Annotated in this window: 56 protein-coding genes and 2 pseudogenes (2 of these 58 running past the window's edge); 27 read left to right on the top strand and 31 right to left on the bottom strand. The window is 58.4% G+C overall.

What is annotated here, in order from left to right; all coding sequences use genetic code 11:
- Nucleotides 1–272, top strand: the end of a protein-coding gene (gene selO, locus ACI7MX_RS03910) for a protein adenylyltransferase SelO (RefSeq protein WP_405585070.1). It extends 1192 nt beyond the left edge of the window; the window shows 272 of its 1464 coding nt (coding positions 1193–1464); its start codon lies off the left edge, out of view; the stop codon is at nt 270–272.
- A 202-nt stretch (nt 273–474) separates the two neighbouring features.
- Here selO and ACI7MX_RS03905 read toward each other — a convergent pair whose 3' ends face one another.
- Entirely contained in the window at nt 475–858 is a 384-nt protein-coding gene (locus ACI7MX_RS03905; protein ID WP_405585067.1) for a hypothetical protein, read from the bottom strand.
- A gap of 77 nt (nt 859–935) precedes the next feature.
- Entirely contained in the window at nt 936–1379 is a 444-nt protein-coding gene (locus ACI7MX_RS03900; protein WP_314483755.1) for a hypothetical protein, read from the bottom strand.
- 608 nt (nt 1380–1987) lie between these two features.
- Between ACI7MX_RS03900 and ACI7MX_RS03895 the strand changes: the two genes are divergently transcribed.
- Nucleotides 1988–2203 carry a DUF3077 domain-containing protein gene (locus ACI7MX_RS03895; RefSeq protein WP_405585063.1) on the top strand — a complete coding sequence of 72 codons (216 nt, stop codon included), beginning with the start codon at nt 1988–1990 and terminating at the stop codon, nt 2201–2203.
- Here the strand turns inward: ACI7MX_RS03895 and ACI7MX_RS03890 are convergent.
- A pseudogene (locus ACI7MX_RS03890) lies at nt 2196–2309 on the bottom strand (transcriptional regulator); the annotation flags it as partial. The gene ACI7MX_RS03895 and the pseudogene ACI7MX_RS03890 sit on opposite strands and share 8 nt — an antisense overlap.
- 83 nt (nt 2310–2392) lie before the next feature.
- Between ACI7MX_RS03890 and trxC the strand changes: the two are divergent.
- On the top strand, nt 2393–2833 hold the full coding sequence (trxC, locus tag ACI7MX_RS03885) for a thioredoxin TrxC (RefSeq protein ID WP_314483751.1): 441 nt from the start codon (nt 2393–2395) through the stop codon (nt 2831–2833).
- Here the strand turns inward: trxC and ACI7MX_RS03880 are convergent.
- Nucleotides 2830–3603 carry a ParA family protein gene (locus ACI7MX_RS03880; RefSeq protein WP_405585060.1) on the bottom strand — a complete coding sequence of 258 codons (774 nt, stop codon included), beginning with the start codon at nt 3601–3603 and terminating at the stop codon, nt 2830–2832. The genes trxC and ACI7MX_RS03880 overlap by 4 nt on opposite strands.
- Before the next feature lie 335 nt (nt 3604–3938).
- Here ACI7MX_RS03880 and ACI7MX_RS03875 point away from each other — a divergent pair, with 335 nt between their 5' ends.
- From ACI7MX_RS03875 to ACI7MX_RS03770, 22 genes are all read left to right on the top strand, one after another.
- On the top strand, nt 3939–4661 hold the full coding sequence (locus tag ACI7MX_RS03875; RefSeq protein ID WP_405585057.1) for a beta-ketoacyl synthase chain length factor: 723 nt from the start codon (nt 3939–3941) through the stop codon (nt 4659–4661).
- Nucleotides 4654–5460: a lysophospholipid acyltransferase family protein gene (locus tag ACI7MX_RS03870; protein WP_405585354.1), complete on the top strand. Its 807-nt coding sequence runs from the start codon at nt 4654–4656 to the stop codon at nt 5458–5460. The genes ACI7MX_RS03875 and ACI7MX_RS03870 overlap by 8 nt, the downstream gene beginning before the upstream one ends.
- Complete coding sequence (locus ACI7MX_RS03865; protein ID WP_122785155.1) at nt 5420–5680, top strand: phosphopantetheine-binding protein; 261 nt, start codon at nt 5420–5422, stop codon at nt 5678–5680. Before ACI7MX_RS03870 ends, ACI7MX_RS03865 begins: the two co-directional genes overlap by 41 nt.
- Nucleotides 5681–5689: 9 nt before the next feature.
- Complete coding sequence (locus ACI7MX_RS03860; RefSeq protein WP_122785156.1) at nt 5690–5944, top strand: acyl carrier protein; 255 nt, start codon at nt 5690–5692, stop codon at nt 5942–5944.
- Nucleotides 5941–6486 carry a hypothetical protein gene (locus ACI7MX_RS03855; RefSeq protein WP_405585053.1) on the top strand — a complete coding sequence of 182 codons (546 nt, stop codon included), beginning with the start codon at nt 5941–5943 and terminating at the stop codon, nt 6484–6486. The genes ACI7MX_RS03860 and ACI7MX_RS03855 overlap by 4 nt, the downstream gene beginning before the upstream one ends.
- Nucleotides 6483–8153 carry an AMP-binding protein gene (locus ACI7MX_RS03850; RefSeq protein ID WP_405585050.1) on the top strand — a complete coding sequence of 557 codons (1671 nt, stop codon included), beginning with the start codon at nt 6483–6485 and terminating at the stop codon, nt 8151–8153. Before ACI7MX_RS03855 ends, ACI7MX_RS03850 begins: the two co-directional genes overlap by 4 nt.
- Before the next feature lie 170 nt (nt 8154–8323).
- Nucleotides 8324–9058: a glycosyltransferase family 2 protein gene (locus ACI7MX_RS03845; RefSeq protein ID WP_405585047.1), complete on the top strand. Its 735-nt coding sequence runs from the start codon at nt 8324–8326 to the stop codon at nt 9056–9058.
- Nucleotides 9055–9993 carry a glycosyl transferase gene (locus ACI7MX_RS03840; protein WP_405585044.1) on the top strand — a complete coding sequence of 313 codons (939 nt, stop codon included), beginning with the start codon at nt 9055–9057 and terminating at the stop codon, nt 9991–9993. Before ACI7MX_RS03845 ends, ACI7MX_RS03840 begins: the two co-directional genes overlap by 4 nt.
- A complete protein-coding gene (locus tag ACI7MX_RS03835; protein ID WP_314483738.1) occupies nt 9974–11518 on the top strand; it encodes an aromatic amino acid ammonia-lyase in 1545 nt (514 codons plus the stop codon). Before ACI7MX_RS03840 ends, ACI7MX_RS03835 begins: the two co-directional genes overlap by 20 nt.
- Nucleotides 11511–11936: an acyl-CoA thioesterase gene (locus ACI7MX_RS03830; protein WP_405585041.1), complete on the top strand. Its 426-nt coding sequence runs from the start codon at nt 11511–11513 to the stop codon at nt 11934–11936. The genes ACI7MX_RS03835 and ACI7MX_RS03830 overlap by 8 nt, the downstream gene beginning before the upstream one ends.
- Complete coding sequence (locus tag ACI7MX_RS03825; protein ID WP_405585038.1) at nt 11933–12667, top strand: outer membrane lipoprotein carrier protein LolA; 735 nt, start codon at nt 11933–11935, stop codon at nt 12665–12667. Before ACI7MX_RS03830 ends, ACI7MX_RS03825 begins: the two co-directional genes overlap by 4 nt.
- On the top strand, nt 12657–14972 hold the full coding sequence (locus ACI7MX_RS03820; protein ID WP_405585035.1) for an MMPL family transporter: 2316 nt from the start codon (nt 12657–12659) through the stop codon (nt 14970–14972). The genes ACI7MX_RS03825 and ACI7MX_RS03820 overlap by 11 nt, the downstream gene beginning before the upstream one ends.
- Nucleotides 14966–16129: a sodium:proton antiporter gene (locus tag ACI7MX_RS03815; RefSeq protein WP_405585032.1), complete on the top strand. Its 1164-nt coding sequence runs from the start codon at nt 14966–14968 to the stop codon at nt 16127–16129. The genes ACI7MX_RS03820 and ACI7MX_RS03815 overlap by 7 nt, the downstream gene beginning before the upstream one ends.
- A gap of 2 nt (nt 16130–16131) precedes the next feature.
- Nucleotides 16132–17364 (top strand): NAD(P)/FAD-dependent oxidoreductase, encoded by a 1233-nt coding sequence (locus ACI7MX_RS03810; RefSeq protein WP_405585351.1) that lies wholly within the window; start codon nt 16132–16134, stop codon nt 17362–17364.
- On the top strand, nt 17361–18089 hold the full coding sequence (locus ACI7MX_RS03805; protein WP_314483725.1) for a class I SAM-dependent methyltransferase: 729 nt from the start codon (nt 17361–17363) through the stop codon (nt 18087–18089). Before ACI7MX_RS03810 ends, ACI7MX_RS03805 begins: the two co-directional genes overlap by 4 nt.
- A complete protein-coding gene (locus ACI7MX_RS03800) occupies nt 18086–18676 on the top strand; it encodes a DUF3261 domain-containing protein (protein WP_405585029.1) in 591 nt (196 codons plus the stop codon). The genes ACI7MX_RS03805 and ACI7MX_RS03800 overlap by 4 nt, the downstream gene beginning before the upstream one ends.
- On the top strand, nt 18673–19860 hold the full coding sequence (locus tag ACI7MX_RS03795) for a beta-ketoacyl-[acyl-carrier-protein] synthase family protein (protein WP_405585026.1): 1188 nt from the start codon (nt 18673–18675) through the stop codon (nt 19858–19860). The genes ACI7MX_RS03800 and ACI7MX_RS03795 overlap by 4 nt, the downstream gene beginning before the upstream one ends.
- Nucleotides 19857–20324, top strand: a complete 468-nt coding sequence (locus ACI7MX_RS03790; RefSeq protein ID WP_314483719.1) for a hotdog family protein — start codon at nt 19857–19859, stop codon at nt 20322–20324. Before ACI7MX_RS03795 ends, ACI7MX_RS03790 begins: the two co-directional genes overlap by 4 nt.
- The gene (fabG, locus tag ACI7MX_RS03785; RefSeq protein ID WP_314483717.1) at nt 20317–21045 is read left to right on the top strand and encodes a 3-oxoacyl-ACP reductase FabG; all 729 of its coding nucleotides are present in this window, start codon (nt 20317–20319) and stop codon (nt 21043–21045) included. Before ACI7MX_RS03790 ends, fabG begins: the two co-directional genes overlap by 8 nt.
- Entirely contained in the window at nt 21045–22271 is a 1227-nt protein-coding gene (locus ACI7MX_RS03780) for a beta-ketoacyl-ACP synthase (protein WP_314483716.1), read from the top strand. The genes fabG and ACI7MX_RS03780 overlap by 1 nt, the downstream gene beginning before the upstream one ends.
- A 53-nt stretch (nt 22272–22324) precedes the next feature.
- A complete protein-coding gene (locus ACI7MX_RS03775) occupies nt 22325–22771 on the top strand; it encodes an excinuclease (RefSeq protein ID WP_314483714.1) in 447 nt (148 codons plus the stop codon).
- 495 nt (nt 22772–23266) lie between these two features.
- Nucleotides 23267–23449: a DUF6124 family protein gene (locus ACI7MX_RS03770; protein ID WP_405585020.1), complete on the top strand. Its 183-nt coding sequence runs from the start codon at nt 23267–23269 to the stop codon at nt 23447–23449.
- A gap of 90 nt (nt 23450–23539) precedes the next feature.
- Here the strand turns inward: ACI7MX_RS03770 and ACI7MX_RS03765 are convergent, their stop codons facing one another.
- Nucleotides 23540–24442: a LysR family transcriptional regulator gene (locus ACI7MX_RS03765; RefSeq protein ID WP_405585017.1), complete on the bottom strand. Its 903-nt coding sequence runs from the start codon at nt 24440–24442 to the stop codon at nt 23540–23542.
- Nucleotides 24443–24665: 223 nt separating this feature from the next.
- Here ACI7MX_RS03765 and ACI7MX_RS03760 point away from each other — a divergent pair, with 223 nt between their 5' ends.
- The gene (locus tag ACI7MX_RS03760; RefSeq protein ID WP_405585348.1) at nt 24666–25844 is read left to right on the top strand and encodes an MFS transporter; all 1179 of its coding nucleotides are present in this window, start codon (nt 24666–24668) and stop codon (nt 25842–25844) included.
- 4 nt (nt 25845–25848) lie between these two features.
- On the opposite strand, the gene gspM is transcribed toward ACI7MX_RS03760, so the two are convergent.
- The 24 genes and pseudogenes from gspM to pilM form a co-directional block, all read right to left on the bottom strand.
- The gene (gspM, locus tag ACI7MX_RS03755) at nt 25849–26298 is read right to left on the bottom strand and encodes a type II secretion system protein GspM (protein ID WP_314483709.1); all 450 of its coding nucleotides are present in this window, start codon (nt 26296–26298) and stop codon (nt 25849–25851) included.
- Complete coding sequence (gene gspL / locus ACI7MX_RS03750) at nt 26295–27386, bottom strand: type II secretion system protein GspL (protein WP_405585013.1); 1092 nt, start codon at nt 27384–27386, stop codon at nt 26295–26297. Before gspL ends, gspM begins: the two co-directional genes overlap by 4 nt.
- On the bottom strand, nt 27379–28239 hold the full coding sequence (locus ACI7MX_RS03745) for a type II secretion system protein GspK (protein WP_405585010.1): 861 nt from the start codon (nt 28237–28239) through the stop codon (nt 27379–27381). Before ACI7MX_RS03745 ends, gspL begins: the two co-directional genes overlap by 8 nt.
- A complete protein-coding gene (gspJ, locus tag ACI7MX_RS03740; protein ID WP_405585007.1) occupies nt 28239–28799 on the bottom strand; it encodes a type II secretion system minor pseudopilin GspJ in 561 nt (186 codons plus the stop codon). The genes ACI7MX_RS03745 and gspJ overlap by 1 nt, the downstream gene beginning before the upstream one ends.
- Complete coding sequence (gene gspI, locus ACI7MX_RS03735) at nt 28792–29160, bottom strand: type II secretion system minor pseudopilin GspI (protein ID WP_314483701.1); 369 nt, start codon at nt 29158–29160, stop codon at nt 28792–28794. Before gspI ends, gspJ begins: the two co-directional genes overlap by 8 nt.
- Nucleotides 29150–29638 (bottom strand): type II secretion system minor pseudopilin GspH, encoded by a 489-nt coding sequence (gspH, locus tag ACI7MX_RS03730; protein WP_314483699.1) that lies wholly within the window; start codon nt 29636–29638, stop codon nt 29150–29152. The genes gspI and gspH overlap by 11 nt, the downstream gene beginning before the upstream one ends.
- A gap of 6 nt (nt 29639–29644) precedes the next feature.
- Nucleotides 29645–30082: a type II secretion system major pseudopilin GspG gene (gspG, locus tag ACI7MX_RS03725; RefSeq protein ID WP_314483696.1), complete on the bottom strand. Its 438-nt coding sequence runs from the start codon at nt 30080–30082 to the stop codon at nt 29645–29647.
- Between the two features lie 3 nt (nt 30083–30085).
- The gene (gspF, locus tag ACI7MX_RS03720) at nt 30086–31297 is read right to left on the bottom strand and encodes a type II secretion system inner membrane protein GspF (protein WP_405585002.1); all 1212 of its coding nucleotides are present in this window, start codon (nt 31295–31297) and stop codon (nt 30086–30088) included.
- Nucleotides 31298–31299: 2 nt separating this feature from the next.
- Complete coding sequence (gspE, locus tag ACI7MX_RS03715; RefSeq protein WP_405584999.1) at nt 31300–32772, bottom strand: type II secretion system ATPase GspE; 1473 nt, start codon at nt 32770–32772, stop codon at nt 31300–31302.
- Nucleotides 32769–34694: a type II secretion system secretin GspD gene (gene gspD / locus ACI7MX_RS03710; RefSeq protein WP_405584996.1), complete on the bottom strand. Its 1926-nt coding sequence runs from the start codon at nt 34692–34694 to the stop codon at nt 32769–32771. The genes gspE and gspD overlap by 4 nt, the downstream gene beginning before the upstream one ends.
- Before the next feature lie 9 nt (nt 34695–34703).
- Nucleotides 34704–35219, bottom strand: a complete 516-nt coding sequence (locus tag ACI7MX_RS03705) for a type II secretion system protein N (protein WP_314483690.1) — start codon at nt 35217–35219, stop codon at nt 34704–34706.
- A 69-nt stretch (nt 35220–35288) separates the two neighbouring features.
- Nucleotides 35289–35792: a cytochrome b gene (locus ACI7MX_RS03700; RefSeq protein WP_405584992.1), complete on the bottom strand. Its 504-nt coding sequence runs from the start codon at nt 35790–35792 to the stop codon at nt 35289–35291.
- Between the two features lie 72 nt (nt 35793–35864).
- Nucleotides 35865–37319, bottom strand: a complete 1455-nt coding sequence (locus ACI7MX_RS03695; RefSeq protein ID WP_405584989.1) for a lytic polysaccharide monooxygenase — start codon at nt 37317–37319, stop codon at nt 35865–35867.
- 458 nt (nt 37320–37777) lie between these two features.
- Complete coding sequence (gene hemE, locus ACI7MX_RS03690; RefSeq protein WP_122785186.1) at nt 37778–38848, bottom strand: uroporphyrinogen decarboxylase; 1071 nt, start codon at nt 38846–38848, stop codon at nt 37778–37780.
- Nucleotides 38849–38978: 130 nt separating this feature from the next.
- The gene (locus ACI7MX_RS03685) at nt 38979–40397 is read right to left on the bottom strand and encodes an FAD-dependent oxidoreductase (RefSeq protein WP_314483682.1); all 1419 of its coding nucleotides are present in this window, start codon (nt 40395–40397) and stop codon (nt 38979–38981) included.
- A 114-nt stretch (nt 40398–40511) separates the two neighbouring features.
- Nucleotides 40512–44960, bottom strand: a complete 4449-nt coding sequence (gltB, locus tag ACI7MX_RS03680) for a glutamate synthase large subunit (protein ID WP_405584985.1) — start codon at nt 44958–44960, stop codon at nt 40512–40514.
- A 333-nt stretch (nt 44961–45293) separates the two neighbouring features.
- Nucleotides 45294–46853 carry an AAA family ATPase gene (locus ACI7MX_RS03675; protein ID WP_405584982.1) on the bottom strand — a complete coding sequence of 520 codons (1560 nt, stop codon included), beginning with the start codon at nt 46851–46853 and terminating at the stop codon, nt 45294–45296.
- A 10-nt stretch (nt 46854–46863) separates the two neighbouring features.
- Nucleotides 46864–47964, bottom strand: coding sequence for a 3-dehydroquinate synthase (aroB, locus tag ACI7MX_RS03670; RefSeq protein WP_405584979.1), 1101 nt, complete (start codon nt 47962–47964; stop codon nt 46864–46866).
- 142 nt (nt 47965–48106) lie between these two features.
- A complete protein-coding gene (gene aroK / locus ACI7MX_RS03665) occupies nt 48107–48625 on the bottom strand; it encodes a shikimate kinase AroK (protein WP_405584976.1) in 519 nt (172 codons plus the stop codon).
- Between the two features lie 4 nt (nt 48626–48629).
- A pseudogene (locus ACI7MX_RS03660) lies at nt 48630–49880 on the bottom strand (type IV pilus secretin PilQ); the annotation flags it as partial.
- A 135-nt stretch (nt 49881–50015) separates the two neighbouring features.
- Complete coding sequence (locus tag ACI7MX_RS03655) at nt 50016–50543, bottom strand: pilus assembly protein PilP (RefSeq protein WP_314483669.1); 528 nt, start codon at nt 50541–50543, stop codon at nt 50016–50018.
- Nucleotides 50540–51160, bottom strand: coding sequence for a type 4a pilus biogenesis protein PilO (locus ACI7MX_RS03650; protein WP_405584973.1), 621 nt, complete (start codon nt 51158–51160; stop codon nt 50540–50542). Before ACI7MX_RS03650 ends, ACI7MX_RS03655 begins: the two co-directional genes overlap by 4 nt.
- Complete coding sequence (locus tag ACI7MX_RS03645) at nt 51160–51729, bottom strand: PilN domain-containing protein (protein ID WP_314483666.1); 570 nt, start codon at nt 51727–51729, stop codon at nt 51160–51162. The genes ACI7MX_RS03650 and ACI7MX_RS03645 overlap by 1 nt, the downstream gene beginning before the upstream one ends.
- Nucleotides 51729–52673, bottom strand: a complete 945-nt coding sequence (gene pilM / locus ACI7MX_RS03640) for a type IV pilus assembly protein PilM (RefSeq protein ID WP_405584970.1) — start codon at nt 52671–52673, stop codon at nt 51729–51731. The genes ACI7MX_RS03645 and pilM overlap by 1 nt, the downstream gene beginning before the upstream one ends.
- 206 nt (nt 52674–52879) lie before the next feature.
- On the opposite strand from pilM, the gene ACI7MX_RS03635 reads away from it, so the two are divergent.
- The gene (locus ACI7MX_RS03635) at nt 52880–55303 is read left to right on the top strand and encodes a penicillin-binding protein 1A (RefSeq protein WP_405585345.1); all 2424 of its coding nucleotides are present in this window, start codon (nt 52880–52882) and stop codon (nt 55301–55303) included.
- A 48-nt stretch (nt 55304–55351) separates the two neighbouring features.
- Here ACI7MX_RS03635 and ACI7MX_RS03630 read toward each other — a convergent pair whose 3' ends face one another.
- Complete coding sequence (locus ACI7MX_RS03630) at nt 55352–57532, bottom strand: lipase family protein (RefSeq protein ID WP_405584967.1); 2181 nt, start codon at nt 57530–57532, stop codon at nt 55352–55354.
- A gap of 10 nt (nt 57533–57542) precedes the next feature.
- Nucleotides 57543–57671, bottom strand: partial view of a hypothetical protein gene (locus ACI7MX_RS03625; RefSeq protein WP_405584964.1) — the 3' portion only. The gene runs 654 nt beyond the window's last position; the window shows 129 of its 783 coding nt (coding positions 655–783); its start codon lies off the right edge, out of view; its stop codon occupies nt 57543–57545.

Below are 57671 nucleotides of genomic sequence, written 5' to 3'. Positions count from 1 at the left end.
GGGCAGCGCAGTACGTTGCTCGCGTTGAGCGCGAAGGAGTAGACGATGAAAACCTGCGACGCGAGCGCATGCACGCCGTCAACCCGCTGTACATCCTGCGTAATTATCTGGCGCAAAAAGCCATTGATGCCGCTGAAGCAGGGGACTACAGCGAAGTGCAACGTTTGCATGATGTTCTGACCCGGCCATTTACCGAACAGCCGGGGATGGAAACCTATGCCGAGCGCCCGCCGGAGTGGGGCAAGCATTTAGAGATCAGTTGTTCGTCGTAAAACAGAAAATTCAATAACTTAACCTCTACATGGGTGGCATCTATCTCGGCATTACACCCATCACAGAGAAAGGCGGTAAAGCGGTAATTGCCTACCGGAAGCGATTCATCCTGCTCTTTCAAGTTACTCATCGCTTCCCTGAAAGCTTAACTAAACTATACCGCCTCACTTAACCGTCATTTATTGGCTCACCTGAGACAACTCAGATCTGTGCCGCGTCGGCTTTTACATCCAAATCAAGACGAATGAATGAAGTACTCCCTTTCTTTGGCAGCAGGCAGGCACCTATAAGTAGACCTGCAAAAAAACTTAAAAACCCCATCGCTGCCCCCCACTGAATCAGAACAAAAATATTGACAACCGGCACCCCCATCGTCAAAGAGCCAAACATTATTATCGCCCTTTTATTGCTAGCTATAACGCTGAGCAACTTAACCACATCAGCCTCTTTCAATAACAACGCTTGAGCGCAGTTCGGGCATTTAACACTGCCACACTCAATCGACTCATTGACCTGTTCGGCGAGCAACTCAAAGGCGTTGTCGCAGTGCAGGCAGCGAACATCTACTGTTTTGGTTATGGTCATTGACGGCACTCTCTTATCGACCGATCACGTATTAACACTACTACCGGACAGCTTTAGCACGCCACCTGCTGCCTGCATCAAAACTGCGCATGCTGGAGAGGCCGTATTTTTTGGAAAGTCAGCTTTCCAGCAACCAGCATCACGGCGGATTTACCGAACGTACAGTAATAACGCATAAAGCCTAAAATCACGGTTCCTGAGGCGCCGACAAAAGCACCCGCCTCGCTGGCTACAGCAAAAGCCAAAACCAATGACAAAATCAATAAAACAACGAACACTACACTCATCACAGAGTCAAGAACCTCTATACATCGCTCCCGCTTAACCAACTCATTTATCCCCGCCTCACCCAAGGCTATCAAGTGTTCACCTTGCAAACACTTCAACGGCTGCTCGGCCAGTAGCTTTGAAACCTCAGCGGTTGAAAGTGTAAATACACCTTCACACTTAGGGCATCTAAATTTTGCTACTTCGTATACAGGCCAGATGATAAAAGGCTCTTCATCTATCTTTTCTTCCATTGACTTAAACCCTTTAAATATATTTAGCCCTGGTTTCCCTATTTTAACTATCCGCAAATCTCATCACTTCCCAGCACACAAAAAAGCACGCCTAACTCGATTTTTGAGCACTTAAAAGCAACAGAGATCGCATCAAAATATGAGGAAAAGAGAGTAGTGCCAATAAAGTCATGGCAATGTCAGACAAACTACAAACAGCGCGTAAGTTTCTTCGTTATATAAAGAGGTTTTTTCAAAAAGCTATGGCCCCTGCCCTTGATCCCCGGCCGGGCCATCCTCTGATTGACCCTCACGCAGTCAGCCCCTATCCTCGCCAACGTCACGACACACTCGTGACCGGATTTGACGGTCCGCCCCCTAAAAGAAGAATCAGCGATTTCGTCGCTGTGTTCACGCCTGCCTGTGCTCGATTTGATCGTGTTATGGCAGCTGTGTGTGGGGCACTCTCGAGTGCGCCGGGTTTCTTCTTTTTAACCGGTCCGTCAACCCGCACGCAGTTGCCACCCATTCGGTTGACGGCGAACGGTGGCTACTCCAATTCTAAAAAGGAGAGATTCCATGTGCATCAGTAGCCCTACCCCTTCGGCCAAAGCTTTACAGGCGAACCTTTGTTCAGCGTAAACCCCGGTATCCCGATCAAGCTTGCGCTTGAGTTGAGCGCGCAATTACTCGGCAGCGCAGCGGTGTTGAGCGCAGAAAGCCAGCTCGCCGCCCCTCAAACCAGCCACAGCTTGACCTTCGCCAGCCTGCAGCTGGTTGAAATGAGTAAAGGGTTGATCGATGCCATGCTGGACAGCGTGGTGCAGGCTCAACGCGTTAAATAAACATATCCACAGGTACGTTGAAGTAATCGGCCAGCCAGCGAATTTGCCGTACGTTGAGCTGGCGTTTTGCGCTGAGAATTTCGGACACCACCGACTGCGTATGAACAGATGCGTTACGCATCAGTGGCAGGTTGGGTAATGATCTGCTGAACTGCACGCCATATCGAAATCGCTTTGATGGAGTGCGCCATGACCGAACCGCTGCTGATCCCCTGCCCCCACTGCAACGGCCTTAACCGAATTCCTGCCGAGCGCGTGGGCGACCACCCCAAGTGCGGGCGCTGCAAAAACGAGGTGTTGCTGGCCAAACCCTTTGAGATGCGGCAAACCGACTACGCCAGTCAAATCAAGGGCGACCTGCCGTTGTTGCTGGACGTGTGGGCCGAGTGGTGCGGGCCGTGCAAGGCTTTTGCGCCGGTGTTTGAGCAAGCGGCCAGCCAATTGCTCGGTCAATGCCGGCTGGCCAAGCTGGACAGTGAAGCCAATCAGCAATTGGCAACCCAGCTGGGGATTCGCTCGATCCCCAGTTTGATTCTGTTCAAAAACGGCAAGGAGATCGCTCGCCAAAGTGGCGCATTGCCGTTGCAGCAACTCAAGGCATGGCTGCAAAGCCATGGGGTGCGGGCTTAAGCGTTCTGATCCAGGTAGTCGTGTAATTCAACAAATTGTTGCGTCAGCTTGTGCCGCGGGTCGAAATACACCAGCGGCTGGCTGGCTTGGTGGGACTCGCGCATTTTCACCGAGCTGCTGAGGTACACAGGCAAGACCGGTAACCCTTCGTTGATCAATTCGTCCAGCATTTGCTGCGGCAAGCTGGCCCGCGACTGGAACTGGTTAACCACTATGCCCTCAACCACCAAGTTTTCATTGTGATCTTCTTTCAGCTCTTCGATTTCAGCCAGCAGGCCATACAGCGCTTGGCGCGAGAAACTGTCGCAATCGAAGGGAATCAATACACGATCGCAGGCAATCAACGCCGATACCGCATAAAAGTTCAGCGCGGGCGGTGTATCGACGTAAATCCGGTCGTAATCTTCAGCCAGTTCATCCAGCAACTTGCGCAGCTTGTTGATCTTGTGCTTGGCCTCGAGCTTGGGCTGCAGATCCGCCAACTCGGTGGTGGCCGTGATGATGTGCAGGTTTTCGTAGGGGGTTTCGTAAATATCGACTCGATTCTTCTTGGAACCCACACTCGCCGACAGACTGTGTTTAAAGAAATCGGCAATCCCCATCGGGATGTCGTCGCCGGTCAGTCCGGTGAGGTATTGGGTGGAGTTGGCCTGAGCGTCCAAGTCTACCAAGAGGGTTCGATACCCCTCACTGGCACTGACGGCAGCCAGATTGCAAGCGATGCTGGACTTGCCCACACCGCCTTTTTGATTGAACACCACGCGCCGCATTTCAAGACCTCCGTGTATCAATGAGAGCCCGAGTGTAGATGCCATGTAGGTAAATTCGCTACCTCGCACAAAAAAGAGCCACAAACTAAAAAGAATTAACCCTACATACTTCAGCAATGAGCCACTTTTCAGAAGCCGTAGTGATTGCCTATAGTTCAACTTTGGCAAAAAGATAGCTTTTTCGTCCGATCAGCTAAAAAACTGCACCTTAAAATGTAAGCGGTGTTTGCTACGAGCCAACCGCACCGGGATAATGCCAGCACTTCTCAGGGTGCCGCCTAGCTCGCTGCCTGCCGCCACATCAAGGAAGCCCGCAAGGGCGGGACAACACTCCAGTGATTACCTTTAATATTGCCGCATGGCGCGCCTGGGCTCCGGGCCTCGAAAGCGTGGCCGATTGGCAGGCTTGGAGCCAGCAACCCCACGTGCTCGCCGCCAGCGACAACGCGCCGGATGTGTCGTTTTTACCGGCCATGCAGCGCCGCCGCCTCAGCAGGCTGGCGCGCATGGCGTTTAGCGTCGGCTGGCCGCTGGCAGAAGGCCGTGAAGCATTGCCACTGGTGTTTATTTCCCGTCACGGTGAAACACCGCGCACCTTTGACATCCTCAGCGATCTGGCCGCCGATCAGCCTTTGTCCCCCACCCAATTCAGCCTTTCGGTGCATAACGCGGTGATCGGTCTATGGTCGATCATGCGCGGCGAAACCAGCGAAATGACGGCCCTCGCTGCGGCGGGGGATGGCCTGGAACATGGTCTGATCGAGGCCTGCGCCCTGCTCAGCGAAGGCGCGCCCGCTGTGTTGCTGGTGATCACCGAAGAGCAGCCGCCCCACGCGTATGCCCGCTGGGTCGATGATGTGCCCTTCCCTTATGCCGTGGGCCTGCTCGTGACGCCCGGCACGCAATGGCAGCTGTCACTGAAGACAGGCTTGGGCGATGCCGCCAAAACCCCCTGGCCTCACGCGTTGCAGTTGGTGCGTCATCTGCTCGATGGGCAAACCTGCTTCCAACACGCCTGGAAACATCGTGTCTGGACCTGGCAACGTAGCGGTGAGTAACCGCCGCGACGCTTATTACTGGCGCCTGACCGCCACCGGGCTGAGCTTTGCCCTGTTCGGCGTCGGTGGACTGTGCCTGCGGCTCATCGTTTTTCCGGTGCTGGGGTGCTTGCCGGGCGACACCGTTCGCCAGCGCGAACGGGCCAGGGCCACGGTCAGTCGTTTGTTCTGGCTATTTATTCGCACCATGGCGCGCATGGGTGTGCTCACCTACGAGGTGCAAGGGGCTGAACGACTGGGGCGGCCCGGGCAGATGATCATCGCCAACCACCCGTCACTGATCGATGTGGTGTTTTTGATCGGTTTGGTGCGCAACGCCAATTGCGTGGTCAAACAAAGCCTTTGGCAAAACCCGTTCACCCGCAGCCCCGTGCGTGCCACGCAATACATCAGCAATGACGGCAGCGTCGATATGCTCGACACCGCTGCTGGCGCCCTGCGCGAAGGCCAGACGCTGATCATTTTCCCTGAGGGCACCCGCACGCAGCCGGGGCATGCGCCTGCCTTTCATCGCGGGGCGGCCTCTATTGCGCTGCGGGGTGCGAAGATCCTCACCCCGGTGGTGATCAAGGTCAGCCCCACCACGCTGACCAAGGCCGAACCCTGGTATCGCATTCCCGATCGTCGCGTGCACTTCAGTTTCCACGTTGGCGCCGATATAGATCCTACAACCTTCACCGCGCTTGGCCCGCCGCCCAAAGCTTCGCGCCTGCTCAATGACTTCGTGCATGACTACTTTATTAAGGAACTCGCCACAGATGAGCGATCTGAACACACAAATCAAACAACTGATCATTGACGCCCTGGGCCTTGAAGACATCAGCGTCAATGACATTGACGACCAGCAAACCCTGTTTGGTGAAGGCTTGGGGCTGGACTCGGTCGACGCGCTGGAGTTGGGCCTGGCGATCCAGAAAACCTACGGCATCAAAATAGACGCCGACGCCAAAGACACCCGCAATCACTTTTCCAACGTGGCCAGCCTTGCGGCTTTCGTCACGGCTAAACAGGCAGCCTGAGACCGAACCATGCAAACCCGTGACGACATTTTCAACACCCTGCGTACTGCACTGGTCGAGCTCTTCGAGCTGGAACCCGAGCGCGTCACCCTGGACGCCAATCTGTATCAAGATCTTGAAATCGACAGCATCGACGCCGTCGACCTGATCGACCATATCAAACGTAAAACCGGCAAGAAAATCGCTGCTGAGGAATTCAAGTCAGTGCGTACCGTGAACGATGTGGTTGAGGCGGTCTACCGTCTGGTTCATCCGGTCGAATGAGCGGACTGATCAGCCTTGGCCTGTTATTGGCCGGCGTGCTGTACCCCTTTGCGGTGTATTTCGGCATGGCCCATTTTGCGCCGTGGCAGTTCGCCCTGCTGCTTGGCGGCCTGTGGCTGGCCCGCGCCCTGACGGGCGAGCGACGCCCCGGTGGCCTGTGGATGGCAGTGGTCGCGCTGGTGTTTTGCGGGCTATTGGCGGTGTTCAACAGCCCAGCGTTGCTGCGTTGGTACCCGGTGCTGATCAGCGGGTTCATGCTGTGTCTGTTCGGCCTGAGCCTGCGTTTAGGCCCGCCGATCATCGAGCGCCTGGCACGCTTGCGCGAGCCGGTGCTGCCCGACATCGCGATTGTTTATACGCGGCAGGTGACCAAAGTCTGGTGCCTGTTTTTCCTGCTCAACGGGCTGGTCGCGGCCAGTTTGACCTTATGGGCGCCGTTGAGTTGGTGGACGCTGTACAACGGCCTGCTCGCCTACGGGTTGATGGGGCTGTTGTTTGCCATTGAATGGCTGATACGGCAACAAGTAAGAGGCCGGGCATGAATTGGATAGAACTTGAGCAGCTGGTGCTGAAGGGGCACGCAAATCGCCCCGTGACCTTTGATCCGGCACTGGATCACAACCAACTGTGCGAACAGGCTCTGTGTCTGGCGGGCGGCCTGCATCGGCGCAACGTAAAAAAGGTGGCCGTCCACCTGGATGACGCCGCCGAGCTGGCGATTGCCTTGCTGGGCGCCTGGCGAGCCGGTGTCAGCGTGTTATTGCCCGCCGACCTGCAAGCACAAACCCGCCAACGCTGGGACACGCAGGTTGACCTGTGGATAACGTCAACGGTTGAACTGGAGGCGCTGTACGAAGCGCCCCTGTGCGGCGCAGCGCTGGATCTGGACAGCTGCCAACTGAGCCTGTGTACGTCCGGCTCCAGCGGTGAGCCCAAGCGCATCGACAAAACCCTGCGCCAGATGGCCAATGAAGTTCAAGCATTGGAACAGTTGTGGGGTGCCGAACTGGGTTCTGCCTGCCTCATCGCCAGCGTGGGGGCGCAGCATATATACGGGTTGTTGTTCCGCGTGTTGTGGCCGCTGTGTGCGGGCCGCAGCTTTGTGCGCAAACAACTGGCCTTTCCCGAAGACATGCAGCGCGTCAGCCGCGATCACCCTTCATTTGCGTGGGTCGCCAGCCCAGCGATGCTCAAGCGCATGACCGATAACCTCGACTGGTCGGCGTTGAGTGCCGTGCAACGCGTGTTCTCCTCCGGCGGCGCGTTGCCTCCCGAGGCGGCACAGGCTTTACACACACGTTTAGGGCAATGGCCGACCGAAATTTTCGGCAGCTCCGAAACCGGTGGCATTGCCTGGCGCCAGGGGCACAACCTGTGGCAGCCGTTTGCCGATGTGCAGCTGAGCCAAAGCGAAGACGGCGCCCTGCGTATCGCCTCAGCCTATTTGCCTGTCGGTCATGTCGAACTCACAGCAGATGCTGCCCGTATTGAGGCTGACGGGCGCTTTGAGTTACTCGGGCGCCTTGACCGAATCGTCAAACTGGAAGAAAAACGCATCTCTCTGCCGATGCTCGAACTCGCGTTGGTCAACCACGCATGGGTGGCAGAAGCCCGATTGGGCGTTGTCCATGAAAACCGTGCATCGCTGGGCGCGCTGCTCGTGCTCAGTGACAGCGGTCTGTTTGCCTTGCGCGAGCACGGCCGCCGGGCGCTGACTGAAACCTTGCGCCAGCATTTGAGCGAACACTGCGAAGCCTTGGCCTTGCCACGTCGCTGGCGCTTGCTGCGCTCTTTACCGCTTAACAGCCAAGGCAAACTGCCTCAGGCGCAGGTCGATGCCTTATTGCTCGCACCACGACCCAAGCAGCCCGAAGTGATGAGCCAGCGTGAAGACGAGGGCCAGTGGACACTCAACCTGTCGATCCCGCCGGATCTGGCCTATTTCAGTGGCCACTTCCCCAAAACCCCAGTGTTGCCGGGCGTGGTGCAAGTGGACTGGGCAATAGCTCTGGGCCAGCAGTTGCTCGACCTGCCGCCGCGTTTTGGCGGGATGGAAGTGCTTAAGTTTCAGCAACTGGTACGGCCCGGCGACGCCATTGAACTGACCCTGCGCTTTGACCGCGAGCGCAGCAAGTTGCACTTCGCTTATCGCAACGCCACGGCGGCGTGCGCCAGCGGTCGTATCGTGCTGGAGGCAGCCCGTGGATAACACACACCACCTACCCGTAGCAGCTGCCGAAGGCTGCGTCCGGTTGCGAAGCAATCGTAAAACGGCTTGCACGAGTTTCCTGACAAACCGAGGTGCCGAACATTACGGCGGCTACGCCCCCAAACGCAGCCTTCGGCAGCGGCTACAAGAGGTTGACATGGTGTCTTCTCATGCATAACCCTTGCGCCGTCATCCCGGTGTACAACCATGAAACGGCTGTGCCGGCCGTGGTCGATGCGCTGCTCGCCGCAGGCTTGCCTTGCGTGTTGGTGGACGACGCCAGCAGCCCCGCCTGCGCAGTGGTCCTCGCACAGTTGGCTCAGGGCGAAAACATTCACCTCATCCGTCTGGCCGTCAATCAGGGCAAGGGCGGCGCGGTCATGGCCGGGCTGCGCGAAGCCTCGCGCCTGGGCTTTACCCACGCGCTGCAAGTCGACGCCGACGGTCAACACGATTTGCGCGACGTGGCCTCCTTTATCCAGGTTTCGCGCCTCAACCCCGAGGCGCTGGTGTGCGGCTATCCGCAGTACGACGCCAGCGTGCCCAAAGGTCGTTTATATGCCCGCTACCTGACCCACGTGTGGGTGTGGATTAACAGCCTGTCATTGCAGATTCCCGACTCCATGTGCGGCTTTCGCGTGTACCCGCTTGCGCCGACGCTGGTGCTGATCAACTCGGTCAAGCTGGGCAAACGCATGGATTTCGACCCCGAAATTCTGGTGCGACTGACCTGGCGCAACCAGCCCATGCGCTGGCTGCCGACCCGTGTTCATTACCCGCAGGACGGTCTTTCGCACTTTCGTCTGGTGCATGACAACGCGCTGATCAGCAGCATGCACACCCGGCTGTTTTTCGGCATGTTGGTGCGCCTGCCCGCCATCCTCTGGAGGCGCTGGCAGGCATGAGCGAACCCCGACACCATTGGGCCGATCACAAGGAACGCGGCAGTTTGCGTCTGATGCAACTCACTGCATTCGGCGTCAAATTACTCGGCCGCCGCCTGCTCAGCCCAGTGCTGTACGGCATCGTGCTGTACTTCTTTGTTTTCGGTGGCCGTGCCCGGCGCAGCATTGGGCAGTACCAGCAGCGGCTGGCCGACTGGAGCGGGCAAAGCGCCCTGCGCCCGACCCGACGCCGGGTATTCGGCCAGTTCATGGCCTTTGCCGATGCCTTACTGGACAAGCTCGACGTGTGGAATGGCCGTCTCAAGATCGAAGACATCGACATCATCGACCCGGCCCTGCTGCGCACTCAATTACGCGCTGAGCGTGGACAAATGCTGGTGGGTGCTCATCTGGGCAATCTTGAGGTGTGCCGCGCCCTCGCCGAGCTGGGCGAAAAAGTCACTATGAACGTGCTGGTACACACCAAACACGCCGAGCAATTCAATCGCCTGCTGGGCGAAGCCGGGGCCAGCCACTTACGGCTGATTCAAGTCAGCGAGCTCAACCCCGCGGTCATGCTGCAACTCAACCAGCGCCTGGAAAACGGTGAGTGGCTGGCGATTGCCGGCGACCGCGTGCCCCTGCAAGGCGGGCGTCAGGTGCGGGTCGATTTTCTCGGCCAGCCAGCTGCTTTTCCACAAGGCCCGTGGTTGTTGGCCGGGTTACTCAAGTGCCCGGTCAATCTGTTGTTTTGTCTGAAACGCGAAGGTCGTTACCGAGTCATCCTCGAACCCTTCGCAGAGGCCGTCATGTGGCGGCGCAGCGACCGCGATCAGGTCATCACCCATTGGGCTGGCCGCTACGCCGAACGGCTCGGGCATTACTGCCTTGAAGCGCCGCAACAATGGTTTAACTTTTACCCTTTCTGGAAGACCGATGACGACGCATCCGCATGAGCCAGTAACCTTCGGCCAACCCCCGCTGCGCATTGAAGACGTGCTGGCGCTGGCCAATCGTCAAGCACCGACCCGTCTGCAAGACGACGCCGAATACCGCGAGCGCATTGCCAAGGGCGCGCGCTTTCTCGACTCGTTGCTGGATAAAGAAGGCGTGATCTACGGCGTGACCACGGGGTACGGCGACTCGTGCGTGGTGGCGGTGCCCTTGGAGCACGTCGAAGCCTTGCCGCGTCATCTGTATACGTTCCACGGCTGCGGGTTAGGCAAGTTGCTGGATGCCCAGGCCACCCGTGCGGTACTGGCTGCGCGCTTGCAGTCGCTGTGCCACGGCGTGTCGGGCGTGCGTATCGAGTTGCTGGAGCGCCTGCACGCCTTTATTGCCCACGACGTGCTGCCGTTGATTCCCGAAGAAGGCTCGGTCGGCGCCAGCGGCGACCTGACGCCGTTGTCGTACGTGGCCGCGACTTTGTCTGGCGAACGCGAGGTGTTGTTTAACGGTGAGCGCCGCAGCTCGGCAGACGTGCACCGCGAGCTGGGTTGGACGCCGCTGGTACTCAGGCCCAAGGAAGCGCTGGCGCTGATGAACGGCACCGCTGTGATGACCGGCCTCGCCTGCCTGGCGTACGCCCGCGCCGACTACCTGCTCAAACTCGCCACCCGCATCACCGCGCTCAACGTCGTGGCGCTGCAAGGCAACCCCGAGCATTTCGACGAGCGCCTGTTCGCGGCCAAGCCGCATCCGGGGCAAATGCAGGTGGCCGCCTGGCTGCGTCAGGATCTGGCCATCGACGCTCCGGCCGCTCCCCTGCATCGCCTGCAAGACCGTTACTCGTTGCGCTGCGCGCCCCACGTATTGGGTGTGTTGGCCGACAGCCTGAACTGGCTGCGCGGGTTTATCGAGATCGAACTCAACAGCGCCAACGACAACCCGATCATCGACGCCGAAGAAGAGCGCGTGCTGCATGGCGGGCACTTTTACGGGGGCCATATCGCCTTTGCGATGGACAGCCTGAAGACCTTGGTGGCCAACGTCGCGGACCTGCTGGATCGCCAACTCGCCCTGCTGGTGGACGTGCGTTACAACCACGGCCTGGCGAGTAACCTGTCGGGTGCCAGCGCCGAGCGTGCGATGCTCAACCACGGGTTTAAAGCCGTGCAAATTGGCACCAGCGCCTGGACCGCCGAGGCGCTGAAAAACACCATGCCGGCCAGCGTGTTCTCGCGCTCTACCGAGTGCCACAACCAGGACAAAGTGAGCATGGGCACCATCGCCGCCCGTGATGCGATCCGCGTGCTGGAGTTGACCGAACAAGTGGCCGCCGCGGCCTTGCTGGCCGCCAACCAAGGCGTGTGGCTGCGCAGTCGCACCGAAGACGCCCGCCCGCTGCCGCCTGCGCTGGCGCAGATGCACGCCGAACTGGCCAAAGACTTCCCGCCCGTGGTGGAAGACCGGGCGCTGGACGTTGAACTGCGTCTGTGCCTGAGCCGCATCGCCCAACAACACTGGAGGCTGCATGCGTAGTAAAGGCGTCATGCACGTTGATACCGAAGTGTTGGTGCCGTTTTTCGACATCGACACGATGCACGTGGTCTGGCACGGGCATTACGTCAAATACCTTGAAGTGGCGCGTTGCGCGCTGCTCGACCACATCGGCCATCACTACACCCACATGCTTGAAGCCGGTTATGCGTGGCCAGTGATCGACATGCAATTGCGCTATGTGCGTGGGGCCACCTTTGGCCAGCGCATCAACGTGCGCGCCAGTCTGGTGGAGTGGGAGAACCGCTTGAAGATTAATTACCTGATTACGGATGCGGTCACGGGTGAGCGTTTGACTCGTGCGGTCACGGTGCAAGTGGCGGTCGAGATTGCCAGCCGCGAGATGCAATTGGTCTCGCCTGCGTGTTTTGTTCGGGCTGTTGAACGGGTGCTGTCATGAGTGCTTTTTCCAGATCAAAAGCCCCTCACCCTAGCCCTCTCCCAGAGGGAGAGGGGACTGAGCGCGGCGCACTCAAGAACTCAACCATTCAGCCCCCTCTCCCTCTGGGAGAGGGTTGGGGTGAGGGTAAAGCCCGCACACGTCTCGCAGCCCTGTTCACCGCACTGCTGGCGTTCCCCCCCCTGGCCCACGCCTTCGACCTGCAACAGCTCAGCGAACAATTGGCCAAACCCCACGTCATCCACGGCGATTTCATTCAGGAAAAACACCTGCGTGCCTTGCCCAAACCGCTCACCAGCACCGGCACCTTTGTCCTGGCCAAAGACCACGGGCTGCTCTGGCGACTGAAAACCCCGCTGCAACAGGATTACCGCATCACTGCCCAAGGCATTGCCCGACGCAACGGCACGCAGTGGCAAATGCTCCCCGGCAAAAGTGCCGGAGCCGAACAAAACCGTTTATTCCTCGCCGTGTTACAAGGCGACAGCAGCGGCCTGCAACGGGATTTCGACCTGCAACTGCAAGGTGAACCCACCCGTTGGACGCTCACCCTGACCCCTCGGTCCTTGCTGCTCAAGCAAGTCTTCAACCAGATCAACATCGAAGGCGGCGAGCTGGTTCAACGCATCGAACTGCAAGAAACCCAAGGGGACAGCACCCTGCTCAGACTGCAAAACAGCGTCAGCAACACCCCCTTGAGCGACGCGGAGCAACACGATTTTGCGCAGTGAACGCTGGCTGCCACGGGCTTTTATCATTCTGCTGCTGGCCGTAATGGCGCTGGCCGGCTGGCAATGGCGCCACGGTGCACCGCTGTCCGCCAACTTGATGGAGCTGGTGCCGGGCGACTCGCCTGACGCACTGGAGCTCAGCGCTGAAGAGCGTATGCAAGAACCCCTGAACCGAGAAATGCTGGTGCTGGTGGGCAGCGCGGATCGCCAACAGGCCATCGCCACCGCGCAACAACTGGGCGAGCAATGGCAAGCCAGCGGCCTGTTTGAAAAGGTCCAGTGGAACCTGCAAGCCGACTTGCCCGCCCTGCGCGAACAATTGCTGCGCGGGCGTTTGGCCATGCTCTCGAGCGCCCATCGCACCCAGCTGATCGAACACCCCGACGCCTTTATCCAGCAGCGGGTGCAAGCCCTGTTCGATCCCTTCACCGGGTTCAGTCTGGTGCCGAGTCAGGACGATTGGCTGGGCCTGACCGGGCGCATTCAAAACAGCCAGCCGCAACGCGGCGCGGTGCAACTGGATGTTGGCAGCGGCGCCTTGATCGCTGAAGCGGACGGCAAACACTGGGTGCTAGTGCGCGCCCGCACTCAAGGCAATGCGTTCGATATGAAGCTGCCGCTGCGGGTTGCCGACCTGCTTGAGCAAAGCCGCGAGCAGGTGGCTCAAAATGACGTGCAGTTACTCGCCGCCAGCGGCCTGCTGTACGCCGCCAGCGGGCAGCAACAAGCCACCCGCGAAATCACCTGGGTGGGCGGCGGCGCCACCGTGGGCATTCTGCTGCTGTTGCTGCTGGCCTTTCGCCGCTGGCGCGTGCTGCTGGCCTTTGTTCCGGTACTGGTGGGCATGCTGTTTGGCGCTGTCGCCTGTGTCGCGTTGTTTGGCCGCATGCACGTCATGACGCTGGTGCTGGGCTCCAGCCTGATTGGCGTCGCGGTGGATTACCCGCTGCATTACCTGTCCAAAAGCTGGAGCCTGAAACCGTGGCGCAGTTGGCCGGCGTTGCGCCAGACCCTGCCCGGTCTGAGCCTGAGCCTGGCCACCAGTTGCATCGGCTATCTGGCGTTGGCCTTCACCCCGTTTCCGGCCCTGACCCAAATCGCCATTTTCTCCGCAGCCGGGCTGATCGGGGCTTACTTGAGCGCGGTGTGCCTGTTGCCCGCGCTGCTCAACGGTGTTCAATTGCGTCCAGCGCAATGGCCTTTGAAGGTCGCCCAACGCCTGCTTGAGGTGCGTCAGGCACTGCTGAATAAAGTCCCGACGCCTGCATTGCTGGCCCTATTGCTCATCTTTTGCGCCGCCGGTGTATGGCAACTGACCAGCAAAAATGACATCCGCCAATGGGTCGGCGCACCACCGCAGCTGATGAACGAAGCCCAAGCCATTGCGCGCATCACCGGCTATCAACCCACCAGCCAGTTCTTTCTGGTGCGCGCTGACAATGAGCAACAGTTGCTGGAGCGCCAAAGCGCCCTGAGCCAGCGCCTTGAACAGTTAATCGGCACAGGCAAGTTGCAGGGCTTTTTGGCCCTGAACCAGTTAGTCAGCCAGCCCGGCGAGCAACAACAACTGCGCGCCGCACTCAACGCGCTGCCTCAACACTGGCAGCCGCTGTTAGCCGTGGGGGTGCCTGAAAGCGCTTTGCAAAACGAGCTGACGCAATTGCTAGCCTTGCCCGATCAATCAATCGACGACGCTTTGAAAGGCCCCTTGGCCGAACCCTGGCGAGCGCTTTGGCTGGGCAAAAACCCCGAAGGCGTAGCCGCCATGGTCAGCCTGCAAGGCTTGAATGACGCCAGCCTGTTACGCGCGCAGGCGCAGGACTTGCCCGGCGTTACGCTGGTGGACCGCTTGGGCGACTTGAACAAGGTCTTTGCGGCAACGCAAATCAGCGCCGCTGAGTTGAAACTGTTGTCGTGCGCACTGATCGTGGTGCTGTTGATTGCCCCGTTCGGCTTCGGCGGTGCGTTGCGCATCGTGGCATTACCGTTGCTGGCCGCCTTGTGCAGCCTTGCCAGCCTGGGTTGGCTGGGTCAGCCACTGACATTGTTCAGCCTGTTCGGCTTGTTGCTGGTCACGGCAATCAGCGTCGATTACGCGATCTTGATGCGCGAGCAAATCGGCGGCGCAGCCGTCAGTTTGCTGGGCACCTTGCTGGCCGCGTTGACCACTTGGCTCTCGTTTGGCTTGCTGGCGGTGTCGAGTACACCCGCCGTGAGCAACTTCGGGTTGTCAGTGAGTCTGGGCCTGGCGTTCAGTTTTATCCTCGCCCCGTGGGCCGGTAAACAGGCCCACACCGCATGCTGACCGTCTTGTTCTGGCTGCTGATCATGGCCCTGTTTGCCGTGGCAACCCACGTAGGCCGGCGCGTTGGCCTGATCCCGATTGTCAGCCAGCTGTTGCTGGCGTCTATCGGTTTGCCGTTGTTGATGCTGTTCTGGATCGAGCCGCACTGGCAACTCAGCGGCGCACAACTGGTGGCACCGGTCTGGCTCAAAGGCCTGTACGGCCTGAGTTTCGCCCTGCTACTGGGCACGATTTTAAGCGACGTGATCGACCTGCGACTGGATCGTGAGAGCCTGAAAATTGCCCTGCCCAGCTTTGCCGTGCCCTTCACCTGCGGACTGGCCTGCGCGGTCTGGGTGCTGCCAGAGCAACCCTGGCTCAGCTCGCTGGCCGTCGGGCTGGTGTTTGCGATTACGGCCATCCCGGTGCTGTACCTGTACCTGCGCCATATCGATTATCCGCCGGCTGCCACCCGGCGCCTGGTGCAAAGTGCGATTGTGATCGACCTGACCTGCTGGAGCCTGTTCGGCCTGGCCCAAGGCAGTCTGGACCTCAACAGCGTGCTGCTGCCGCTGGCCGGGGCCGTGCTGCCGCTGCTGATGCGCGCCCTGCGCATTCGTCACCCGCTGTGCTACAGCCTGAGTTTTTTCGCGCTGCTGGTGGTGGCCGAACATTACCGCCTCAATGCGCTGATTTTCGGTGTCGGCTATCTGGTCTGCATGGCCTGGCTTCAGGTCCCGCTGGTGATGCCGTTAAAGGCCGAGTGGCGTGAGCGTTTGCAGACCACGCTGGCGATCCCGTTAATCCTCGCCTTCGGCATTGTGCAGATCAATGTTCACAGCGCCCTGAGCGAGATAAGCCTGCTGCAAATCGTCGCGCTGGTGGTGCTGCCGATGGCCAGCAAGTTGCTGGGCAACTGGCTCGGCTTGACCTGGGCCACACCGTCGTTTGCCGGGGCCAGCCGATGGCGTGAAAGCTTGTTACTGAACATTCGCGGGTTGAGTGAGATCGTCTTCCTCAATCTGCTGTTGCAACAACACCTGATCAGCCCTGCGTTGTACGTCGCGCTGATGCTGATGAGCCTGATAGCCACGCTGTTACCGGCGCTGGCGGGCATGAATAAACCCCCTTTGAAGTCTGCCGTAGTCCCCGGCAAGGAGCGCCTGTGTCAGGAATAGAATTGCAACGCCGTCAGGTTGTCGTCATTGGTGCCGGGCCGTCGGGCGCCATCGCCTCGGCCTTGCTCAAACGTAACGGCCACGATGTGCTGGTCATTGAGCGCCAGCACTTCCCGCGCTTTTCGATTGGCGAAAGCCTGTTGTCCCATTGCCTCGATTTCGTCGAAGAAGCCGGCATGCTGGAGGCGGTGCAGGCAGCCGGTTTCCAACTTAAAAACGGCGCGGCATTCGCATGGGGCGAGCAGTACAGCACCTTCGATTTTGGTGACACGTTCAGCCACGGCAAGCCCACCACCTTTCAAGTGCAGCGCGCCGACTTCGATAAGTTGTTGGCCGATCAGGCGGCCATGCAAGGGGTTGAAATTCGCTACGGCGAAAGCGTGATCAGCGCACAGGTCGACGGTGCCAAACCGCTGATTCAGATTCAACGTGAAGATGGCAGCCGCTATGAAATTGAAGCGGATTTCATGCTGGATGCCAGCGGTTACGGTCGCGTATTGCCGCGTTTGCTGGACCTTGAGGCGCCCTCCAATTTCCCGATGCGCCAAGCCGTATTCACCCACGTCGAAGACCGCATCGACTGCCCGAACTTTGATCGCAACAAGATCCTCGTGACCACTCACCCGACCCAACGCGACATCTGGTTCTGGAGCATCCCGTTCAGTAACGGTCGCACCTCGGTCGGTGTGGTAGCGGCGGCAGAACACTACGTCGGCCGCAGCGAATACCTCGACGACTGCCTGCGCAGTTTTATCGACGAGACCCCCAGCTTGCAGCGGGTGTTAGCCAATGCGGTGTGGGACACGCCTGCGCGCACCATTGGCGGCTACTCGGCCAACGTCAAAACTCTGCACGGCCCGGGTTTTGCCCTGCTGGGCAATGCCGCCGAGTTTCTCGACCCGGTGTTCTCCTCGGGCGTGACCATCGCTATGCGCTCGGCCAGCATGGCGGCGGGCGTGCTGCACCGCCAACTGCAAGGCGAAGCAGTGGACTGGCACACCGAGTTCGCCGAACCGCTCAAGCGCGGGGTCGATACCTTCCGCTGTTACGTTGAAGGCTGGTACGCCGGCACCTTTCAGGACGTTATTTTCCACCCGGGCAGCTCGCCGCAGATTCGCCGCATGATCAGCTCGATACTGGCCGGGTATGCCTGGGATCAAAACAATCCCTTTGTCAGCGAACCCAAGCGCCGTTTGCGCATGCTCTCGGACATCTGCGCCACGGAGACCGCATGAAACCTCTGAGCGACACCTACGTTGAAGAAACCCGTTTCGGCTTTTGGTTTTTACGTAGCCACACCTGGCAACACCACGTTCTGCGCGTGGCCATTAACGATTTGCGCAGCCTGTTCAGTCAGCCGCTGCCAAACGCGCCGGTGATTCTCGATGCGGGTTGTGGTCAGGGAAAATCGTTCCAGTACCTGCAAAAAACCTTCGCCCCGGCGCGCTTGATCGGTCTGGATGCCGACCCGCTGAGCCTGCACATGAGTCGCGAAGAGGCTCAGCGCCAAGGCATAGAGGTTGAACTGATCGGCAGCGATTGTGCTGAACTGCACGTACCGGACGCCAGCGTTGACCTCCTGTTCTGCCACCAGACCTTCCACCACCTGGTGCAACAGGACAGGGCGCTGGCCGAGTTCTATCGCGTGCTCAAGCCGGGCGGCTATTTGCTGTTTGCCGAATCCACCGAAGCCTATATCGACACCTGGGTGATTCGCTGGTTGTTCCGCCACCCCATGCACGTGCAGAAAAGCGCAGCGCAGTACCTGGAAATGATCCGCGACCAAGGCTTTGAATTTGAGGCGCAGAACGTCTCGTACCCCTACCTGTGGTGGAGCCGCTCCAAAGATTTCGGCCTGCTGGAACGCACAGGCCTGTACAAGCCTAAACCGGTCGGCCAGCGCGAAGAAACGCTGGTCAACGTCGTGGCGCGCAAACCTTTAAATGGCCTACCGCAATGATGAATACAACGCCTGTAGCCGCTGCCGCAGGCTGCGATGGCGTGCGCAGCAGGCCTGTTGTTCTGAAGGCCCTGCGGGCCTTATCGCAGCCTGGCGGCAGCGGCTACCGATTTCGTGCTGTGTTAGGGCTCTTTATAGTTGCCTTGCTCAGCGGCTGCGCCAGCCTGCCCTTGCCCAAGCACACGCCCACACTGGCGCTACCGATGCAATTGCATATCCAGCGCGAACAGGCGGACGAGCGCCAGGACTGGTTACTGGTGATTCAACAACAAGACGCCGGGCTGCGCTGGTCGTTGATGGACCCGCTGGGCATCCCGCTGGCGCGCCAAGTACTGCAAGACGGTCGCTGGCACGCCGACGGCCTGTTACCGCCCAACCCTGAAGCGCGCGAGTTATTTGCCGCGTTGTTGTTTGCGCTGACGCCGCAGGAACAGCTAAAGGCCAATTATCCACAGGCCAACGCCGAAGCAGACCTGCGCTTTCTGGCGCAGCGCTGGCAGGTGCAGTACCAGCAGCCGTCGGTCTTTCGCATTGATATGAAGGGCGACCTGCACTATCGCGTCAGCCCTCTGGAGGTGACGCCATGACCGCCTATCTGAATAGCCTGGGGGTCGTGTGCTCACTCGGACGTGGCCCAGACGAAGTGGCGCGCAGACTGTTTGCCGGCGACTGCTCGGGCATGCGGCGCGAAAGCGGTTGGGTGCCCGACCGCTCGCTCACCGTCGGCGCCGTCCAAGGCGATCTGGCGGCAATCCCGACTGAACTCCATCAACAAAAAAGCCGCAATAATCAGTTACTGCTCGAAGCCGCCTTGCAGATACGCGGCGACATCGACCACGCCATTGAGCGCTACGGCCGTGCACGTATCGCCGTTGTCCTGGGCACCAGCACCTCGGGCATTGATGAAGCCAGCCGCGGTATTGCTCATTACTTGCAGGCCCAGCAGTTTCCGGCCGACTACGATTATCAACAGCAAGAACTCAGCGCTCCGGCCACCTTTCTCGCGGACTGGCTTAACATTGGCGGCCCCGCCTATGTGATTTCCACCGCCTGCACCTCCAGCGCCCGCGCACTGATGAGTGCTCAACGCCTGCTCGACCTGAACCTGTGCGACGCGGTGCTGTGCGGCGGCGTGGACAGCTTGTGCGGGCTGACACTCAACGGGTTTAGCGCACTGGATGCGGTGAGCGATGAACGCTGCAAACCGTTTTCGGTTAACCGCCAGGGCATCAATATCGGCGAAGCGGCGGCGTTGTTCATCATGAGCAAACACCCGGCGGGCACTCAGACCATCGCCCTGCTCGGGGCAGGTGCCAGCAGCGATGCCCACCACATTTCCGCCCCTGAACCCAGCGGACGCGGCGCGGCTCAAGCCATGCACAAAGCCTTGAAACGGGCCGGTTTACAGCCCGCAAACATCGGTTACCTGAACCTGCACGGCACCGCCACCCAGCACAACGATGCGATGGAAAGCCACGCGGTCGCGCAGGTATTCCCTCTGGGCGTACCGTGCTCATCGACCAAGCCCATGACCGGCCACACCCTAGGTGCGGCCGGTGCTCTGGAAGCGGCGTTTTGCTGGCTGAGCCTGACCCATGGCAATGCACTGGCACCGCACCTGTGGGATGGCCAGCCCGACCCGGCCTTACCTGCGTTGCAGTGGGTCATACCCGGCCAAACCCTCGCCGCCACGCCCCAACGCTGCCTGATGAGCAACTCGTTTGCCTTCGGCGGCAATAACGTCAGCCTGATTATTGGAGACGCTCCATGACGGATTGGCCGCTCGCCGAACTGCTGCCCCACGCTGGCGACATGATCCTTATCGATCAAGTGCTGGCGTTTGATGAAGAACAGATTGAAACCCGCCTCACTGTGCAAAACGGTGGTCTTTTCAACCGCGAAGACGGCAGCCTGCCCGCTTGGGTGGGCGTCGAACTGATGGCCCAAAGTGTTGCCGCCTTTGCGGGTTGCCATGCTCGCGCGCAAGGCAATGAAGTGGTACTGGGGTTTTTGCTCGGGACCCGCAAATTTGAATGCAACGTCGAACACTTCCCACTGGGTGCAGAGTTGCGTATCCATGCGCAGCGCTCGCTCGAAGACGACAACGGCATGGGCGTGTTCGAGTGTCACCTTACCGGCCCCGGCATCCATGCCAGCGCCCGCCTGAACGTGTTCCGCCCGCCTCAGCCCGCACAGTACCTGACTCAAACAACCGAGGAGACCCGCCATGACTGAGTCCATTTTGGTCACAGGCTCCAGCCGTGGCATTGGCCGCGCTATCGCTTTGCGCCTGGCACAGGCCGGTTTTGATCTGGTGCTGCATTGCCGCAGTGGCCGCCGCGAAGCCGACGCGGTCATGGCCGAGGTTCACGCCTTGGGTCGCAATGCCCGTGTCTTGCAGTTCGATGTGTCGCAGCGCGACGAATGCAAAGCCATTCTTGAGGCCGACGTAGAACAGCACGGCGCTTATTACGGCGTGGTGCTCAATGCCGGACTGACCCGCGACGGCGCCTTCCCGGCGCTGAGCGAAGACGACTGGGACGTGGTGATGCGCACCAACCTCGACGGTTTTTACAACGTGCTGCACCCGGTGATGATGCCGATGATTCGGCGTCGCGCCGCCGGGCGCATCGTGTGCATCACCTCGGTCTCGGGATTGATCGGTAATCGCGGCCAGGTGAATTACAGCGCGTCCAAAGCGGGCTTGATCGGCGCAGCGAAAGCCTTGGCCATCGAACTGGGCAAACGCAAAATCACCGTCAACTGCGTCGCGCCGGGGTTGATCGACACCGCGATGCTCGACGAAAACGTCCCCATAGACGACCTGATGAAAATGATCCCGGCCCAACGCATGGGCACCCCTGAAGAAGTCGCCGGGGCCGTTAACTTTTTAATGTCTGCAGAAGCGGGCTACATCACCCGCCAAGTACTGGCCGTCAATGGAGGGCTGTGTTGATGAAGCGCGTTGTCGTCACCGGCATGGCCGGCATTACCTCGCTGGGCAGTGACTGGGCCAGCATCGAAGCGCACTGTGTGGCAGGGCGCAGCGGCATCCGGCGCATGGACGAGTGGGATCGCTTCACTGAACTCAACACGCGACTGGCCGGCCCGATTGATGATTTCGTCGTGCCCAAACACTGGACCCGCAAGCAACTGCGCAGCATGGGCCGGGTGTCGAGGCTGGCCGTGGGCGCCGCCGAGCAAGCCTTGCAGGATGCCGGCTTGCTCGGCAACCCGATCATCCGCGATGGCCGCATGGGCGTGGCCTGCGGTTCGTCCACGGGCAGCACCGACGAAATCAAAGCCTTTGGCAATATGCTGCTTAACTCGGTGGCCGATGGCCTTAACGCCAACAGTTACGTGCGCATGATGCCGCACACCACCGCCGCCAATATCAGCATCTTTTTTGGCCTGACCGGGCGATTGATCCCCACCTCCAGCGCTTGCACCAGCGGCAGCCAGGGCATTGGTTACGCGTACGAGGCTATCAAATTCGGGCGTTTACCCCTGATGCTGGCCGGCGGTGCGGAAGAACTGTGCCCCACCGAAGCGATGGTGTTTGACGCGCTCTACGCCACCAGCCTTAAAAACGACGCTCCGCACACCAGCCCACGCCCCTATGACCTGGGCCGTGACGGTCTGGTGATTGGTGAAGGCGGCGGCATGTTAGTGCTTGAAGAACTGGAACATGCACGGGCACGGGGTGCGCACATCCACGCCGAAATCGTCGGCTTTGGCAGCAACGCCGACGGCCAGCACACCACCCGCCCCGAGGTCAGCACCATGCGCCGGGCCATGGAGCTGGCGCTGGAAGACGCGGGCATTGGCCCGCAGGCCATCGGCTATGTAAACGGCCACGGTACGGCGACCGAACAAGGCGACATTGCCGAGACACTGGCCACCAGTGAGCTGTTTGGCAAAGACATGCCCATCAGTTCCCAGAAGAGCTTTCTGGGCCACACCCTTGGTGCATGTGGTGCGCTGGAATCGTGGTTCAGCATCGAAATGATGAACCGCGACCGTTATGTGCACACGCTCAACCTCGACGAAATCGACCCGCGCTGTGGCGAACTGGACTACTTGCGCGGCGAGTTCAGAGTGATGCACAACGATTACGTGATGAACAACAACTTTGCCTTTGGCGGGGTCAACACGTCGTTGATCTTCCGTCGCTGGTCGTGATTGACCGAATACCCCCAACAACGCTGTTCCTCCCCAACGTCAAGGAGACACCCATGCAACTCAAGACTCTGGCAACGGCCACCGCATTGCTACTGGGCACCCTGCCCGCCATTAGCCAGGCGCGCGACACAACGCTATTTTTGCCCTTTGATCAGGTTGTGACCGAAGCCATCAGCACCGGCAAGATCGATGGCAGCGTCAAATTTTATTTGGCGGGCAACACGCCAGCGGGCAAAGCCAGCGTCGTCACACCGGGGGTGGTGACCAACAAAAAAACCAATGCCTTTAACAAAACCGATTATCAAGCCTGCTCTTGGGCGTTGCAGTCAGCGTTGATCACACTGCATCAAGCGGCGAAAAACGTCGGTGCAAATGCTGTCACTGACATCGCCAGTTACTACAAAAAGAATGAACGCAAAGATCCGAAAACCTACGAATGCCATGCAGGCGCTGTGATTGCCGGGGTGGCACTGAAAGGGAACCTGGCGAAGGTGAATTGAGCAAAACCTGTTACCTCAGAAACGACAAAGGCGCCTTTCGGCGCCTCATTCACAGGTGAAAGTGTCTGTGGATAAGTTGATGACCGGGGGATCCGCACGACCCTCACCCTAGCCCTCTCCCAAAGGGAGAGGGGACTTGATCGGAGGCGCTGCGCAAATCCGCTTATGCTTTAAATGTCATGCTTATCACTTGGTAACAATGCCTGAGGGCGCGCTCCCTTTCCTTTGCAGGACGATTCCTAGAGAATCCTTTGGCCTTGCGCCTGCCTCTTTCGATCACTAGCCTTCGATGCGTCATCCCCCATGGTTGACCGGACGTGCAAGTTCGATCGATATAGTGCAGCAACGTCAGCCCGCCTTATGGCGGCTGTGCGGGGGAGACTTTCGAGTCTGCCGAGTTCTATATCCTCGGTCTTGCACACCCGCGTACAGCTGCCACCCTCTTTGTGTGCAAGCAAATGGTGAATGCTCCTAATTGATATGGAAAATCACACCATGACGCTCACACCCGACTACGATCAAACCCTCGAACACACCCATGAACTGCTGCGGTGCGCCCTCGCGACCGCGTATGCATCGGCCGATAACCTGCAAGGACTCAACCGCGATGTGGCGTTGGCCGTGGTGCATCTGATTGCTCAGGTGAAAGTGTCTGTGGATAAGTTGATGACCGGGTGACCCACACGACCCTCACCCTAGCCCTCTCCCAAAGGGAGAGGGGACTAAAAGCAACACCCCGATCAAGTCCCCTCTCCCTCTGGGAGAGGGTTAGGGTGAGGGCTGCAACGTCTTGCGCCGCAACAACTGCGCAAACGCACTCGCCATCGGTGAGCTGGCCCCCCTGCGTTGCACCTGCCACACCGCCGTGTTCGCATCTGCATCCAGCAACGGCCGGTAAACCACCCCTTTGATGCGCATGTGCTGAAAAGACGCTGGCAACACCGACACGCCCAAACCCGCCGACACCAGACCAATAATGGTCATGGCCTCCCCCGCCTCCTGTGAAAAATGCGGACTGAACCCCGCCTGCCGAGCCAGGCTGAGTAATTGCGCATACAAACCGCTGCCGTAGCTGCGCGCAAAGAACACAAAGGGTTCGTCCGCCAACGCCGCCAGCTGTAACCCCATCTCACTGCCCTCAGCCAACGGGTGATCAGCACGAATCACCGCCACCAACGGCTCACGGAACAGCTCCACGGCCACCAACGAGTCCGGTAAGGCCAGCGGACGCATGATGCCCACTTCGATGGACTCATCCACCAACCCTTGCGCCACGTCGCGGCTACTCATTTCCTTGAGGTTCAGGTGCACCGCCGGGAAGGCCTGACGAAACGCAAAAATGGCCTGGGGAATGCTGGAGTTAAAGGGGGCCGACGAGGTGAAACCAATCTTCAGTTCGCCCAATTCCCCCAACTGCGCCCGGCGCGCCACATCCGCTGCTTTGTCGACCTGAGCCAGCACCTGACGCGCTTCTTCCAGAAACAGCCGTCCGGCCTCACTGAGCGCCACCCGTCGGTTGGTGCGGTCAAACAAGCGCGCCCCCAACTCCTGCTCCAGCGCCTGTATTTGCTGGCTGAGCGGCGGCTGGGAAATGCCCAGTACCTGCGCAGCCCGGCCAAAATGCAATTCTTCGGCCACTGCGATGAAGTAGCGTAAATGACGCAGTTCCATGCACACCTCATTAAGTCGTAAAAGCTATCAAACAGGTCGAATAATATATTGGAAAGAATCGTTAGCCACCTATATTCTTTTGTCATTGCCGTTCGGCTTTTCGCTTTTCCAGAGGTCCCCCGTGAAAACTGCTGTTGCTCCACTCGCCCACGAAGTCCCGCCTGCGCGGCTGGATGATGTTGTCGCTCAACTCAATGATGTGTTTATCGAGAAAGGCACGCCGATGTTTATGCGCACGGTGCTGGCGCTGTTCTCGGGCGGGTTTGCGACCTTTGCTTTGCTGTACTGCGTGCAACCGATGATGCCGATGCTGTCCCATGAATACGGGATCAATGCAGCACAAAGCAGTCTGATTTTGTCGGTGGCCACCGCCATGCTGGCCATTGGTTTGTTGATCACCGGGCCGATTTCCGATGCTTTCGGGCGCAAGCCGGTGATGGTGTTTGCGCTGTTTTCAGCCGGTCTATTTACAGTATTGAGTGCGCTCATGCCCAGCTGGGAAGGGGTATTGATCACCCGCGCGCTGGTGGGGTTGTCGCTGAGCGGGCTGGCGGCGGTGGCCATGACCTATTTGAGCGAAGAAATTCACCCGCAACACATCGGGCTGGCGATGGGGCTGTACATCGGCGGCAACGCGATTGGTGGCATGAGCGGGCGCCTGATCAGCGGCGTGTTGATCGACTTTGTCAGCTGGCACACGGCAATGCTGGTGATTGGCGGGCTGGCGCTGGTGGCCACACTGGTGTTTATGAAGATCCTGCCGGAGTCGCGCAATTTTCGTCCACGGGCCATGAACCCGCGCAGCCTGCTTGATGGCTTTACCATGCACTTTCGCGACGCCGGCCTGCCGTGGTTGTTTCTGGAAGGGTTCTTGTTGATGGGCAGCTTTGTGACGCTGTTCAACTACATTGGTTATCGCCTGCTGGCGGACCCGTACAACATGAATCAAGCCATGGTGGGGATGCTGTCGATTGTCTATCTGTCAGGCATTTACAGCTCGGCTAAAATTGGTGCCCTGGCGGACAAGCTGGGCCGTCGCCGGGTGCTGTGGGCGGTGATTGTGCTGATGCTGGCCGGTGTCGCCCTGACGATGCTCACGCCCATCGCATGTGTGATCATCGGCATGCTGCTGTTCACCTTCGGCTTCTTCGGCGCCCACTCGGTGGCCAGCAGCTGGATCGGGCGCCGTGCCACGAAGGCCAAAGGCCAGGCATCGTCGCTGTACCTGTTCAGCTATTACGCCGGGTCGAGTATTGCCGGCACGTTGGGCGGCGTGTTTTGGCACATCGGCGGCTGGAACGGCATCGGCCTGTTTATTGGCGCGTTGCTGGTGATTGCGCTGCTGGTGTCGCTGCATTTGGCCCGGCTGCCAGTACTGCCGGGCAATGCCACAAAAGCGTAAGGCTCTACACCGGGTTGTTGATCAGCAGTTGTACCTGCAAGCTTGAGTCCTGTTTTTCCAGGCTCAAGCTTTCAAATTGAGCCCCTTCTTGTTCGATGCGATGCAACCAGCCCAGCACCGTAGTGGCATCGCCATTCAAGCCAATGCGTATGACGGCGGCCTCGACGTCAAATTGCTGCACGTTCAGCCCCAAACGGGCTGCACTTTCACTCAGGCGCGTGCTCAACGGTTGATCAAACACTTTAACCGCCAGCGTCGGGCGGGCCTGCTGAACTTCACCCGCTTGAGCAAGCCGTTTGAAGTAGAGCGCCTGCGCCGTTTCCAGTCGTTGCCGAGCCGGTAACCACAGGCCGTAAACACTCACGACAATCAGCAAAAAAACCGCCAAAACGCCGCACAGTTGACGGTCACGCAGTGGCAGTTGCAGCCAGCGTTCTCGCAGGCGAGCCTTCATGATTCATCCCTCACGGTGACAATGGCCTGGACACGGCCGCCCTGCTGACTGGCGCTACCCACGGTGACCGGTATGCCACTTTGCACCCCACGCTCTCGCACGTGTTCAAGCTGCGCAAAGCTGCTGGCGGTGATGTTCAATACCCAGCCGATATTCGCTCGCCACTCCATGCGTTGCACTTCGACAGAGCTGGCGCCCAGCACCTGTTCGGTCAGTTGCAGCAACCGAACCATGTGGCCTTTGCGAGCAGGAGCGCCCTGTTGTTGTAATGCCTTGAGCTGCGCGGATAAGTCGACGATGCGGGTGTGCTCCGGGTACAGGGTTTTGAATCGCGCTTCACTCTGGGCATACACCCGGGCTGATTCGTGTTCAAGCACGCTGCTGCGCAGGTGGGTGAACCCCAGTGCGACGGCAAACATCAGCAGCAACGCCGCACTGAATCGCCGCCACGGCAACCCTTGAGACCGACGTGCAAACTCGCCCTGCAGCAGGTTGATGGCTTCTTTGTGTGGCGCGCTCCAGTCAATGACGCGCTCAGTCAGAGGTGCCTGCAAGCGAGCGGCCACGAGATCAAGTGCTGGTCCCGATAACGCCAGACGGGCTTCAAGGGCCCCGCCGACAATCCAGCGACCACCCCACTGGGCCTTGCACGCAGCCTCAATGGGCAGAAGGTCAGCGTCCACCTGCACACTGACGATGTTCAACCCGCGCTGACGCAAGAGCTCCAGCAATTCCGTGAAGCGCTGTTTGTGGGTAATCATCAAGGGATACCGACGCTGGGCATCCATTTGCCCTACCGCGATATGCAATTCATCCAGGTCATCAGCCAGTTGGTCTTCCACAGCGAAGGCCAGCGCTTGTGTACCGGGCCGGCGCTTATTCGGCCAAGGCTCTGTGAGCAACCAGCTGCACAGTTCCATCGGCAGAATCAGGTTGACCTCGTGGTCTTTCAACCGGGCCGCCGCTTCATTTAACGACGTGCTTTCTATGGCTGACGGGTCGTGCCAGACCGCCACGCAAGCCGTATCGACGTCCGTTTCAGGGCCCTGGGCAACGCATTGGGCGGTGAGATAAAGCCAGCTATTCATCGAGGGATTCGCTGTGTTTGGGCGCCAACAAGCGCCGCTGCAAGAGGTGCCACTTATCGGTTTTAAGGTCGCGGGCCACATCGCTTTCAAGACGTAAGCGGCTTTGGCCCATGCGCGCATGAGTGGTGATGCGAAACCAGCGGCTGGTGGTGCCCAAGCCTGTGGCTTGAACGCCCAGTCCGATCAGCGCCGGGGTGAAGGTGAAGTCCTGAACACTGGCGTGGCCTTGCAAGGGCCGTTCAGTGAATAACTGATGGGCCATGTGCGGCGTGACCCCTTCCAGGGTGGCAAGCAAGGTGGCAGACGCCGTGTTGATATTGAGGGCCGCCTCCTTGGGCAACAGCCCAATCCACGGTTGCAAGGCTGTGAGCCAAGGGCCGTCAATGCCGGGCACTTGGCGCAATTGGCTGATGTCGCTCAGGTTCAAGCCTTGTAATGCGCTGGCCTCAACCTCAGGCACCTTGAGCAATGCTTGCAGGCGGTTCCAGCGTTGCGTCAGCACTTTGTCGGCAGGGCCTTTGGTGAGTAAGGCGGTAACGTTGAAACGGGCGGCCAGGTCTTCGATTTCAACTTCAATCAGGCCGTTTTCAATCGTCAACCGGGGCTGACCGTTGGCCCAGACTTGACCTGAAGCGACGCTGGCCGCCGGGTCGCGCAATTGGGTCTTGAGGTGTTCTAGTGCCCAGGTTTCACCGGCAAACGCCAGCTTGCGAAGCTGTAACTGATGAATCTGCTGGGCGCTGCTGTGCAGTGCCAAACGGTGGCTGCGCAACATCCCCGCAGTGACCAGCAGGGCCAGGCTCATGACCAGTAATACGGTGATCAGGGCAATACCTTGCTGGTAGCGCCGCATTACTCGCCCTCCGGCAGTAACAGCACACGTCGTATACCCTCAAAGCGTCCAACAGAGAGCTGCAATTCAAGCGCTTTCGGCCCGCCAGTGGTGGCGTCTTTACGGCTCGGCCAATGCTCGCGCCAGCCGTTTTTACTGTCGTACAGCCGCCAGCGAACACTGCGCACATCGCTGAGCAACTTTTGCTGCTGCATCGCCCCCCCTTCCAACCCACGGCTATGGCGCCAGAGCACACCGTTGTCCAGTTGATAGCTGACGTCCTGCAATTCACTGCGCGGCTGCCCCAACGGGTTACGCCAGTTGGCCCGGCGCAGGGAGAGTTGATTGGCCGACAGGGTCAGACCCGGTTTTTTGGTTGAGGTTTGCACGTGCAATACATCGCGCTCAATCAAGGCGACGGTTCGTTGCACGCTGCGCAGGGCGTGTTGATGTGCCGTGCTGCTGCGTTCAGCGCGCACCACGCTGTCAAACAGGCGCCAACAACCAATGCCCAGCAAGGCGAAGATGGCAATGGCGATCACCAGTTCAAGTAAGGTAAAACCGGCCTGAGACTTAGTCATGTTTGATGGCCAGCCAATGGGTCACAGACTGCAAGGCCTCATCGCTGCCTGCCGGGCTGACGTTCAGTTCGACCCGCATCAAACCGGTGCCGGACTCGGACACAATGCGTTGGTGCACGCGCCAGTCACGCTGCGCGTAGGTGACGTTAAGGGTGCGCTGCCCTGTGACCAACGGCGCGGTTTGCAGCTCAAGTTCACTCAGGTGATTGTCGGCCAGCCAGGCGGCCAATAGCCGGGCCTCGACACGCGCACTTTGCCCCAGCACATACTGACTGGCCGACATGACGGCCGCAGCCAGCGTGGCAAAGATCGCCAGAGCAATCATGATTTCCAATAAGGTAAAGCCCTTCTCAGCCTTCATTGGCTGACTCAGGTATTTCAATTTCAGGGTCACCGAAGCCGTCGCTGACAATGCTGCGCCAGCGCTGCGGCGGGCTGTCAAAGTGCAGACTGAAGGCGGTGCTTTCATCACTGCTCAACCACAACAATTGCGGCATGTCAGCCAAGGGCACGAGGGGCTGCGTCTGGCCGTCCAGGGTTAAACCCAGCACCAGACCAAACGGCAGTGGCACTCGCGTGTCCACCGCCTGCCAGCGGTCACGCTCAAAGCGCATCAGTTGGTAAGCCCCCGGTTCTATCCGCAGGCCATATTCCTGACCATCAAGCACGGCCTTCTCGCGTAACCCGTGCATCAAACTCAGTAACACATCCGCTTCTTGACGGGCATTGCGGGCGTTGTTGTCGCCCAGACTGATATGCACCATCGAGGCCAGTACGCCAATCAGCACAATGACCACCATCAGTTCGACCAAGGTAAAACCCGACGATGCCTGCCGCATGCCCTTTTACTCCCAGTTACCGATATCAGCGGCATGTGCTTCGCCACCGGGTGCGCCATCGGAACCCAAGGAAAACAGGTCATAGCTCGTGGAGTGAGTCCCTGGGTTCAGGTATTGATAAGGCATGCCCCACGGGTCTTTCGGCATGCTTTTGAGATAGCCCTGAGGGTTCCAGTTTTTAGCCACCGGCGTGCCCGACGGCTGCTTTATCAGCGCTTCGAGCCCCTGCTGGGTCGAGGGGTAACTGAAGGTGTCGAGACGGTACATCTCAAGGGCGGTTGATATGGCTTGAATATCAGTCTTCGCCGCCGTGACTTTGGCTTGGTCGGGGCGGCTCATGAACTGTGGCACGACAATGGCGCCGAGCACGCCAATAATCACCACGACCACCATGATTTCGATCAGCGTGAAACCGCGCTGGGCGTATTTTGCAGAGGTTTTCATCGGTCAATTCACCAGTTGATTGAGGCTAAGAATGGGCAGCAGGATGGCCATGACGATCAACAACACCACGCCACCCATCAGCACCAACATGACGGGTTCAAACAAACTCACCACCAGTGCGATGCGCGCTGCGAGGGTTTTTTCCTGCTGTTCGGCCGCCCGCCCCAGCATGCTGTCCAGCTCACCGGCGCGTTCACCGCTGGCGATCAGGTGCAGCATCATGGGCGGGATATCACCACTGCGTTCCAGCCCTCGGGCCAGGGTGCCGCCTTCGCGGACAGAACGGGCGACGTCAAGCATGCGTTGGCGAATGGCCAGGTTGGCAATCACCGTGGCCGAGATTTCCAGCGCGTCTACCAGCGGTACGGCGCTTTTGCCCAGAATCGACAGGGTGCTGGCAAACCGCGCGGCTTCCATCGCGCGCAGCACCCCGCCCACCAGCGGCAGGTTAAGCAGCAGTACATGCCAGCGCAGTTTCAGACGAGGCTGGCGCAAGCCCCATCGCGCCGCCAGCACGGCCGCGAACAGCAGAACCAGCAGCCACCCGCCGTGGCTGCGCAAGCCGCTGCTGACGGCGATCATGGCTTGGGTTAATGCAGGCAGCGGCTGGCCGCTGTTGATAAATATTTTGACCACGTCGGGCACGACGTACCCGAGCAGAAAACCGACAATCGAGAACGAAGCCACCAACAGAATCAGCGGATACACCAAGGCCAGCTGAATCTTTTGCCGCGAGGCATGCCGGGCCTCGGTGTAGTCGGCCAGTTGCTCCAGCACATGGCCCAAATGGCCACTGCGCTCCCCGGCGGCAACCGTGGCGCGAAAGAGTTCGGGAAAGGCTTTGGGGAACGCCGTCAGTGACGTTGCCAGCGCATGACCTTCGATCACCCGGCTGCGCACAGCCGCTAACAATTGACTGACTCGCCGCTTTTCACTTTGTGCCGCGACGGCACCCAATGCTTCCTCCAGGGGTAAACCGGCATGAATCAAGGTCGACAGCTGGCGTGTCAGCAAGGCCAGATCGGTGACGCCCAGCCGCGTCCCCGACTGGGCATGGTGGCCCTGGCCACGGCCTTTTTTAGGCGCACTCAGGTGGGTCAGACGCAAGCCCCGTTCGCGTAAAAGCTGACGGGCATGACGCGCGCTGTCGGCTTCTTGTGACCCGCGGCATTTGCGTCCGTTGGCGTCCTGCGCCTGATACTCAAAGGCTGGCATGTTCAGTCCTCTTGGGTCACACGCAACAGTTCGTCAAGGCTGGTCAGCCCTTCGAGCACCAACCGCTGACCGTCCTGAAACAAACTGGGAGAGGTTTGCCGGGCTTCGTGTACCAGATCCGGTTCGCTGGCGCCTCGGTGAATCAGACCGGCAAGGGTCGGGGTGATACCGATCAGTTCATAGATACCGGTGCGCCCCCGATAGCCTTGCTGGCAGTGGCTGCAACCCTGGGCGCGAAACAGGGTGGGGGCGGCCTGAGGCGCGAGGCCAAGTCGAACGCTGGTGGCCGGGTCGGCGCTGTAGGGCGTTTTGCAGTCAGGACACAGGGTGCGCAGCAGGCGCTGGGCCAATACGCCCACCAATGAGGAAGCCAGCAGATAAGCATCCACTCCCATGTCCACCAGCCGGGTGACGGCGCCAATGGCGCTGTTGGTGTGTAAGGTCGACAGCACGAGGTGGCCGGTCAACGAGGCCTGCACGGCGATTTCGGCGGTTTCATGGTCACGGATTTCACCGACCATGACCACGTCCGGGTCTTGACGCAAAATGGCCCGCAAGCCACGGGCAAAGGTCATCTGGGCTTTGGTGTTGACCGGCGTTTGGCCGATGCCCGGCAGGTGATACTCGACCGGGTCTTCGACGGTCAGAATATTGCGGGTCTCGTGATTCAAGTGGCTGAGCGCGGCGTACAAACTGGTGGTTTTGCCTGAACCGGTGGGGCCCGTCACCAGGAAAATGCCGTGGGGGCGGGCCAGTATGTGTTCAAATCGGCTCAGGGTGTCAGCGGGCATGCCGAGGCATTGGAGGTCCAGACGCCCGGCCTGTTTGTCGAGCAAACGCATCACAACCCGTTCACCGTGGGCAGAGGGCAAGGTCGAAACCCGCACATCCACTTCATGCCCGGCCAGCCGCAAGCTGATACGACCATCCTGAGGCACGCGTTTTTCTGCGATGTCCAGGCGGGCCATGACTTTGATCCGTGATACCAGCAAGTTGGCCAGTTCGCGCTTGGGCCGTAACACTTCGCGCAGTTGGCCATCGATGCGCATGCGCACCGACAGGTAATGCTCGAAGGTTTCCAGGTGCACGTCCGAGGCTTTCTCGCGCATGGCTTCACGCAGCAGGGCATTGATCAGACGAATGATCGGTGCATCGCCTTCCTGTTCCAGCAAGTCTGCCGTTTGCGGCACTTGCTCGGCCAGGCTCATCAGGTCGAGCTCATCGTCCAGCCCTTGGGCCACTTGTTCGGCGGCACTTTGGCCGGTGCTGTAACTTCTGGCCAATACATCACTGAAATGCGTGTCGGTGATGACCTGAACAACCACCTCGCCACCTGCCAGCCGCTGTGCTTCAGCCAGCGCCGTTAACGGGGTGTCGGCGCGAATCAACAAGGTCGCTGGCGTTGTGGACGCATCAAGCAGCACGCCAAAACGACGGGCAAAACTGAAGGGTAAACGCGCAGCCGTTGGCATCATGGACGACCTGCTTTGGGGGTTCGCAGGTCCACGGTGGCCGGGTCTTGCATCGTGCCCTCAAACAGTTGATGCGGGTCGCCGGGTAGCAGCAACGAATTACTGTCTTTGGACGTAGGCTTGCTCAGATTGCGCAGGGCGTTGTAGCGATTTTCACTGATCTCACGGCTATCGTGGCGACTACGCACAATGGTGGGGCGTAAAAAAACCATCAGGTTGGTTTTGGTATGCGAATCTTTGTTCCAGCGAAACAAGGCGCCCAGATAGGGAATGCTGCGCAGTAAAGGAACTCCGCTGACCTGAGTGCGCACACTGTCCTTGATCAATCCGCCGATGACGATGATTTCACCGTCTTCAGCCAGAATCGTACTTTTCAACGCCCGCTTGTTGGTGATCAAGTCCGTCGAATCGACGCCTTGCAGTGACGGCGCAATTTCAGAGTTTTCTTGCGCGACTTCCAGACGCAGCGAACTCCCTTCATTGATATGCGGTTTGATCTTGAGGCTTATACCAATGTCCTGACGCGTGACAGTGGTGAAGGGACCTTCTGAGCTATTACCCGCGCCGCTGTATGAGCCGGTTTTGAAAGGCACGTTCTGCCCCACCAAAATTTCAGCCTCTTGATTGTCGAGGGTTAACAGGCTGGGCGTGGACAGCACATTGTTGTTGGTGTCGCTGGCCAACGCTGATATCAGGGCATTAAAACGATCTGAGCCGACTTGCAGTACGGCCCCTTCCGGCATTTTTATATCGCTGGAGGCCATCGCGCCTATCTGGATACCGGTGCCCGGGAAGGTTATGCCGCCTTGACTACCGCCCGTGTTGACGCCCCATTGCACGCCCAGTGTTTCAACGATGTCGCCGGAGATTTCCACAATCGCGGCATGGATCAACACTTGTGAGCGTGGCTGGTCGAGCTGACGCACGATATTTTCCAACGTCCGAACCTGAGCAGGGTCGGCCATGATGACCAGGGCATTCTGGCTCTCATCCGCCGCAATCATCACCTCGCGTGAACTGGCTTTCTGCGTCGCACCCGCCAGTGCAGTCTCTTGTTTCATACCCTGACCGACGGCTGCCAGTACCTCGGCCAATTGCTTGGCATCGCTGTGGCGCAGGCGCAATACCCGTGAGTTCTCTTGCTGAGCGCTGGCTGGCGTGTCAAGCGAGCGAGCCAGTGCGCTTAAACGCTTGCGCGCGGCATCGCTGCCCAGAATCACCAGGCGATTAGTCGAACCATCGGCGATGACTTGACTGCTGGCCCCTGTGGCCTTTTTGTCCAGCGACTGGTCAATGACTTTGGCAATATCGCTGGCCAGACCATGCTTGAGTTCAACCATGGAATGGCCATAACGCGTCCCGGCATCCAATTGGCGCACGATGTCGGCAATGCGCTGAGTATTGGCCGCCGTGTCTGTAATGATCAGCGCATTGGCCGAAGCAGAAGGGCCAACGTAACCATTGCTGGACACCAACGGGCGTAATAATCCCGCCAAATCGGCCGCCACACTGGCATTGAGCTCGATGACCTGAGTGACAAACGCTTCGGCAGGGGCTGGCCCCTCCTGCGTATGAGTGGGCCGTGCCTTGGCATCAGCGGCCGGGAGGATCAACAACCGATCCCCTTGGTCGATAATCGAGAACCCGTGGGCATCCAATACTGAGTAGAACAGCCGACGCACACCTTCGCGGTCCAGCGCCTGTTCGGAAATCACCGTGACGCGACCCTGCACCCGGGGGTCCAGCACCACGGTGGTGCCGAGAACCGATGACATTTCCTGCACCACGTCACGCAGCTCGGCATCCTTCATCGCCAACTGCCAGTACTGATCGTCTGCTGTCGCCGAAACGGGAAACATCAGCGCACCGCACATGACGCTACACGCCAAAAGATGACCGATGCCGAACGCATTGGGTTTGCTCATTGGATTTCTCTAAGGTTGTTCGGCAACGGGCCGCAGATGAAGGGAGGTCGCAGGCAAGGCGGCACCAGGCGCGCCCGAAACGGGCAAAACATGTTTACTGGCGGGCTTGAGGGTCAACCGCTCTTCGCGACCATTGCGCCACAGCACCACATGGCTTGCCTCAACGCGGCGTAAAACACTGCCGCTGGGCAACCGCTCACCCTCTGCGTAGAACCGTGTGCTTTGTGCACCCGCCAACAACGCTTGCGAGGTGCCCCGACTGGAGACAAAGCTGGCTCTGAGCTGTAAGGGCTCGGTGCTCTGCACCCAACTACGCTCAATATTGAGGCCGAGCACGGTGGCAATGGCGTCAGGCTTGAATTGCGCGTGGGCAGGCGGGGGCGGCGCACTGAGTGGAACCACCACCGGCACTGCACTCAGTGACTGATGAAACATCCATTCTTGCCACGCTAAAAAACCGCCATAGCCCAGAGGCAAGGCCAGCAATACCCAACCTAATGTGGACGCCCAATAGCGACTCAGCACTATTGGCAAACTCTTCAAAACCGCTTCATCGATGAACCTGCATCGCCTTTATCAAAAAGAAATAGCGCTTTAACAAAACATGCGTTTGATAACTGACTGCCCTGCTAGCTGATGCTTGATAACGGCGGCCACATGCAGGGTGATCAGCGCTGCCAGCATCACGCAGGCAGGTGTATGAATCTGGCCACATAACCCGATCAGATCCACGTTGTTTAAAGGCTGGGTAAACGTAACCACGTTAAAAAAAATGATCGGCCTGTCCATCATGAAAAAGCCTGAGATGAGGACAATGACTACCGATACATACATCAGTGTGTGAACACAAAAAGCCATCCAAGGCATCAGTTTATGTTGACCTGCCAATGCACCATATCCCCGTCCGAAAGAGACACACAGACGTAACAAAAAAATAGGCATCAGCAATAGGCTCACTGATACATTCAAATCACCTATAAACACTTTAAGGGCAGGATCTTCACTTATCAGTCCTACATAAAAGCCAGACATTAGTAACCAGATAATTGTCAGTGCCGAGAGTCCATGCAGCACTTTTTGCAACATCGAGTATTTCATGATGGTTTGCACCTTCACGTGCTATTCGGCATCGGACCGCTCATAACGAGCGGCCCGATGTATTAGTGTTGCTTACTTCTCGGTCCAGGCATCAGTCCAATGCGAACCGGTACCAGGCGCGTAGTAAGCCGGAGCCTGTGAGCACCAGCCTGCAATCTTGCACACATAAACCTTGTCGGTTTTTGGCTGCAAGACCGCGGTGCCTACCTTGTAGTTGGCAATGTCATCCGGGTAGATGGCATCGAATTCATGACTGCTGCCTTCACCGGTCAGAGTGAGTGCTTTAAGGTCCTGGAAATTCTCACGACCATCTTCACTGGTGGCGATCAACTTGAGGGAGTGAGCACCCGGCGCGCTGCGTACAGCCACGCTAACGGGAGCAGTGGTGGCGTCGATGGTTTGTGTTGTCACGCCTACTTGTTTGTTAGCTGCGTCGTAAACCGTGGCTTCAACGTTGATTTTTTTATTGGTCATCAGCGTAAAGCCGACATTGACCTGGCCTTTGTCCAGTACGTACTCGCCAGCCACATCATGCACATGCATGTAGGCTTCCGGATCCGGAACCAGCGTGGTCTGTATCTGGTAGTTGGTCACACCACTTTCTGCTTTGGCATAGAAGGTGTTGGTGCCTTTAATCGGCTCGATGTTGCCGTCCTCATCGCGCACACCAGCACGTACCGGTTTGTTGGCAGCATTCACCGCTTCAGCCAGTTTGAAAGCCCAGTTTGCAGGCTGACCTTCTTCGGCCGAATCAATACCGACGCTGAAGCTGTATTCAGCACTTTCTGCGCTGCCAGTAAAGGCACGAGCCTTGACCGAGTCGCCAGGCAAGAGGGCCTGGTTAGGCGCCAAAGCACCCACATTGGTCCAGCCATCCGGATCAGGGGCCGCAGCGAGAATATTTACGTCAACGACGTTGTAGAAGGCTGCAGCCGTATTATCAATGGTCCATGCGCCCAAAATGATGTGGTGACCAGTACGGTCTGCAGGAATGACGCACGCATGTTTTTCCTTGCCCGGTCCCCCGGTTCCTTCAGCGCCATCAACCGGGACCCCGCCTCCCGCCTCAACGGTACAGAATGGTGTCAAGTCAAAGCTGGCGCGTGAAAGCGGCAAGTTCGGATTCCAGCCCGCCTTGGTAATAAAATATTCCCACTTTGTCGTTTTGTGTGCAGCTTCGTAATACCAACCGAACTGGATATTGCGGTCTTTTATTTCGGTCAAGTGCCAGCGCGTGGCCGACTGAGCATCAATTGTGAAAAACTGAGAAAGATCACCGCTCGCGATATGACCATCAGATGGCCCTAATGCGGGAAAACCCTTAGGGCCTTCACCAACGGATTGCGGCTCGTAAGTTGCAGCACCACAGTCGGTATTAAGGTTGGTCCTGCACGCATACGCTCGTGAAGGGGGCTCGCTCATGTAACCGTGTGCTGCCGCTTGTTGCGACGCGAACATGGCTGCCATTAACGTCAATGAGGATGCACACCCCATCAAAGCACGCGACTTTGAAAGTGCAATAGACATAAATAAAACCTCTGCGATAATTATTGAGTCGGCCACAGGCCGCACTTTTTATAGAACAACCTAGTTAAATCAGTCTCAAAACATTCAGCGCATCTGCGCAGACAGCTCTTACACATTCCAAAGACAACAGACACTTACAACCCGAATCCTGGTCACAAATATCAGCCACCTTCAGAAAATACTTACATCGAACTAATAAAATACGCACAAATAAAGGTTCAATCGCTGATGAATTCTACAGTTCTCAAATAATGTTTCTGTAGGAAAGTTCTCAAATCAAAGTAGCTTTATTCCTAAACATAAACCAAGAACACTGAAAACATTTGACACCATTTAATTATCGACCTCGCCTTTCTGCCACTCTATAAATTCGCTTAGTGCGCGAATCAATGCCTTGTTAACTTTTATGCCACGCATAAAAAAGCCCGGCATTGCCGGGCTTTTAAAAAGGGTATTACTTACTCTTGGTGGTACTGCCCTGAGAACTCATGCACTGCACTAATAAAGGCGCCTGCATGCTCGGGTTTCACTTCAGGGGTAATGCCATGACCCAAATTGAACACATGACCTGACCCCTTGCCGTAGCTGGCCAAAATGCGTTTAACTTCGGTGCGGATCGCCTCCGGGTTGGCATACAGAACGGTCGGGTCCATGTTGCCTTGGAGCGCAACTTTGTTGCCCACACGACGACGGGCTTCACCCAAATCGCAGGTCCAGTCCAGGCCCAATGCATCGGCACCGGCATCAGCAATGCTTTCTAGCCACAGGCCGCCGTTTTTGGTGAATAGAATCACCGGCACTTTACGCCCTTCATGCTCACGGATCAGGCCGCTGACGATTTTGCGCATGTAGGCCAGGGAGAATTCCTGGTAAGCCGCAGAGGAAAGATTGCCGCCCCAGGTATCGAATATTTGCACCGCTTGGGCGCCGGCCAGAATCTGACCGTTCAAGTATGAGGTCACCGACTGCGCAAGCTTGTCGAGCAGCAGGTGCATTGCCTGAGGCGTGTCGTAGAGCATGGCCTTGGTTTTACGGAAGTCTTTGGACGAGCCGCCTTCAACCATGTAAGTGGCCAGCGTCCACGGGCTGCCGGAGAAACCAATCAAGGGCACCCGGCCATTTAGCTCTTTGCGGATGGTGCTGACGGCGTTCATCACGTAGCCGAGGTCTTTTTGCGGGTCAGGGATCGGCAATGCTTCGATGTCAGCCAGGGTGCTGACCACTTTTTTGAAACGCGGGCCTTCGCCGGTTTCGAAGTAGAGGCCTTGGCCCATCGCATCGGGAATGGTCAGGATGTCGGAGAACAAGATGGCCGCATCCAGCTGTGGGAAGCGATCCAGAGGCTGCATCGTGACTTCGCAGGCGAATTCGGCGTTTTTGCACAGGCTCATGAAATCGCCAGCCTTAGCGCGGCTAGCGCGGTATTCCGGCAAGTAGCGACCGGCCTGACGCATCATCCAGACAGGCGTTACATCAACGGGTTGCTTGAGCAAAGCGCGAAGGAAACGGTCATTCTTGAGATCAGTCATGTCAGCGTCCGGAGAAAAAGTGCGGTCATGGTCTCAAAAGACAGCTACAAGCTACAAGCAGCAAGCTACAAGTTAGAAGCGCGTTTGCTTTAACTTGCCGCTTGTAGCTTGCAACTTGGCGCTGGCGTCGCTAGACGCCCAGGTAATCCATGATCCCTTCTGCCGCCGTACGGCCCTCGAAGATCGCAGTCACCACCAGGTCAGAACCGCGCACCATGTCACCCCCCGCAAAAATCTTCGGGTGACTGGTCTGGTGCTTGTACTGCGACTGCTCAGGCGCAATCACGCGGCCCTGGCTGTCGGTCTGGATCTCGAACTGGTCAAACCACGAGGCCGGGCTTGGGCGAAACCCAAAGGCAATAATCACGGCATCCGCCGCAATGATTTCTTCAGATCCCGGAATCGGCTCAGGACTGCGGCGGCCACGGGCATCCGGTTCGCCGAGACGCGTCTCAACCACCTTCACACCCTGAACCTTGCCTTCCCCAACAATGGCAATCGGCTGGCGGTTGTAGAGGAATTTCACACCTTCTTCCTTGGCGTTCTTCACCTCTTTGCGCGAACCCGGCATGTTGGCTTCGTCACGACGATAGGCACAGGTCACCGATTTAGCGCCCTGACGAATCGACGTGCGGTTGCAGTCCATCGCCGTGTCGCCGCCGCCCAGTACCACAATCTTTTTGCCTTTCATGTCGACGAAGTCTTCCGGCGACTTTTCAAAGCCCAGGTTGCGGTTGACGTTGGCGATCAGAAAATCCAGCGCATCGTGCACGCCGGGCAGGTCTTCACCGGCAAAACCACCTTTCATGTAGGTGTAGGTGCCCATGCCCATAAAGACCGCGTCGTACTCTTCCAGCAACTGCTCCATGCTGATGTCTTTACCGATTTCGGTATTGAGACGGAACTCGATACCCATACCGGTGAAGACTTCGCGACGGTGGCTCAGTACGGTCTTTTCCAGCTTGAACTCGGGAATACCGAAGGTCAGCAACCCTCCGATTTCCGGGTTCTTGTCGAACACCACCGGCTTCACACCGCCGCGTACCAGCACATCGGCACAGCCCAGACCCGCAGGCCCGGCACCAATAATGGCAACGCGTTTGCCGGTCGGCACCACCTTGGACATGTCCGGGCGCCAGCCCATGGCGAATGCGGTGTCGGTGATGTACTTCTCAACTGAACCGATAGTGACGGCACCAAAGCCGTCGTTGAGGGTGCAGGCACCCTCGCACAGACGGTCTTGCGGGCACACCCGCCCACACACTTCAGGCAGGGTGTTGGTCTGGTGCGACAGCTCGGCGGCGGCGAGGATGTTGCCCTCGGCCACCAGCTTGAGCCAGTTGGGAATGAAGTTATGCACCGGGCATTTCCATTCACAGTACGGGTTACCGCAACCCAGGCAGCGATGAGCTTGCTCAGCCGATTGCTGGGGTTTGAAGGGTTCGTAGATTTCCACGAACTCTTTTTTGCGTTGACGTAACAGTTTCTTCTTCGGATCTTTGCGCCCGACATCGATGAATTGGAAGTCGTTACTAAGACGTTCAGCCATCTTCAAAACCTCTTTACGACAGCTACAAGCTTCAAGCTCATAGCTGCAAGAACACGTTTACCGGAACACCCCAGACTGCTTCGAGCTTGCTGCTTGCTGCTTGCAGCTGCGTCATCACTGCGGGTTGGCACGGATGCTGGAAAGCAACGATTTCAAGCTGGCAGCCTTGGGCTTGACCATCCAGAAACGACGCAGGTAATCATCGAGGTTTTCCGAGAGGTTGCGACCCCACTCGCTGTCAGTCTCCTCCACGTATTCGTCCAGCACGTGCTGCAGATGGTTGCGGTACGCCTCCATCGCTTCGCCGCTGATGCGCTGGATTTCCACCAACTCGTGGTTAACCCGGTCGACGAAGGTGTTGTCCTGATCAAGCACATAGGCGAAACCGCCGGTCATGCCCGAGCCGAAGTTGTAACCGGTTTTGCCCAGTACACAGACGAAACCGCCCGTCATGTATTCGCAGCAGTGATCACCCGTGCCTTCAACCACGGTGTGGGCACCGGAGTTACGCACCGCGAAGCGCTCGCCCGCCGTGCCCGCTGCAAACAACTTGCCGCCGGTAGCGCCGTACAGGCAGGTGTTGCCGATAATTGCGCTGTCTTGAGTCTTGTACACGCTGCCGGTAGGCGGAACGATCACCAGCTTGCCGCCAGTCATGCCCTTGCCGACGTAGTCGTTGGCATCGCCTTGCAGGTACATGTTCAAACCGCCCGCGTTCCACACACCAAAGCTCTGACCGGCAGTGCCTTTGAAGCGGAAGGTGATGGGCGCTTTGGCCATGCCCTGATTGCCGTAAGCGCGGGCGATCTCACCCGAAATTCGGGCACCAATGGAACGGTCGCAGTTGCAGATGTCGAGTTCGAACTCTGCACCGCTCATGTCATTGATGGCAGCCGTGGCCATGTCGACCATTTTCTCGGCCAGCAGGCCTTTGTCGAAGGGCGGGTTGCGATCCACTTCGCAGAACTGTGGCTTGTCAGCCGGCACATTATCGCTGCCCAGCAGCGGCGTCAGGTCGAGGTGCTGCTGCTTGGCGGTTTCGCCGGGCAGAATGTCGAGCAAATCGGTACGGCCAATCAACTCTTCAAGGCTGCGAACGCCCAGCTTGGCCAGCCACTCACGGGTTTCTTCAGCCACGTAGGTGAAGAAGTTGACCACCATGTCGACGGTGCCGATGTAGTGGTTTTTACGCAGCGATTCATTCTGCGTGGCCACACCAGTGGCGCAGTTGTTGAGGTGGCAAATACGCAGGTATTTGCAGCCCAGGGCGATCATCGGGGCGGTGCCGAAGCCGAAGCTTTCAGCGCCTAGAATCGCCGCTTTGATCACGTCCAGGCCGGTTTTCAAACCGCCGTCCGTCTGTACCCGCACTTTGCCACGCAGGTCGTTACCACGCAGCGTCTGGTGGGTTTCAGCCAGACCCAGTTCCCACGGTGCGCCCGCGTACTTGATGGAGGTCAACGGCGAAGCGCCCGTGCCGCCGTCGTAGCCGGAGATGGTAATCAAGTCGGCATAGGCCTTGGCCACGCCTGCGGCGATCGTGCCTACGCCGGCTTCAGCCACCAGCTTCACCGACACCAAGGCTTTGGGGTTGACTTGTTTCAAGTCAAAAATCAGCTGCGACAAGTCTTCGATGGAATAGATGTCGTGGTGTGGCGGTGGCGAAATCAGGGTCACGCCCGGAACGGCGTAGCGCAGTTTGGCAATCAGGCCGTTGACCTTACCGCCCGGCAGTTGCCCGCCCTCGCCCGGCTTGGCACCTTGAGCGACCTTGATTTGCAGCACTTCGGCGTTGACCAGGTATTCCGGCGTCACACCGAAACGGCCTGTGGCCACCTGTTTGATTTTCGAGCTTTTGATGGTGCCGTAGCGCGCCGGGTCTTCGCCGCCTTCGCCGGAGTTTGAGCGTGCGCCCAAGCGGTTCATGGCTTCTGCCAGCGCTTCGTGGGCCTCGGGCGACAAGGCGCCCAACGAGATGCCTGCGGAGTCGAAACGCTTGAGGATCAATTCCAGCGGTTCGATCTCTTCGATGGCCAGTGGCGTCTCGAGGGTTTTGACCTGCAACAGGTCGCGGATCATCGAGACCGGGCGTTTGTCGACCAGTGCGGTGTATTCCTTGAACTTGCTGTAGTCGCCCTGTTGGACAGCGGCTTGCAGGGTGGCGACCACGTCCGGGTTGTAGGCGTGGTACTCGCCGCCGTGCACATACTTGAGCAGACCGCCTTGCTGGATCGGCTTGCGCGCGCTCCAGGCCTCGGCAGCCAGCAGTTTTTGTTCGGCTTCAAGGTCGACGAAACGCGCGCCCTTCAGGCGGCTCGGTACGCCGCGGAAGCTCAGGTCGCAAATTTCCTCGGACAGGCCAATGGCCTCGAACAGCTGCGCACCCCGGTACGAAGCAATGGTCGAAATGCCCATCTTCGACAGGATTTTCAGCAGGCCTTTGGTGATGCCTTTGCGGTAGTTCTTGAACACTTCATAGAGGTCGCCCAGCACTTCGCCGGTGCGGATCAAGTCGCCCAGCACTTCGTACGCCAAGAACGGATAGATCGCCGAAGCGCCGAAACCGATTAACACGGCAAAGTGGTGCGGGTCACGGCAGGTAGCGGTTTCGACCAGGATGTTGCTGTCGCAGCGCAGGCCTTTTTCAGTCAAACGGTGGTGAACTGCACCTACCGCCAACGAGGCGTGAACCGGCAGCTTGCCCGGCGCGATATGACGATCGCTCAGGACGATTTGCGTACGCCCGGCGCGAGCCGCTTCTTCAGCCTGATCGGCAATGTTGCGCACAGCCGCTTCAAGACCAAGGCTCTCGTCGTAGTTGAGGTCGATGATCTGACGCTCGAAACCCGGCAGGTCGAGGTTCATCAACGTACGCCATTTGGCGGGCGAGATGACCGGCGAGCTGAGGATCACACGCGAGGCATGCTCAGGCGATTCCTGGAAAATATTGCGCTCGGCACCGAGGCAGATTTCCAGCGACATGACGATGGCTTCACGCAGCGGGTCAATCGGCGGGTTGGTGACCTGCGCGAATTGCTGACGGAAGTAGTCATAAGGCGTGCGCACACGCTGGGACAGCACCGCCATCGGCGTGTCATCACCCATGGAGCCGACCGCTTCGTAGCCTTGCTCACCCAGGGGGCGCAGCACCTGGTCGCGCTCTTCAAACGTGACCTGGTACATCTTCATGTATTGCTTGAGCTGGTCAACGTCATAAAACGCCGAACCGTGGTCGTGGTCATCAATGGTGGCCTGGATGCGCAGGGCATTCTTGCGCAGCCATTGCTTGTAGGGATGACGCGACTTCAAGCGGTTGTCGATGGCGTCGGTATCCAGCACCTGGCCGGTTTCGGTATCGACTGAAAGGATCTGACCCGGGCCGACACGGCCTTTGGCGATTACGTCTTCAGGCTTGTAGTCCCACACGCCGATTTCCGAGGCGATGGTGATGTAGCCATTGGTGGTTGTGACCCAGCGCGCCGGGCGCAGGCCATTGCGGTCGAGCAGGCAGACGGCGTAGCGGCCGTCGGTCATGACCACGCCCGCAGGGCCGTCCCACGGCTCCATGTGCATCGAGTTGTACTCATAGAACGCCCGCAGGTCGGGGTCCATGGTCTCAACGTTCTGCCACGCCGGTGGAATCAACATGCGCACGCCACGGAACAGGTCGATGCCGCCGGTGACCATCAACTCGAGCATGTTGTCCATGCTGGAGGAGTCAGACCCCACGCGGTTGACCAATGGGCCGAGCTCGTCGAGGTCGCCGATCAAATCATTGGCGAACTTGGTACGACGGGCCAGCGCCCAGTTGCGGTTGCCGGTAATGGTATTGATTTCGCCGTTGTGGGCGAGAAAGCGGAATGGCTGAGCCAGTGGCCATTTCGGCAAGGTGTTGGTGGAGAAACGCTGGTGGAACACGCAGATTGCGGTTTGCAGGCGTTCATCGCTCAGGTCTGGATAGAAGGCGGTAAGGTCCGCCGGCATCATCAGGCCTTTATAAATAATGGTTTTGTGGGAAAAACTGCAGATGTAGTGATCGCTGTCAGCCGCGTTGGCCACCGAAGAACGGCGACGGGCGCTGAACAGTTTGATGGCCATGTCCTGATCGCTCAGGCTGTCCCCACCAATGAATACTTGTTCGATTTGGGGCAGACGCTCCAGCGCCAGGCGACCCAGCACGCTGGTATCAATCGGCACTTTGCGCCAGCCCACCAATTGCAGGCCGGCCGCGAGAATCTCGCGGTTCATGTTGGCGCGCGCCGCTTCGGCTTTGATCGGGTCCTGATTAAAGAACACCATGCCCACGGCATACTGCTTGGGCAAATCGATGCCGAAGTGGTCTTGGGCGACTGCACGCAAGAACAGATCGGGCTTTTGAATCAGCAGACCGCAACCGTCACCGGTCTTGCCGTCTGCGTTAATCCCACCGCGGTGGGTCATGCAGGTCAGGGCCTCAATGGCGGTTTGCAGAAGGGTATGACTGGGTTCGCCCTGCATGTGGGCAATCAGGCCGAAACCACAGTTATCCTTGAATTCATCGGGGTGGTACAGACCTGCTTTCATAGACACTTTCTCACCAGGCTGCCCCATAAAAGGGCAAATTTCTTTTAATTCAACCACTTGCTCCCCGCGCTGAACGTACGCCAGCTTGGCAGGGGCAAAAGGGTGGTCATTCTACACACCGTCGTAAAGACCCACAAATTAAGCGGCGCTTAGCCGTAAATTCGTGTCGCATTTATGAAAGGTTTAAAGCGATTATTCGTGCTAGTCAAAACATTTTTGATGTTGACTGCTGCGCGGCGCAGACACCACAACGCACACAGCTGATAAGCGCTGCATGCACTTGAGGGATGTTTGATGGAGTAGAACGGCGGCCTGGGTAAGGCCGCCGGATCATCAGCGAGCGGTTGCCAGCTCTTTTTGGACGCTGGCGACAGTGCGAGGCCAAGGTTTACCAGTCTGGATCTTCGCTGGCAAGTTCTTGATGGCCGCAGTTGCTGCGGCATGGCTCGGATAATTGCCGTAAGTCACGACGAACAGGGGTTTGCCGTTGAGGGATTTTTTGAAATAACGGGCTTCGCCACCCAGCTCTTTCGCAACACTTTGCGCAGAGGCTTCGGAGCTGGTGCCGACAATCTGCACCACGTAATTACCGGCAGGCTGGCTGCTGTACCAGCTACCGCCAGGAGCGGCTTTGGCCAATGTCACTGGCTTCTCGGCCGGTTTGACCACAGGCTTTGCCGCAGGCGCCGGCTTGGCAACCGGAGCAGGCGCTGGTTTAGCGGTAGCAACCGTTGGGGCTGGCGCAGGCGCTGGTGCCGCTGTCGGCCCCGCAGGTACACCCACAGGTGGCGCAGTAGTGGTCACCGTCGGTGGCTGAGCCACGCCGCCGTCTACGGCAGGCACACCGCCGTCATCGCCTTCAGCGATGCCACCTGCTTCCTCAGCCAGCGGGCCGCGCACGACAGGTTGTGACTGCCCCACCAGCGGCAAGGGCATAGGCTGCGATTTGCCGGCGAAATCTATCGACGGGTTGGCGCCGTCTTTCGGCGTCGCCTGGCCCAGCTGCGTCTGCTCAGTGGCTGGCGCGGTCGGCGTTTTGCTGCGACCTGGAATCAGGATGGCAGCGGCCACAGCCACTACCACCACGGCACCAATGGCCAATACGTGTTTCTTAGGCATGTTGAACCCCATACTTGGACGCTTGACCGCTGAGCGGCTCGCTATCATGGCTTCGATCATTGCATCGCGGGCGACCTGATTGATGATGCCAGGCCAACCCTCGGAGCTCTCGTGTATATCTGAGATCTGCTGGGCGCTAAAGAGTTCGATTCCGCGACCCGCTCCTTCAAGGCGCTGGGCCAGATATTCGCGGGTTTCTTCCTCGGTGTAAGGCTGCAACTCGATCACATGGAAGCGCTCTTCCTCCGCGCTCAGGTGCTCAAGCCCGTCAATCATCGACGGCTCGCCAAACAGGAACACATGCGGACGGCCTTCCGGCGCACCGGCGGCCAGCGCCAGCAAGGCTTCCAGAGCGGACTCCTCAAGCTGCTCGGCGTCATCGACCAGCAGGTAGACTTCCTGCCCGGTCAGCGCCAACTGCACCACTTGGGCCAGAATCGACGCGACATCGGCGCTGGCGGCGTTCAGAGTTTGCGCGACCTGACGCAAGATACCCGCGGCATCCATCCCGCCCCGCGCCGAGACGACAACACTTTGCACAGACTGTTTATTGGTGCTGGCCACCAGCGCCTGACGCAGCAAGGTCTTGCCGCTGCCTTCTGGCCCGGTCACCACCAACAGCAACTGGCTGTAGCGGGCGAGGTGATGCAGTTGACCCAGCACGGGCTTGCGCTGGGCAGGAAAAAACTTGAAACCCGGCACCCGTGGCGCAAAAGGGTCGTGGTTGAGCTGGAAGTGTCCGAGAAACGCCTCGTCGGCATGCAAACTTGTCATCGGGATTTTATTAACCTTTAAGCTGAGCCAGCGCGCGGTAATCCGCACCCAGCGTGGCCTGTAGAACTTCTTGTGGATAATCGTCAGTCACAATGGCTTCGCCCATGTGCCGCAGCAGAACCAGTCGCATACGACCGTCGATCACTTTTTTATCTACTGCCATGTGCTGCATAAAGTCGCCTACGCTCATTTCGGCAGGCGGCACGACCGGCAACCCGGCACGCTGGAACAACCGAATGCCCCGATCACGCTCTTGTGCGCTTATCCAGCCCAGACGGCAAGACATTTCAAGCGCCATGACCGTGCCCGCAGCGACGGCTTCGCCATGCAACCACACGCCATAGCCCATGTGGGTTTCAATGGCATGACCAAAGGTGTGGCCCAAGTTAAGCGTAGCGCGCACGCCAGACTCACGCTCATCAGCGCCGACGACTTCGGCCTTGGCCGCGCAGGAACGATGAATGGCAGCCGTCAGCGCAACCTGATCAAGCCCTCGCAGCGCGTCCATGTTGTCTTCAAGCCAGGTCAGGAACGGTGCGTCGCAAATCAGCCCATACTTGATGACTTCAGCCAGGCCTGCGGACAGTTCACGAGGCGCTAGCGTGTTCAGCGTCTGGGTATCGATCATCACGAGTTGGGGCTGATAGAAAGCACCCACCATGTTTTTACCCAACGGATGATTGATGCCGGTTTTGCCGCCCACTGACGAATCGACTTGCGATAGCAGCGTGGTCGGCACCTGAATAAAGTTGACACCGCGCTGGTAGCAAGCGGCAGCAAAACCGGCCATGTCACCCACCACACCGCCGCCCAGAGCTATCACTGTGGTGCGTCGATCGTGACGTGCCGTTAGCAGACCATCGAAAATCAGTTGCAGGGTTTCCCAATTCTTGAAGGCTTCGCCGTCGGGCAAGATGATCGGGACGACTGAATACGAGGCCAGGCTTCGGGTCAGACGCTCAAGGTAAAGAGGCGCAACCGTTTCATTGGTCACAATGGCCACCTGGCGACCGACAATGTGCGGGGCCAGCAACTGCGGCTGATCCAACAAACCTTCGCCAATATGAATCGGGTAGCTGCGCTCGCCTAGATCAACCGTCAGTGTCTGCATGAATCCCCGCGTTGAAACAGAGCCCGGCGCCCTGTTTCGCAATTATCAAATGATGGCACCCTGCGAACAGGCAGGGGCGGCGCCGAGAATAGCGCATTTCGTATCGCACTTTAATGGCTTGTAGAGCGAAGCCGCGACTGAGTTAACGCGGCGCCAGTTGCGCCAGACGTTCGAGAATATCCAGCACCACCATGCGCGGCGGCCGCTCATCGGTTTCGACGATGATGTCGGCGATTTCCCGATAGAGCGGATCACGAATGGCCAGCAAGTCGCGCAGGATTTTCTCGGGGTTGGCGTTGCGCAGTAACGGCCTGTTACGGTCACGCGCGGTTCGGGCCACTTGCTGCTCGATAGACGCATGCAAATACACCACCCGCCCGCCTGCACGAAGCGCCAGCCGGTTTTCCGGGCGCATGACCGCGCCCCCTCCGGTAGCAAGCACCACGCCATCCGCGTTGCACAGTTCGGCAATCATTGCCGTTTCACGCTCGCGAAATCCCGGTTCGCCTTCTTTATCAAAGATCCACGGGATATTGGCACCGGTGCGCACTTCAATTTCCTTATCGGAATCTTTGAATGGCAGGTGCAACTCTTTAGCGAGTAAACGTCCGATGGTGCTTTTTCCAGCCCCCATTGGCCCAACAAGGATTAAATTTCGCACAGAATCAATGGCTCACAGCAATCGCCTGGTTGTTCATGATACGCGGAGTCAGGAACACCAGCAGTTCGGATTTTTTTTCGAGCACAGCATCTTTTCGGAAAAGCCGGCCAACATACGGCACATCGCCCAAAAATGGCACTTTATCTACCACTTTGCTTTGAGAATTTGAGAAAACACCCCCAATCACAATGGTTTCGCCATCTTTAACCAACACCTTCGCCTTGACCTCATTTTTTTTGATCGGCGGCACATCGTTGATCATGTTGAGGTAGTCGGGTTCGTCCTTGGTGACGATGACTTCCATGATGACGCTGTTGTCCGGAGTGATTTGTGGCGTGACCTGCAACGACAACGAGGCCTCCTTGAACGAGACCGAAGTGGCGCCGCTGCCACTGGTCTCTTGGTACGGGATTTCAGTGCCCTTGAGGATTTTGGCTGTTTCCTTGTCCGAGGTGACAACCTTGGGTTGAGAGATGATTTCGCCATTGCCGGTTTTCTCCATGGCGCTCAGCTCAAGATCCAGCAATACATTGTTGGTGATAAAGGCGATCCCCAACCCCGAGGCGTGGCCCTTGACGCCCATGTCGACAAACGGAGCGCTCACCTCGCCACCCTCCCCGGTGGCGGCAGGCGGCGCGCCAATGCCGCCAGCGCTCCATTTACCGCCTTTGTTCACTGCACCTCCCCAGCGCACGCCGAGGTTGCGCTCAAAGTCCACGCCCGCCTCAACAATACGGGCCTCAATCATCACCTGCCGCATCGGCACATCCAGTTGCGCCACGATGCGACGTAGCTCCTCCAGTTGCTCGGCCGACTGCAGTGCGATGATGTGATTGGTGCGTTCATCCACCGTGATCGAACCGCGGCCTTCGGCACCGGTCGAGTTGCCGGTGACAGACTGAAACAATTTGGCGATGTCGCCCGCCTTCGCATGGTTGACCTGCACCAACTCTCTTCGTAACGGCGCCAGGTCGGCCAGTTGATACTGCACCTCATGCGCCTGCCGATCGCGGGCGGCAATTTCGTCCAAGGGTGCAACCAGCAACACATTGCCCTCCATGCGCTTGCCCAAATCCTTGCTTTTAAGCACCACCTCCAGCGCCTGATCCCACGGCACGTCCTTCAGATTGAGTGTCATGTTGCCTTGCACGGTGTCGCTGACAATCAGATTGAATTCGGTGAAGTCGGCCAGCAACTGAAGCACCGTGCGCACCTCAATGTCCTGAAAGTTAAGCGAAATGGGTTCCCCTGCGTACAAGGGCTTCGCGGCTTCAATGGAGGGAGGCAAAAGAGGACTGGATGGCGCAAGCGCCAGTAACTGCTGTGAATTCAGCGCACTCCATAGCGCCAGTCCACAGACCGGGAAAATCCTTTTCATGGTGTATTTCCGTTAAGACTGCTGTTTTAGAGGGAGGGTCAGGGACCTTTCCAGCCAACCGCCCTGACCATCCGAAATCACTTCAAACACTTCAACGTGTGCTTTGTCGATCCAGGCAATCTGCCCGTTATTGCGCCCCACGTAATCGCCCACCTTCAAACGGTGTACAACCCCATTGGCGCGCAGCAGAGCATTGCTTTCCCTGTCATTGGACAGCGTGCCGACCAGCTCAAACTGTTCGAGGTCAAAGCCCTCCAGAAATGACCTGACACGGCTGTTGTCCACCCCATCCTCGACCAGGCTTGTTTGCCAACTCCCAACAGCGCCCTCACGCACCTGCTGAAACGGACTGCGCAGGTTCGCCGCGTCATAAACGAACACCGGCGGGCGCACGAGCGGTGGAACCGAAGCAATGGCAGGCCCTTCGTGATGTTGTGTCGCCTGCAAAAAGGCCTGTAATTGCGCCGTGCGCTGTGGGTCATCGCACCCGGCCAGGCAGGCGCACAAGCCCGCCATACACAGCCGAGATACCCGGATCATGGTGCAAGACCTGAGGTGGGGGTGTGGTAGGTCTTGGCCAGCAAGCTCATGCGCAGCCGACCATCGCCCGAAGTATTTAGAGGCACCAACGTGAAATCATGTGAGGTGACAAGGCGCGGCAGGCTCGAAAGGCTGCTCAGGAACAGGCCAACCTCGTGATAATGCCCAACCAGAGACAGTTGCAACGGCTGCTCGATGTAAAGCCCGTGCGTCACCGGCGCAGACCATTGCATCTGCTCGATCTGCAGGCCACTGGCCAGCCCCATACGGGAAATGTCATCCAGCAGCCCGGGGACTTCTGCTTGATGGGGCATGAGGGTCATGAACGCTTGATAGGCTTCTTCCAATGCCTGCACGTGCAGCGTGTAAGACGCGAGGGCCGGCAACGCCCTCGCCTTGGCCTCAAACTCAGTTTTCATGGCCACTTCAGCCCCACGCTGTCCTTCAAGCCGGGTCATCGACCCCTGAAGCACCAGCCAATACCCCAGCCCCAACAACACGCTCACCCAGGCCATTGCCACCAGCGCCTGATGCCTTGGCGACCAAGCCCCCGCCTGCCTCAACCCAAGATCCTGTAACTCAACACTGCGCAGACTATCCAGCCAGTGCGCCATCATTAAAGTTGCCCGCCCGCACGAACAGGATGGTGGGTCTGACCGACGGTCATCTGAAACCAGCGCTCCTGCGCACCAGCCGGCGCAGCCTCTGCTTTTACATCTATGAGCACGGGCGCTTCGAGCCAATGGGAGGCATCCAGATTGCGCATCAGCTCGGCCACAAGACTCGGGGACTGGGCAGTCCCGGTGATCACGATGATGCTATCGCTCATTTTTACGTCAGTGAAATACACGCCTTGCGGCAAGCTGCGGGCCAACTGCTCCAGAATGATGCCGTTGTCGGAGCGGCTGCCCTGAAGCGTCTCGATCGTTTGCATGCGTTCCAGCAATTGCTCACGGCGCACTTTTAGCTGGTCGATTTGCTCGGCTCGCCCATCCAGCTGCACGGTGGCACTTCGGATCAAGTCGTTGCGCATCAATTGCCGCTCAACGGCACGGTCGATGAACTGGTCAAGCGCATACAGCCCTGCCACCACGAGCACTGTCAGCGCCAGCAGCACCATCAAAAAACGCCGGTAACGCTGTTCGCGCAACATTGCCCGCCAAGGCAACAAGTTGATTCTCGCCATTAATCAAACCCCCTCAAGGCCAGGCCGCAGGCAGTCAACAACATTGGGGCATGACTGCACAAGGCCTGGGGGGCAACTGACGGGCTAATGTCCATGTGCACAAACGGATTGGCCAACTGAGTCGGCAGACCGAGTTGCGCTTGCAGCCACTCACTCAAACCCGCCTGTGCCGCGGCCGGGCCCGCCAAAATGACTGACTCTGCCCTGGGGCTGGCCGCTAACTGCTCAAGGCCGCGCCTGATGTGCTGCACGGCTGTGGTTTTGAAGGTGTCCAGATCCTGTACACCCTCGCCGAAGAGCAGCTCGCAAGCATCCATCACCCTGCCTTGGTGCAAAATGCTTAATCGCGAGGTAGGCGTGGCGAAATCGACCAAAGCCACGGCACCTGACGAAGACGCCATTGCGTCAATTCCTCGCACCTGAGCATGGGACTGCACCTCAATAACCTTGGCCTTGAGCCCCGCATGGCTCAACACGGCCTGATACCAGTCCAATGTCTCCATGCGGCACGCCACCAGCAGGACGCTCATCAGTTGCGGGTTCAAGGGGGAACGGCCTTGAACTTCGAAATCCAGCGCAGCGCTCTCCAGCGCATAAGGCACATGCTGCTCGGCTTCGAGGCGAACGTGCAGCTCCAGGTCGGTACCTGCAAGGCCTGCGTCCAGCTCAAGGTTTTTACAGATCAGTTGGCCGTCGGCCACCGCCACCACGGCATCGCGGGCGAGCATGGCCTGCTCGCCCAATACCCGAAGCAGCACCTGAGCGACACTTTTTGGATGAGTGCGGGTCTGATCATCTGCGGGCTGTGTGGGCAAGGGTTCAATGGCATAGCCGTGAAGCGTGAACCCGGTGTTCGTACGGCCCAATTCGACAATCGTGACAGCGTGGGCACTGATATCAATGCCGACACAACGGTGTCGGCGGGTGGTCAAAAATCCTGGCACTTTTATTTTCCCTAATGCATTCCGTGACTTACGGAGGGTAAAAATTGAGATCCGTTCAAAACCCGTTCTGACATGCGGTCCATGACGCCTATGAGCGAAAAATGCTTATAATGCCGGGCGTTTTTTTCCGCATTGTCGACCCGTCGCACCTGCGCACTGCCCTGACGTGCAAACCCATTTCTTAATCTGGAAATCCAAAAGCCTTGATTCGTCTGCTGAAGTTTTTCGGGTGGTCTTTCGTTGCTGTGTTCTGCGGGCTGTTGCTCGTGTTGAGCGGCGCGTTTCTCTATCTTAGTCCTGGCTTGCCGTCCGTAGAGTCGTTGAGAAGCATCCAGTTGCAGATTCCTTTGCGGGTCTTCACCAGCGACGGAAAATTGATCGCAGAGTTTGGCGAAATGCGCCGTTCTCCGATCAAGTTCGCCGACATTCCGCCCAATTTCATCAATGCCCTGCTTTCGGCAGAAGATGACAACTTCGCCAATCATTACGGGGTCGACCCCAGCAGCCTGATGCGTGCCGCTACCCAGCTGGTAAAAAGCGGACACATTCAATCAGGGGGCAGCACCATCACCATGCAGGTGGCGAAGAACTATTTCCTATCGAGTGAGCGGAGCTTTTCCCGCAAAACCAATGAAATTCTGTTGGCGCTGGAAATTGAACGCGAGCTGACCAAGGACGAAATCCTTGAGCTGTACGTGAACAAGATTTACCTGGGCAACCGGGCTTACGGCATCGAAGCGGCCGCACAGGTTTACTACGGCAAGTCGATCCGCGACCTCAGCCTGGCGCAGATGGCCATGATTGCCGGCCTGCCCAAAGCACCGTCGCGCTTTAACCCACTGGCCAACCCGGTGCGCAGCAAAGAGCGCCGCGACTGGATTCTGGGTCGCATGTACAAACTGGGCAAAATCGATCAGGCCAGCTACGAAGCGGCCATCGCTGAGCCGGTCGACGCCAGCTATCACGTGCCGACTCCGGAAGTCAGCGCGCCGTACATCGCCGAAATGGCCCGTGCAGAGATGGTCGGCCGCTATGGCAGCGAGGCTTACACCGAAGGCTACCGTGTGACCACCACCGTGCCGAGCAACCTGCAAGAGCTGGCCAACACCTCGGTTCACGAAGGGCTGATCACTTACGACCAGCGTCATGGCTACCGCGGCCCTGAATCCCGTTTGCCGGGCAAGACCCTGGCCGTGTGGACTCAAGAACTCGCCAAGCAGCGCCCCATCAGCGGTCTGGAACCGGCCATCGTGACCCAGGTCGACAAAGACGGCCTGCACGTGTTGACCCGCAACGGCGAAGGCCGTGTGGCCTGGAACACCATGAAATGGGCGCGCAAGTTCCTCAACACCAACAGCATGGGCCCGATGCCCAAGCAGCCTTCCGATGTGGCACAAGTGGGCGACCTGATTCGCGTGCAGCCTCAAGCCGATGGCAGCCTGAAATTCAGCCAAGTGCCGAACGTTCAAGGCGCGCTGGTTTCGCTTGATCCGGACAACGGTGCCATTCGCGCGCTGGTCGGTGGCTTCGCGTTTGAGCAAAGCAACTACAACCGGGCGATGCAGGCCAAGCGCCAACCCGGCTCAAGTTTCAAACCGTTTATCTACAGCGCAGCGCTGGACAACGGCTACACCGCCGCCACGCTGGTCAACGACGCCCCCATCGTGTTTGTCGACGAATACCTCGACAAGGTCTGGCGCCCGAAGAACGACACCAACACCTTCCTGGGCCCCATCCGTGTGCGCGAAGCGTTGTACAAGTCGCGCAACCTGGTCTCGATTCGCTTGCTGCAAAGCCTGGGCGTCGACCGCACCATCGACTACATCAGCAAGTTCGGTTTCAACAAACAGGACTTGCCGCGCAACCTGTCGCTGGCGCTGGGCACGGCTACCCTGACGCCGATGGAAATCGCCACCGGCTGGAGCACCTTCGCCAACGGCGGTTACAAAATCACACCGTACCTTGTGGACAAGATCGAAAGCCGCAACGGTGAGACGCTGTTTGTCGCCAACCCGCCCAGCGTGCCGAAAAATGACAACAAAGACGTGCCGCCAGAAGCCGCAGCGCTGACCATCGACACCATCAACGCTGCACCGGGCTTGCCGACAACCGAAACCCAGGCTGTGGCCGAACGCATCGTTGACGGGCGCACCACGTACATCCTGACCAGCATGCTGCAGGACGTGATCAAGCTGGGCACCGGTCGCCGCGCACTGGCCCTTGGCCGCACCGATCTGGCAGGCAAAACCGGTACCACCAACGAGTCCAAGGACGCCTGGTTCTCCGGCTACAACGCCGACTACGTGACCACCGTATGGACCGGTTTCGACCAGCCTGAAAGCCTGGGCCGCCGCGAATATGGCGGCACGGTCGCCCTGCCGATCTGGATGACCTACATGGCGGGCGCCCTCAAAGACAAACCGGCGCACACCCAAGCGGAGCCTGAAGGCATCCTCAGCCTGCGCATCGACCCAACCAGCGGCCGTATCGCCTCACCGGGTACACCGGGCGCCTACTTTGAACTGTTCAAAAGCGAAGACACGCCGCCGACCAGCAGCGAACTGGGCAATAATCCTGCACCGGGCAGCCCGTTGCCCGCTGATGACGGGGCACCCATCGACCTCTTTTGACCCTCAGAGCGGCAAGTCGCACTACACAGCGCGTGCGGCTTGCCCCACTTAAATATCGAGAATATCGCCGTAATACGGCCCGGTATTGCGGGCAAATCCCATGGACATATCAAACTCGGCCATCGACATGCCCAAGGGGGCCATGGCCAGTTGCACCGTGCGGGTGTTGTCGGCGTGGCCCAGCCAACGCTTGAGTGCTTCAGCCAGACGCTCAGGCTGCGCCGCGTGGGTGCCATAGACGTCCTGAGCCGAGACCACGCTGTAGGTCAACGAAGACAGGCGCTTGGCGGTCATTTGTATTTTTGACAGCTCTCGAGTCATGGCTTGAACGGTGGCCCGGGTGATCCGCGGAAAGGGGTCATTGGCCTCTTTGAGATGGCCGACCCGCTGTTTAAGCTGCTCCTCGACGCGTGACAGCATCAACCTCACCCACTCCACCTCACGATTGGTCACCCGTGGCCGGGCGCCCTCTTGTGCTTCTTGCCAGCGGCGCAGCGTGGCCCAGCAATTAGGCACGTAGCTGCTCACCATCGAATGATCACCCGCATCCAGCAACTGGCGCCCCAAACCATCGCGAACAGGCAGCCCTTCATATTGATCAAGGGCCATTGAGCAGGCGGCGTGCTCGGCCAATGTGTCGCAGCCGGGCACCCAGAGAATGTGGGAAACCTCATTTCCGCCAAAATTCACCCGCATGAAATGCTGCACACTCCCGTGGTGGGCGTACGGATCAGCGTCCATATTGATCATGCTGGCGACATACGCAATGAACTCCGCGGGCACATTCATAAAGCGAATCGCGGCGCCGTAATCAAATTCCGAAGGCTTAAACTTCATCCACGGCGCGGGCACACTGGGCACCGGGTCGTTGTGATTGACCATACGGTGATGGACGAGAGGTTTGGCGGCTTCGACAAAGGTTGAATCGCCCGCGCGGGGGGCGCCGTAGGTGTAGAGGAGAATGTCGTAGCGTTCAGGCATGCGACGCAGCATTTCAGAAAGAATCAGGGCGATGGCACCGCCGAGGCTATGGCCGCAGATCAACAGCTTTTGGCCCGTATAGAACTTATCGAGGTAATTGACTGCAAATTTCTTGGCAACTTGTGCTGCCTCATAAAACCCACGATGAACCGTTCCAACTCCCTCCTCAAAGAGAACTTGAAATGCATCAAGGTCTCGAAGCCCATCACGCCACATCTCACTGGTGCCCCGTATCACGATCAAGATAATTTCATCGCTATGCGTCGCAAACGCTTGAGTATCGGTGTCGACGGTATCGCCGCGATCATCGAGAAAATGGATTTTGATGGGACTATCCTGATCGGGCCCTAATTGTGGGTTATTTTTGGGGTATAGCGCAGGATCAAAAGGCACGATTTCAAAACGCTTGGAATACGCCACGTCTTCATAAAGAGGGTAATAGGCCTGAGTTTGGCCAGCATCGACTTTCCATATTTCCTTGAATTTGGCGAGCGAATCGGCAAACCAGTTGCCCGAACTCGGCTCTTCGGCAAAAGTGACAACCGGTACCCGTATGGGATGTTTGTCCGGGACCTGACCAAACGGGCAATAACTCAGCGTCGACATCAATGCCAACTGGTACAGGTTCAGCGCACAGAATTGCGGGTCCGTCGAAAGCATCGGGCGCAACGCACGCAGTGGCCGAACTTGAAGAACCGTGTGCCGATTACCCGCGATGCAGACGCCTCGCAGGCCGTGCTCCCCCATTAACCGACGGGCACCCGTACTGGGCGGGTAATGACGCTCAACCTCGGGCGGCAAATGTGACACATGCTCGACCAAGTCGCGGACTTCGACTTGGCAAAAGTCTGCGTCTGAAAACTGTGATTGGGGCAACTCCCGAGGGCGACTGCCGTCTTCATTGGCGTAATGGGTTTGTTCTGCTCTGACCTGGAGCGCAGTTATTTTTAACGGGTAATGGTCACGCTTCATCAACGAATCGTAAATATCATCCACACCCTGATAGAGCGATCCCATCGTCAATGCAAGAGGCCCGGCAAAATGGTTGGTTACTGTGCCCGTTGCCGTGTCACTCAAAAATCCAGTGTATTTGAACCCTTCACAATCTATAACTTCAAAAGACAACCCCGCATAGGAATCGCCTGCACCAAACTCATCCAACAACTGAAAGGTAGATTGCTCGTTTTGAACAGGGCATGAAAACATTCTATCTTTCAAATCAATGCCTACCGCATTAACGATACTCATAGAGATAGCCTCACTCAGTACATCCCGGATAGATAGTGCACTGTTTACCGTCAGCCATTATAAAGAGACTAAAATCCTGTGTGTTACCACGACAAAATGCGTATTGATCTTCAAACCCTTTTCCCATGCAACGCTTCCA

Source organism: Pseudomonas sp. 2024-210, assembly GCF_045062345.1.
GTDB lineage: Bacteria > Pseudomonadota > Gammaproteobacteria > Pseudomonadales > Pseudomonadaceae > Aquipseudomonas.
This window is presented reverse-complemented; position numbering and strand designations above follow the sequence as displayed.

Coding starts and splice junctions, on each gene's coding strand:
- ACI7MX_RS03905 (WP_405585067.1), bottom strand. CDS start 858: ATGACCATAACCAAAACAGTAGATGTTCGCTGCCTGCACTGCGACAAC.
- ACI7MX_RS03900 (WP_314483755.1), bottom strand. CDS start 1,379: ATGGAAGAAAAGATAGATGAAGAGCCTTTTATCATCTGGCCTGTATAC.
- trxC (WP_314483751.1), top strand. CDS start 2,393: ATGACCGAACCGCTGCTGATCCCCTGCCCCCACTGCAACGGCCTTAAC.
- ACI7MX_RS03880 (WP_405585060.1), bottom strand. CDS start 3,603: ATGCGGCGCGTGGTGTTCAATCAAAAAGGCGGTGTGGGCAAGTCCAGC.
- ACI7MX_RS03865 (WP_122785155.1), top strand. CDS start 5,420: ATGAGCGATCTGAACACACAAATCAAACAACTGATCATTGACGCCCTG.
- ACI7MX_RS03860 (WP_122785156.1), top strand. CDS start 5,690: ATGCAAACCCGTGACGACATTTTCAACACCCTGCGTACTGCACTGGTC.
- ACI7MX_RS03855 (WP_405585053.1), top strand. CDS start 5,941: ATGAGCGGACTGATCAGCCTTGGCCTGTTATTGGCCGGCGTGCTGTAC.
- ACI7MX_RS03850 (WP_405585050.1), top strand. CDS start 6,483: ATGAATTGGATAGAACTTGAGCAGCTGGTGCTGAAGGGGCACGCAAAT.
- ACI7MX_RS03845 (WP_405585047.1), top strand. CDS start 8,324: ATGCATAACCCTTGCGCCGTCATCCCGGTGTACAACCATGAAACGGCT.
- ACI7MX_RS03840 (WP_405585044.1), top strand. CDS start 9,055: ATGAGCGAACCCCGACACCATTGGGCCGATCACAAGGAACGCGGCAGT.
- ACI7MX_RS03835 (WP_314483738.1), top strand. CDS start 9,974: ATGACGACGCATCCGCATGAGCCAGTAACCTTCGGCCAACCCCCGCTG.
- ACI7MX_RS03830 (WP_405585041.1), top strand. CDS start 11,511: ATGCGTAGTAAAGGCGTCATGCACGTTGATACCGAAGTGTTGGTGCCG.
- ACI7MX_RS03825 (WP_405585038.1), top strand. CDS start 11,933: ATGAGTGCTTTTTCCAGATCAAAAGCCCCTCACCCTAGCCCTCTCCCA.
- ACI7MX_RS03815 (WP_405585032.1), top strand. CDS start 14,966: ATGCTGACCGTCTTGTTCTGGCTGCTGATCATGGCCCTGTTTGCCGTG.
- ACI7MX_RS03805 (WP_314483725.1), top strand. CDS start 17,361: ATGAAACCTCTGAGCGACACCTACGTTGAAGAAACCCGTTTCGGCTTT.
- ACI7MX_RS03800 (WP_405585029.1), top strand. CDS start 18,086: ATGATGAATACAACGCCTGTAGCCGCTGCCGCAGGCTGCGATGGCGTG.
- ACI7MX_RS03795 (WP_405585026.1), top strand. CDS start 18,673: ATGACCGCCTATCTGAATAGCCTGGGGGTCGTGTGCTCACTCGGACGT.
- ACI7MX_RS03790 (WP_314483719.1), top strand. CDS start 19,857: ATGACGGATTGGCCGCTCGCCGAACTGCTGCCCCACGCTGGCGACATG.
- fabG (WP_314483717.1), top strand. CDS start 20,317: ATGACTGAGTCCATTTTGGTCACAGGCTCCAGCCGTGGCATTGGCCGC.
- ACI7MX_RS03780 (WP_314483716.1), top strand. CDS start 21,045: ATGAAGCGCGTTGTCGTCACCGGCATGGCCGGCATTACCTCGCTGGGC.
- ACI7MX_RS03775 (WP_314483714.1), top strand. CDS start 22,325: ATGCAACTCAAGACTCTGGCAACGGCCACCGCATTGCTACTGGGCACC.
- ACI7MX_RS03770 (WP_405585020.1), top strand. CDS start 23,267: ATGACGCTCACACCCGACTACGATCAAACCCTCGAACACACCCATGAA.
- ACI7MX_RS03765 (WP_405585017.1), bottom strand. CDS start 24,442: ATGGAACTGCGTCATTTACGCTACTTCATCGCAGTGGCCGAAGAATTG.
- ACI7MX_RS03760 (WP_405585348.1), top strand. CDS start 24,666: ATGTTTATGCGCACGGTGCTGGCGCTGTTCTCGGGCGGGTTTGCGACC.
- gspM (WP_314483709.1), bottom strand. CDS start 26,298: ATGAAGGCTCGCCTGCGAGAACGCTGGCTGCAACTGCCACTGCGTGAC.
- gspL (WP_405585013.1), bottom strand. CDS start 27,386: ATGAATAGCTGGCTTTATCTCACCGCCCAATGCGTTGCCCAGGGCCCT.
- ACI7MX_RS03745 (WP_405585010.1), bottom strand. CDS start 28,239: ATGCGGCGCTACCAGCAAGGTATTGCCCTGATCACCGTATTACTGGTC.
- gspJ (WP_405585007.1), bottom strand. CDS start 28,799: ATGACTAAGTCTCAGGCCGGTTTTACCTTACTTGAACTGGTGATCGCC.
- gspI (WP_314483701.1), bottom strand. CDS start 29,160: ATGAAGGCTGAGAAGGGCTTTACCTTATTGGAAATCATGATTGCTCTG.
- gspH (WP_314483699.1), bottom strand. CDS start 29,638: ATGCGGCAGGCATCGTCGGGTTTTACCTTGGTCGAACTGATGGTGGTC.
- gspG (WP_314483696.1), bottom strand. CDS start 30,082: ATGAAAACCTCTGCAAAATACGCCCAGCGCGGTTTCACGCTGATCGAA.
- gspF (WP_405585002.1), bottom strand. CDS start 31,297: ATGCCAGCCTTTGAGTATCAGGCGCAGGACGCCAACGGACGCAAATGC.
- gspE (WP_405584999.1), bottom strand. CDS start 32,772: ATGATGCCAACGGCTGCGCGTTTACCCTTCAGTTTTGCCCGTCGTTTT.
- gspD (WP_405584996.1), bottom strand. CDS start 34,694: ATGAGCAAACCCAATGCGTTCGGCATCGGTCATCTTTTGGCGTGTAGC.
- ACI7MX_RS03700 (WP_405584992.1), bottom strand. CDS start 35,792: ATGAAATACTCGATGTTGCAAAAAGTGCTGCATGGACTCTCGGCACTG.
- ACI7MX_RS03695 (WP_405584989.1), bottom strand. CDS start 37,319: ATGTCTATTGCACTTTCAAAGTCGCGTGCTTTGATGGGGTGTGCATCC.
- hemE (WP_122785186.1), bottom strand. CDS start 38,848: ATGACTGATCTCAAGAATGACCGTTTCCTTCGCGCTTTGCTCAAGCAA.
- ACI7MX_RS03685 (WP_314483682.1), bottom strand. CDS start 40,397: ATGGCTGAACGTCTTAGTAACGACTTCCAATTCATCGATGTCGGGCGC.
- gltB (WP_405584985.1), bottom strand. CDS start 44,960: ATGAAAGCAGGTCTGTACCACCCCGATGAATTCAAGGATAACTGTGGT.
- ACI7MX_RS03675 (WP_405584982.1), bottom strand. CDS start 46,853: ATGACAAGTTTGCATGCCGACGAGGCGTTTCTCGGACACTTCCAGCTC.
- aroB (WP_405584979.1), bottom strand. CDS start 47,964: ATGCAGACACTGACGGTTGATCTAGGCGAGCGCAGCTACCCGATTCAT.
- ACI7MX_RS03655 (WP_314483669.1), bottom strand. CDS start 50,543: ATGATCCGGGTATCTCGGCTGTGTATGGCGGGCTTGTGCGCCTGCCTG.
- ACI7MX_RS03650 (WP_405584973.1), bottom strand. CDS start 51,160: ATGATGGCGCACTGGCTGGATAGTCTGCGCAGTGTTGAGTTACAGGAT.
- ACI7MX_RS03645 (WP_314483666.1), bottom strand. CDS start 51,729: ATGGCGAGAATCAACTTGTTGCCTTGGCGGGCAATGTTGCGCGAACAG.
- ACI7MX_RS03630 (WP_405584967.1), bottom strand. CDS start 57,532: ATGAGTATCGTTAATGCGGTAGGCATTGATTTGAAAGATAGAATGTTT.